General features: G+C 67.4%; 47 protein-coding genes and 1 pseudogene (2 of these 48 running past the window's edge). 10 read left to right on the forward strand and 38 right to left on the reverse strand.

Features of this window, described 5'->3' with window-relative positions:
• Positions 1-1677, forward strand: the 3' portion of a protein-coding gene (locus tag PCQ86_RS17375) for an NAD(P)/FAD-dependent oxidoreductase (RefSeq protein ID WP_270174316.1). It extends 105 nt beyond the left edge of the window; the window shows 1677 of its 1782 coding nt (coding positions 106-1782); its start codon lies off the left edge, out of view; it ends in the stop codon at positions 1675-1677.
• Positions 1678-1689: 12 nt separating this feature from the next.
• Here PCQ86_RS17375 and PCQ86_RS17380 read toward each other — a convergent pair whose 3' ends face one another.
• From PCQ86_RS17380 to PCQ86_RS17430, 11 genes are all read right to left on the reverse strand, one after another.
• Positions 1690-1941, reverse strand: coding sequence for a trimeric intracellular cation channel family protein (locus PCQ86_RS17380; protein ID WP_234305472.1), 252 nt, complete (start codon positions 1939-1941; stop codon positions 1690-1692).
• Positions 1942-2205: 264 nt separating this feature from the next.
• Positions 2206-3138, reverse strand: coding sequence for an electron transfer flavoprotein subunit alpha/FixB family protein (locus tag PCQ86_RS17385; RefSeq protein ID WP_011806821.1), 933 nt, complete (start codon positions 3136-3138; stop codon positions 2206-2208).
• A 21-nt stretch (positions 3139-3159) separates the two neighbouring features.
• On the reverse strand, positions 3160-3909 hold the full coding sequence (locus PCQ86_RS17390; protein ID WP_270174317.1) for an electron transfer flavoprotein subunit beta/FixA family protein: 750 nt from the start codon (positions 3907-3909) through the stop codon (positions 3160-3162).
• A gap of 21 nt (positions 3910-3930) precedes the next feature.
• Positions 3931-4905, reverse strand: coding sequence for an NAD(P)H-dependent flavin oxidoreductase (locus PCQ86_RS17395; RefSeq protein ID WP_196994943.1), 975 nt, complete (start codon positions 4903-4905; stop codon positions 3931-3933).
• An 11-nt stretch (positions 4906-4916) separates the two neighbouring features.
• On the reverse strand, positions 4917-5912 hold the full coding sequence (locus tag PCQ86_RS17400; RefSeq protein WP_270174318.1) for a Bug family tripartite tricarboxylate transporter substrate binding protein: 996 nt from the start codon (positions 5910-5912) through the stop codon (positions 4917-4919).
• Between the two features lie 70 nt (positions 5913-5982).
• Positions 5983-7218, reverse strand: coding sequence for a CaiB/BaiF CoA transferase family protein (locus PCQ86_RS17405; RefSeq protein WP_011806825.1), 1236 nt, complete (start codon positions 7216-7218; stop codon positions 5983-5985).
• Between the two features lie 35 nt (positions 7219-7253).
• Entirely contained in the window at positions 7254-8084 is an 831-nt protein-coding gene (locus PCQ86_RS17410) for an oxepin-CoA hydrolase, alternative type (RefSeq protein ID WP_270174319.1), read from the reverse strand.
• Positions 8085-8193: 109 nt separating this feature from the next.
• Positions 8194-9324 (reverse strand): acyl-CoA dehydrogenase family protein, encoded by a 1131-nt coding sequence (locus PCQ86_RS17415; protein ID WP_270174320.1) that lies wholly within the window; start codon positions 9322-9324, stop codon positions 8194-8196.
• Positions 9325-9349: 25 nt separating this feature from the next.
• Positions 9350-10549 carry an acyl-CoA dehydrogenase family protein gene (locus tag PCQ86_RS17420; RefSeq protein ID WP_088888318.1) on the reverse strand — a complete coding sequence of 400 codons (1200 nt, stop codon included), beginning with the start codon at positions 10547-10549 and terminating at the stop codon, positions 9350-9352.
• A gap of 10 nt (positions 10550-10559) precedes the next feature.
• Positions 10560-11759, reverse strand: a complete 1200-nt coding sequence (locus PCQ86_RS17425) for an acetyl-CoA C-acyltransferase (RefSeq protein WP_011806829.1) — start codon at positions 11757-11759, stop codon at positions 10560-10562.
• A 142-nt stretch (positions 11760-11901) separates the two neighbouring features.
• Entirely contained in the window at positions 11902-14019 is a 2118-nt protein-coding gene (locus PCQ86_RS17430; protein WP_270174321.1) for a 3-hydroxyacyl-CoA dehydrogenase NAD-binding domain-containing protein, read from the reverse strand.
• A gap of 132 nt (positions 14020-14151) precedes the next feature.
• Here PCQ86_RS17430 and PCQ86_RS17435 point away from each other — a divergent pair, with 132 nt between their 5' ends.
• Positions 14152-15090 carry a LysR family transcriptional regulator gene (locus PCQ86_RS17435; RefSeq protein ID WP_088888316.1) on the forward strand — a complete coding sequence of 313 codons (939 nt, stop codon included), beginning with the start codon at positions 14152-14154 and terminating at the stop codon, positions 15088-15090.
• A 13-nt stretch (positions 15091-15103) separates the two neighbouring features.
• On the opposite strand, the gene PCQ86_RS17440 is transcribed toward PCQ86_RS17435, so the two are convergent.
• The 7 genes from PCQ86_RS17440 to uvrA form a co-directional block, all read right to left on the reverse strand.
• A complete protein-coding gene (locus PCQ86_RS17440) occupies positions 15104-15466 on the reverse strand; it encodes a YXWGXW repeat-containing protein (RefSeq protein WP_011806832.1) in 363 nt (120 codons plus the stop codon).
• 94 nt (positions 15467-15560) lie between these two features.
• Positions 15561-16439, reverse strand: a complete 879-nt coding sequence (gene htpX, locus PCQ86_RS17445) for a protease HtpX (protein ID WP_047350709.1) — start codon at positions 16437-16439, stop codon at positions 15561-15563.
• 127 nt (positions 16440-16566) lie between these two features.
• Complete coding sequence (locus PCQ86_RS17450) at positions 16567-17340, reverse strand: DUF3025 domain-containing protein (protein ID WP_270174322.1); 774 nt, start codon at positions 17338-17340, stop codon at positions 16567-16569.
• Positions 17337-18194 (reverse strand): NYN domain-containing protein, encoded by an 858-nt coding sequence (locus PCQ86_RS17455; protein WP_015914299.1) that lies wholly within the window; start codon positions 18192-18194, stop codon positions 17337-17339. Before PCQ86_RS17455 ends, PCQ86_RS17450 begins: the two co-directional genes overlap by 4 nt.
• Before the next feature lie 34 nt (positions 18195-18228).
• The gene (gene pyrC, locus PCQ86_RS17460; protein ID WP_255580479.1) at positions 18229-19272 is read right to left on the reverse strand and encodes a dihydroorotase; all 1044 of its coding nucleotides are present in this window, start codon (positions 19270-19272) and stop codon (positions 18229-18231) included.
• A gap of 138 nt (positions 19273-19410) precedes the next feature.
• Positions 19411-19923, reverse strand: coding sequence for a hypothetical protein (locus PCQ86_RS17465; protein WP_196994934.1), 513 nt, complete (start codon positions 19921-19923; stop codon positions 19411-19413).
• Positions 19924-20060: 137 nt separating this feature from the next.
• A complete protein-coding gene (gene uvrA / locus PCQ86_RS17470) occupies positions 20061-25886 on the reverse strand; it encodes an excinuclease ABC subunit UvrA (protein WP_270174323.1) in 5826 nt (1941 codons plus the stop codon).
• A gap of 158 nt (positions 25887-26044) precedes the next feature.
• Here uvrA and PCQ86_RS17475 point away from each other — a divergent pair, with 158 nt between their 5' ends.
• Positions 26045-27157 (forward strand): ABC transporter substrate-binding protein, encoded by a 1113-nt coding sequence (locus PCQ86_RS17475; protein WP_088888310.1) that lies wholly within the window; start codon positions 26045-26047, stop codon positions 27155-27157.
• A 134-nt stretch (positions 27158-27291) separates the two neighbouring features.
• Complete coding sequence (locus PCQ86_RS17480; RefSeq protein WP_011806840.1) at positions 27292-28416, forward strand: ABC transporter substrate-binding protein; 1125 nt, start codon at positions 27292-27294, stop codon at positions 28414-28416.
• 86 nt (positions 28417-28502) lie between these two features.
• Here PCQ86_RS17480 and PCQ86_RS17485 read toward each other — a convergent pair whose 3' ends face one another.
• The 6 genes from PCQ86_RS17485 to PCQ86_RS17510 form a co-directional block, all read right to left on the reverse strand.
• Positions 28503-28670: a hypothetical protein gene (locus PCQ86_RS17485; protein ID WP_172734575.1), complete on the reverse strand. Its 168-nt coding sequence runs from the start codon at positions 28668-28670 to the stop codon at positions 28503-28505.
• Positions 28671-28812: 142 nt separating this feature from the next.
• Entirely contained in the window at positions 28813-29823 is a 1011-nt protein-coding gene (locus tag PCQ86_RS17490; protein ID WP_270174324.1) for a porin, read from the reverse strand.
• Between the two features lie 238 nt (positions 29824-30061).
• Entirely contained in the window at positions 30062-31756 is a 1695-nt protein-coding gene (locus PCQ86_RS17495) for an MFS transporter (RefSeq protein WP_270174325.1), read from the reverse strand.
• Between the two features lie 446 nt (positions 31757-32202).
• Entirely contained in the window at positions 32203-32856 is a 654-nt protein-coding gene (locus PCQ86_RS17500) for a 2-hydroxychromene-2-carboxylate isomerase (protein ID WP_015914308.1), read from the reverse strand.
• Positions 32853-33137 (reverse strand): DUF1289 domain-containing protein, encoded by a 285-nt coding sequence (locus PCQ86_RS17505; protein ID WP_047350700.1) that lies wholly within the window; start codon positions 33135-33137, stop codon positions 32853-32855. The genes PCQ86_RS17500 and PCQ86_RS17505 overlap by 4 nt, the downstream gene beginning before the upstream one ends.
• Positions 33134-33622 carry a YbaK/EbsC family protein gene (locus PCQ86_RS17510; RefSeq protein WP_270174326.1) on the reverse strand — a complete coding sequence of 163 codons (489 nt, stop codon included), beginning with the start codon at positions 33620-33622 and terminating at the stop codon, positions 33134-33136. Before PCQ86_RS17510 ends, PCQ86_RS17505 begins: the two co-directional genes overlap by 4 nt.
• 327 nt (positions 33623-33949) lie before the next feature.
• On the opposite strand from PCQ86_RS17510, the gene PCQ86_RS17515 reads away from it, so the two are divergent.
• The gene (locus tag PCQ86_RS17515) at positions 33950-35470 is read left to right on the forward strand and encodes a diguanylate cyclase (RefSeq protein WP_270174327.1); all 1521 of its coding nucleotides are present in this window, start codon (positions 33950-33952) and stop codon (positions 35468-35470) included.
• A gap of 14 nt (positions 35471-35484) precedes the next feature.
• On the opposite strand, the gene PCQ86_RS17520 is transcribed toward PCQ86_RS17515, so the two are convergent.
• From PCQ86_RS17520 to PCQ86_RS17555, 8 genes are read right to left on the reverse strand one after another with little or no spacing between them, the layout of a single operon-like run.
• Positions 35485-36399: a hydroxymethylglutaryl-CoA lyase gene (locus tag PCQ86_RS17520; RefSeq protein ID WP_270174328.1), complete on the reverse strand. Its 915-nt coding sequence runs from the start codon at positions 36397-36399 to the stop codon at positions 35485-35487.
• 28 nt (positions 36400-36427) lie between these two features.
• Positions 36428-37348 carry a 2-hydroxyacid dehydrogenase gene (locus PCQ86_RS17525; protein WP_270174329.1) on the reverse strand — a complete coding sequence of 307 codons (921 nt, stop codon included), beginning with the start codon at positions 37346-37348 and terminating at the stop codon, positions 36428-36430.
• A 38-nt stretch (positions 37349-37386) separates the two neighbouring features.
• Entirely contained in the window at positions 37387-39405 is a 2019-nt protein-coding gene (locus tag PCQ86_RS17530; protein WP_047350696.1) for an acetyl/propionyl/methylcrotonyl-CoA carboxylase subunit alpha, read from the reverse strand.
• Positions 39406-40125 carry a DUF4126 domain-containing protein gene (locus PCQ86_RS17535; protein WP_172208630.1) on the reverse strand — a complete coding sequence of 240 codons (720 nt, stop codon included), beginning with the start codon at positions 40123-40125 and terminating at the stop codon, positions 39406-39408.
• Between the two features lie 6 nt (positions 40126-40131).
• Positions 40132-40914 carry an enoyl-CoA hydratase/isomerase family protein gene (locus tag PCQ86_RS17540; RefSeq protein ID WP_103738668.1) on the reverse strand — a complete coding sequence of 261 codons (783 nt, stop codon included), beginning with the start codon at positions 40912-40914 and terminating at the stop codon, positions 40132-40134.
• On the reverse strand, positions 40911-41420 hold the full coding sequence (locus PCQ86_RS17545; RefSeq protein ID WP_270174330.1) for a DinB family protein: 510 nt from the start codon (positions 41418-41420) through the stop codon (positions 40911-40913). The genes PCQ86_RS17540 and PCQ86_RS17545 overlap by 4 nt, the downstream gene beginning before the upstream one ends.
• Before the next feature lie 9 nt (positions 41421-41429).
• Positions 41430-43034, reverse strand: coding sequence for a carboxyl transferase domain-containing protein (locus tag PCQ86_RS17550; RefSeq protein WP_135148319.1), 1605 nt, complete (start codon positions 43032-43034; stop codon positions 41430-41432).
• A 14-nt stretch (positions 43035-43048) separates the two neighbouring features.
• On the reverse strand, positions 43049-44785 hold the full coding sequence (locus tag PCQ86_RS17555) for an AMP-binding protein (protein ID WP_270174331.1): 1737 nt from the start codon (positions 44783-44785) through the stop codon (positions 43049-43051).
• A 145-nt stretch (positions 44786-44930) separates the two neighbouring features.
• Here PCQ86_RS17555 and PCQ86_RS17560 point away from each other — a divergent pair, with 145 nt between their 5' ends.
• The 4 genes from PCQ86_RS17560 to PCQ86_RS17575 all read left to right on the forward strand — a co-directional run bounded on the left by PCQ86_RS17560 (position 44931) and on the right by PCQ86_RS17575 (position 49354).
• Positions 44931-46013: an AraC family transcriptional regulator gene (locus tag PCQ86_RS17560; protein ID WP_270174332.1), complete on the forward strand. Its 1083-nt coding sequence runs from the start codon at positions 44931-44933 to the stop codon at positions 46011-46013.
• 119 nt (positions 46014-46132) lie between these two features.
• On the forward strand, positions 46133-46963 hold the full coding sequence (locus PCQ86_RS17565; RefSeq protein WP_172208638.1) for an HTH domain-containing protein: 831 nt from the start codon (positions 46133-46135) through the stop codon (positions 46961-46963).
• A 62-nt stretch (positions 46964-47025) separates the two neighbouring features.
• Complete coding sequence (locus tag PCQ86_RS17570; RefSeq protein ID WP_270174333.1) at positions 47026-47694, forward strand: glutathione S-transferase family protein; 669 nt, start codon at positions 47026-47028, stop codon at positions 47692-47694.
• Between the two features lie 106 nt (positions 47695-47800).
• Positions 47801-49354 carry an AMP-binding protein gene (locus PCQ86_RS17575; protein WP_253940062.1) on the forward strand — a complete coding sequence of 518 codons (1554 nt, stop codon included), beginning with the start codon at positions 47801-47803 and terminating at the stop codon, positions 49352-49354.
• Between the two features lie 119 nt (positions 49355-49473).
• On the opposite strand, the gene PCQ86_RS17580 is transcribed toward PCQ86_RS17575, so the two are convergent.
• Together PCQ86_RS17580 and PCQ86_RS17585 are read right to left on the reverse strand one after the other, a co-directional pair.
• Positions 49474-50169, reverse strand: a complete 696-nt coding sequence (locus PCQ86_RS17580) for a DUF4197 domain-containing protein (protein WP_270174334.1) — start codon at positions 50167-50169, stop codon at positions 49474-49476.
• Between the two features lie 304 nt (positions 50170-50473).
• Positions 50474-50905, reverse strand: a complete 432-nt coding sequence (locus tag PCQ86_RS17585) for a YchJ family protein (protein WP_270174335.1) — start codon at positions 50903-50905, stop codon at positions 50474-50476.
• A gap of 339 nt (positions 50906-51244) precedes the next feature.
• Between PCQ86_RS17585 and PCQ86_RS19885 the strand changes: the two are divergent.
• Positions 51245-52985, forward strand: a pseudogene (locus tag PCQ86_RS19885) (methyl-accepting chemotaxis protein).
• 271 nt (positions 52986-53256) lie between these two features.
• Here PCQ86_RS19885 and PCQ86_RS17595 read toward each other — a convergent pair.
• The 4 genes from PCQ86_RS17595 to PCQ86_RS17610 all read right to left on the reverse strand — a co-directional run.
• On the reverse strand, positions 53257-53919 hold the full coding sequence (locus PCQ86_RS17595) for an HAD family hydrolase (RefSeq protein WP_011806863.1): 663 nt from the start codon (positions 53917-53919) through the stop codon (positions 53257-53259).
• Between the two features lie 70 nt (positions 53920-53989).
• Positions 53990-55120: an acyl-CoA dehydrogenase family protein gene (locus PCQ86_RS17600; RefSeq protein WP_011806864.1), complete on the reverse strand. Its 1131-nt coding sequence runs from the start codon at positions 55118-55120 to the stop codon at positions 53990-53992.
• A gap of 49 nt (positions 55121-55169) precedes the next feature.
• Complete coding sequence (locus tag PCQ86_RS17605) at positions 55170-55838, reverse strand: SDR family oxidoreductase (protein WP_270174336.1); 669 nt, start codon at positions 55836-55838, stop codon at positions 55170-55172.
• 102 nt (positions 55839-55940) lie between these two features.
• On the reverse strand, positions 55941-56950 hold the 3' portion of the coding sequence (locus PCQ86_RS17610; protein ID WP_047350685.1) for an acetyl-CoA C-acyltransferase. 181 nt of this gene lie beyond the right edge of the window; only the last 1010 of its 1191 coding nucleotides appear in the window; the start codon falls outside the window, past its right edge; the stop codon is at positions 55941-55943.

A 56950-nucleotide genomic window follows, 5' to 3' on the forward strand; every position in this document is an offset into this window, starting at 1 on the left:
GTGCTGGGCGTGCCCCAGTCCGCCATCGCCGCCCTGCACGTGCACAAGCGCAGCTTCGACGCGCGCAAGGCCGACCTGATGGCGGTGTACATCCTGGACCTGCAGCTCGCGGACGCGTCCCAGGCCGGCGCCCTGCTGGCACGCCATGCCGGCCACCCGCACATCCAGCCCACGCCCGACATGGCCTGGCACCCGGTGGACTGCGCTGGCGAAGCGCCCGCACAGCGCCCGGTGGTGGTGGGCTTCGGGCCCTGCGGCATCTTCGCGGCGCTGGTGCTGGCGCAGATGGGGTTCCGGCCCATCGTGCTGGAGCGCGGCAAGCCCGTGCGCGAGCGCACCAAAGACACCTGGGGCCTGTGGCGCAAGCGCGCACTGAACCCCGAGTCCAACGTGCAGTTCGGCGAAGGCGGCGCCGGCACCTTCAGCGACGGCAAGCTCTACAGCCAGATCAAGGACCCGCGTCACCTGGGCCGCAAGGTGATGGAGGAATTCGTCGCAGCGGGCGCCCCGCCCGAGATTCTGTACGTGGCCCACCCGCACATCGGCACCTTCAAGCTGGTGAAAGTGGTGGAGTCGCTGCGCGCACAGATCATCGCGCTGGGCGGCGAGGTGCGCTTCGAGCAGCGTGTGGACGACGTGGTCATCGAAACCGACACCGCCGGCCGGCGCCACCTGCGCGGCCTGCGCGTGCGCGATCTGGCCAGCGGCGCAGTGCAGGAGCTGCGCGCCGATCACGTGGTCATGGCCCTGGGACACAGCGCGCGCGACAGCTTCGCCATGCTGCACACGCACGGTGTGGCCATGGAGGCCAAGCCGTTCTCCGTGGGCGTGCGCATCGAGCATCCGCAGAGCGTGATCGACCGCGCGCGCTGGGGCAAGCATGCAGGCCACCCGCTGCTGGGCGCGGCCGACTACAAGCTGGTGCACCACGCCAGCCAGGGGCGCACCGTGTACAGCTTCTGCATGTGCCCCGGCGGCACCGTGGTGGCCGCCACCAGCGAGCCCGGGCGCGTGGTCACCAACGGCATGAGCCAGTATTCGCGCGCCGAGCGCAACGCCAACGCCGGTATGGTGGTGGGCGTGGACCCGCAGGATTATCCGCGCGACCCCGCGGCCTTCGAGGCCGCGCTGGGCACCTCCCACGGCGTGGACACGTTGCCCGCCGGGCAGGTGCATCCGCTGGCCGGTATCGTTCTGCAGCGCCAGCTGGAGTCGAACGCCTACCGCCTGGGCGGCGGCAACTACAACGCCCCCGCGCAGCGCGTGGGCGATTTTCTGGCGCGCCGCGCATCCACCGCGCTGGGGGACGTGCAGCCCTCGTACAAGCCCGGCGTCACGCTGGTCGGCATGGACGACGCCCTGCCCGCCTTCGCCACCGAGGCCATGCGCGAGGCCCTGCCCGCCTTCGGCCGCAAGATCCGTGGCTACGACATGCACGACGCGGTGCTGACCGGCGTGGAAACGCGCACCTCGTCACCGCTGCGCATCGGCCGCGGCGACGACTTCCAGAGCCTGAACACCGCCGGCCTGTACCCCGCCGGCGAGGGCGCGGGCTACGCGGGCGGCATCCTCTCGGCCGGCGTGGACGGCATCAAGGTCGGCGAAGCCGTGGCCTGTGCCATGCTGGGTCTGCCGCTGCCCTCCTCGGGCACGCGCGGTTCGGGCGGCGCGGCCTGAGCCGGGGCCAGTTCACTGCGGCGGCGCCTTTCTCCAGACCGGCGGAAGGCTCCACGAATACCGCAACGCCAGCAGACGCACGGCCAGGCAGACCGACGCGGCAAACCAGGGCGTCAGCGTCACCCACCATTCCATGTGCTGCCCCATCACTTGGATCGCCGCCGCCAGCAATGCCGGAAGCGCGTAGATCTCCTTGTGCAGGATGATCGGTACGCGGTTGAGCAGCACGTCGCGCACCACGCCGCCGCCGACGGCCGTCACCATCCCCAGGAGGATGGGTGTGCGTGTGCAACTGTGCCGCATTCTGTCGCCGCACGACACCACCGTCCGCGGTCGATGCGCAAAACACTACTGGCAGCACACGAATGCCGCTGGGGGCAGGCGGCGCAGCGCGATGCGGCCGGAAATGCCCACTCCGACGCCAAGCTGGGGGATCAAGAAGGTCCCGCGGATCGTCGCTCAGGAGCCTGAGGAAGAACGAGAGGTTCGATCCCGCACGGCACCCCAGTGCCGTGCGGGTGCGCCCGGTTACAACCGAGAGGCCATCTCCGGCACGGCCTGGAACAGATCGGCCTCCAGCCCGTAGTCGGCCACCGCAAAGATCGGCGCCTCCGGGTCTTTGTTGATCGCCACGATCACCTTGCTGTCCTTCATCCCTGCCAGGTGCTGGATGGCCCCCGAGATCCCCGCCGCGATGTACAGCTGCGGCGCAACGATCTTGCCCGTTTGCCCCACCTGCAGGTCGTTCGGGGCGTAGCCCGCGTCCACCGCTGCGCGGCTGGCGCCAATGGCCGCGCCCAGCTTGTCCGCCAGCGGGGTCATGACTTCGTTGAACTTCTCGCTGCTGCCCAGCGCCCGGCCGCCCGAGACGATGATCTTGGCGGCGGTGAGCTCGGGGCGGTCGCTCTTGGTGACTTCGCGTCCTGCAAAGCTGCTCTTGCCGGCGTCGGCCACGGCGGCGGTGGTTTCCACCGCGGCGCTGCCACCCGTGGCGGGCGCCGCGTCAAAGCCGGTGCCGCGCACGGTGATGACCTTGACGCTGTCCGCGCTTTGCACGGTGGCGATGGCGTTGCCCGCGTAGATGGGGCGCTCGAAGGTGTCGGCGGAGATCACTTTGGTGATGTCGCTGATCTGCGCCACGTCCAGCTTGGCGGCCACGCGCGGGGCGACGTTCTTGCCGCTGGCGGTGGCCGGGAACAGGATGTGGCTGTAGTTGCCGGCAATCTGCAGCACCTGGGCGGCCAGGTTCTCGGCCAGGCCGTCCTTCAGGCTGGCGCCGTCGGCGTGCAGGACTTTGGCGACGCCGGCGATTTGGGAGGCGGCCTGGGCGGCGGCCTGCGCGCCTTCACCGGCTACGAGCACGTGCACGTCGCCCCCGCAGGCGAGTGCGGCGGTGACGGTGTTCAGGGTGGCGGCCTTGAGGCTGGCGTTGTCGTGTTCTGCAATGACGAGTACGGTCATGTTGTTTCTCCTGTCCTGCCTTTAGATGACCTTGGCTTCGTTCTTGAGCTTGTCCACCAGCGTGGCGACGTCGGGCACTTTCACGCCGGCGCCGCGCTTCGGGGGTTCGGCCACCTTGAGGGTCTTGAGGCGCGGGGCCACGTCTACGCCGAGGTCTTCGGGTTTGACGGTGTCCAGCGGCTTTTTCTTGGCCTTCATGATGTTGGGCAGCGTGACGTAGCGCGGCTCGTTCAGGCGCAGGTCGGTGGTGATGACGGCCGGGGTGGTCAGTTGCAGGGTTTCCAGGCCGCCGTCGACTTCGCGTGTGACGCTCACTTTGTCGCCGGCGACTTCGACTTTGCTGGCGAAGGTGGCCTGGGGCAGGTCGGCCAGGGCCGCCAGCATCTGGCCGGTCTGGTTGGCGTCGTCGTCGATGGCTTGCTTGCCCAGGATGATCAGGCCCGGTTGCTCTTTGTCCACCAGGGCCTTGAGCAGCTTGGCCACGGCCAGGGGTTGCAGCTCTTCGCTGGTTTCGACCAGGATGCCGCGGTCGGCGCCGATGGCCATGGCCGTGCGCAGCGTTTCCTGGCATTGCGCCACGCCGCAGCTCACCGCGATCACTTCCGTGGCCACGCCTTTTTCTTTGAGCCGCACCGCCTCTTCCACGGCGATTTCGTCAAAGGGGTTCATGCTCATCTTCACGTTCGCGATGTCTACGCCCGTGCCGTCCGACTTCACCCGGACCTTCACGTTGTAGTCCACCACGCGCTTGACGGGGACGAGGATTTTCATAACAAGTCTCTTTCTGCTGGGTTATCGGAGCATGCCCGCCAGGCGCTGGGAGATCAGCGCTTCGGCCTGGGACATGATGGAGTCGATGAGCTGCTGCACGCTGGGCACGTCATGGATCAGCCCGGCAACCATGCCGCAGGACCACACGCCGGCCTGCATGTCGCCCTGCTGCATGATGCGCGGGTAGACGCCGGCCACCTCGGGCGCAATGTCCGCGAAGGTGATGGCGGCGCCCAGTGCGCGCTCCTTGTCCAGCACGCGCTCGGTGGCGCTGTTGGTGAGCACGCGCTCGGTATTGCGCAGCGGGCGCATGATGAGCCGCGTATCCAGTTCGGAGGCCGCAACGATCGCCTGCTTCACGTTCTCGTGCACCGGCGCTTCCTGGGTGGCGATGAAGCGCGTGCCCATGTTGATGCCGTCAGCGCCAAGCGCCAGCGCGGCCACCAGGCTGCGCCCATCGGCCATGCCGCCCGAGGCGACGAAGGGGATCTTGAGTTCTTCGGCCGCGCGCGGCAGCAGGATGAAGTTGGGAATGTCATCCTCGCCCGGGTGGCCGCCGCATTCGAAGCCGTCCACGCTGATCGCGTCGCAGCCGATGGACTCGGCCTTGAGCGCGTGGCGCACCGAGGTGCACTTGTGGATGACCTTGATGCCGGCCTCCTTCAGCGCGGGCATCCACTTCTGCGGGTTGTTGCCTGCCGTCTCGACGATCTTCACGCCACCCTCGATGATCGCCTTCACATAGCCCGGGTAGTCGGGCGGATTCACCGACGGCAGGAACGTGAGATTCACGCCAAACGGCTTGTCGGTCATCGTGCGGCAGCGTGCGATCTCCTGCGCCAGCAACTCGGGCGTCTTCTGCGTGAGGCCGGTGATGATGCCCAGCCCGCCGGCATTGGAGACGGCTGCGGCCAGCTCGGCATACCCCACGTGGTGCATGCCGCCCTGGAGGATCGGGTGCTCTATGCCGAAGAGCTCGGTGATGCGGGTCTTCATGGCGCGCTCGCTCAGTCGTTGGCGATGCCCTTGTCGCGGATCACCTGGCCCCAGCGGGTGTAGTCCTGCTGCACGCGCTGGCCCATCTGGGCGGGGTCCATGAAATGGGCAATGGCCCCGGCGCCCAGCAGGCGGTCCTGCACTTCCTTCTCGGCCAGGATCTGGCGCACCTCATGGGCCACGCGGTCCACGACGGCCTTGGGCGTGCCCGAGGGCGCCACCAAGCCGCCCCAGGACACGGCCTCGTAGCCCTTGAAGCCTTGCTCGGCAATGGTCTTCACATCGGGCACCACGCCCACGCGCTGGGGCGAGCCCACGGCGATGGCGCGCAGCTTGCCGGCCTGGATGTGCGGCAGCGCGGCGATGAGGTCCGAGTACATCACGGGCACCTGGCCGCCGATGGTGTCGGTGATGGCAGGGGCGCTGCCCTTGTAGGGCACGTGCTGCATGTCGAAGCCGCCCATCTGCTTGAGCAGTTCCATGCTCAGGTGGCCGAAGCTGCCCGTGCCCGAGCTGGTGTAGTTCATCGGCACCTTCTGCGCCTTGGCATGCTGGATGAGCGAGCCCAGGTCGGTGACGTTGGGCAGCTGCGTGGGGTTCACCACGACCACGATGGGCAGGTCGTACACCATGGCCACGGGGGTGAAGTCCTTCACCGTGTCGTAGCCCGCCTTCTTGTACAGATGCGGCGCCAGCAGCGTGGGGGTGGCCAGCATCATCAGCGTGTAGCCGTCGGCCGGGCTCTTGGCGACCTGTGCGGCAGCGATCGAGCCGGAGGCACCAGCGCGGTTTTCCACTACCACGGGCTGCTTGAGGCGGTCGGCCAGCTTCTGGCCCACGATGCGCGAGGCCGTGTCGGTAGGTCCGCCCGCCGGGAACGGGACGATCAGCTTGACCATCTTGTCGGGCCAGGCGGCCTGCGCCAGGGCTCCGCCGGCCACACTGGCGAGCAGGGGCGCGGCGGCCAGGGCCAGTGCGGTGCGGCGGGTGATTGCAGAAAATTTCATGACGTCTCCTAGAATAAAAAATGGTTCCAGCGCTGACCCATCAAGCGCTGGCAGCTATCTTTTAGATAGCTCACTGCGGCGGCAGCGTCAGCACGCCCTGCGCCTGCAAGGCCTGCAGCTGCTCATCGCTGAGCGCCAGCAGCCGGTGCAAGACCTCACGCGTGCCCTCTCCCAGCGTGGGCGGGGCATTGCGGATCGGCAGGCGCTGGCCGTCCAGCCGGTACGGCGGTGCGAACACCGGCGTGGTGCCCTCGACGGGGTGCGGCATGTCCTGCACCAGGCGGCCGCGGCGCGTGCGCTCGCTGGTCAGCGCTTCGTGCAAGCCTGCCACCTTGCCGCAGGGGATGCCGGCCGCGGTCAGGCGCTGCAGCAGCAGGTCGCGCGGGAAGGTGGCGATCAGCTCCTTGAGCATGGGACCCAGCTCCAGCCGGTGCTTGGCGCGGTTCACGTTGGTGGCAAAGCGCGGGTCCTCGACGATGTCGGGCCGCTCGATCACCTGGCGGCAGAACTTGTCGAACTGCGCGTTGTTGCCCACCGCAATGATCAGCGGGCCGTCAGCGGACTCGTACATGCCGTACGGCACGATGGACGGGTGCGCGTTGCCGTAGCGCTCGGGGTCGTGCCCGAGCTTGAGCGCGTCCAGGCCGTAGTAGCCGGTGATGGTGAGGCCGCAGTCGTACAGCGCCATCTCGATCAGGCGCCCGCGCCCCGTTCTGCTGCGCTGGAACAGCGCCGCCAGCACGGCCTGGCCGGCGTACATGCCGGTCATCAGGTCCACCACGGCGACACCGAACTTCAGCGGCGGCGTGCCCGCCTCGCCGTTGAGCGCCATGAGGCCGGTCTCGCCCTGGATCACCAGGTCGTAGCCGGGGCGCTTGGCCTCGGGGCCGCTGGTGTCGTAGCCGGCCACGGCGCAGTAAATCAGATCTGGCTTGATCGCTTTGAGCTGCTCGTAGCCCAGGCCCAGCTTCTCGGCGCCACCGGTCTTGAAGTTGTGGATCACCACGTCGCACTGCGGCAGCAGCTCGTGGACGATCTTCAGCCCCTCGGGGCTTTGCAGGTCGAGGGTGATGGACCGCTTGTTGCGGTTCATGCTGTTGTAGTAGGTGGTCTCGGTCTTGCCGATGCGCATGCCCCAGTCGCGGGTATCGTCGCCGCGGCCCGGGTGTTCCACCTTGATGACCTCGGCCCCCAGGTCCGCCAGTACCTGGCCGCACAGCGGCCCGGCGAACACGCGGGAAAGATCAAGCACCCTCACGCCGTCGAGCGGAAAGTCGATGTCGTGGGTCGGTGCGTTGGATGCCATGGGCTTGTCTCCTTGGATATCGGCCAATACGAAAATCAGTGCGCGCCGCGCAGTTTCGTGTAGTCGGGTGCGCGCTTTTCCAGAAAGGCCCCGATGCCCTCGCGCGATTCGGCGGTCTCCTGCGCGCGCACCATGCACTGCGCCTCCAGCTCCAGCTGCTGCTCCAGCGTGGTGCGCGGCGCGGCGCGGCACAGCTCCTTGATGCGGGCCATGGTCCACGCGGGGCCGCTGGCCACCTGCGCGGCCAGCGCCACCGCATCGGCCAGTGCCTGGCCAGGCTCGGACAGCCGGTTCACCGGGCCGAGCTGGTGCATGCGCTCGCCGCTGATGCGCTCACCCGTCAGGCACAGCTCGGTGAGCACCTGGCGGGAGACGAACTCGGCCAGGAAAGCCGTGGCGCCGCCGTCGGGCGTGAGGCCCACCTTGACGTAGGCCACGGAGAACACCGCGTTCTTTGCCGCCACCAGCATGTCGCAGGCCAGCGCCAGCGACAGGCCGGCGCCCGCGGCCGCGCCCTCCACCGCGGCGATCACGGGCTTGGGGCAGTCGCGCACGGCGCGGATCAGGTCGTGCAGGCCTTCCAGCTTGGCGCGGCGCTCCGCGATGGGCAGCTCGCGGCGCTTGGCCAGCTGGCGCAGGTCGCCCCCTGCGCAGAAGTGCCCGCCCTCACCGGTCAGCACCACGGCGCCGATGGCGGGGTCTGCCACCGCGTCCACCAGGGCCTGGGTGACGGCGGCATAGAACGCGGGCGACAACGCATTGCGCGCCGCCACATTGTTGTGGGACAACACGAGTACCGCGCCTTCGCGGCGGGTGCGCAGGACGCCGTCTGGCGCGCCATCCAGGGCTTTGTCGGTCACGGGCATCTCCTATGCTATTTATTTTGTAGCTATCCGCGCTTGATGCGCAATGGCTCGTGGCTATTTTTATGCTTAACCCCCTCTTCCAACGAAGAAGGGGCTCCAGAGACCCGCCTCAGGCCGCCAGGGCCATGAAGCGCTGCAGGTGGTGGTCCTCGTCGCCAAACTGGTGGTCGATCATCACCAGGCGCTTGGCGTAGTGCGCCAGCGGCAGTTCCCAGGTCATGCCGATGCCGCCGTGCAGCTGGATGCTCTCCTCGGCCACCTGCGTGCCCACGTAGCCCACGGTGTACTTGGCGGCGGACAGCGCCCGGTCGCGCGCGGCCCCCTGGGCGTTGTCGATGGCGTCGGCGGCGTTGATCACGGCCGAGCGCGCCTGCTCGACTTCCAGCAGCAGGTCGGCCATGCGGTGCTGCAGGGCCTGGAAGGTGCCGATGGCCACGCCGAACTGCTTGCGCGTGCGCAGGTATTCCAGCGTCTGGTCCTTGGCCACGTCCATCGCGCCCAGCGACTCGGCGGACAGCGCCAGCAGCGCATAGCCCGCGATGTGCTGCAGCACGGCGTGGCCCTCGCCCTCGGCGCCCAGCAGCGCATCGGCCGGCAATTGCACATTGTTGAAGGTGAGTTCGGCCGCACGGCCGCCCTCAAAACGGTTGTAGGCGCGCTTGGCGATGCCGGCCGCGTTGCCATCGACCAGGAACAGGCTGATGCCCGCCTCGTCCAGCGGCCCGCAGGCCGTGCGTGCCGAAACCAGCAGCAGGTCGGCCTTTTCGCCGAAGGCGACCACGCCCTTGGCGCCGTTCAGCTCCCAGCCGCTGGCCGTGCGTGCGGCAGTGGTGGTCACGCGGTTCAGCTCGTAGTGGCCGCCGGGCTCGTCATGCGCCAGCGCGGCGATGGCGGTGCCCGCCACGAGGTCTTCCAGCCGCGCCTTCTGCGCGTCGCTGCCCGCGGCGATCAGCGCCTGGCCCACCACCAGCGCGCCCAGCAGGGGTTCGGCCACCAGGCCGCGGCCCAGGCTCTCGAACACCACGCTGATGTCAAAGCCCGCGCCGCCAAAGCCGCCTTCGGACTCGGGAAACAGCGCGCCGATGGCGCCCAGCTCGGCCAGCTGCGCATACAGCTGCGGGCTGTGGCCCTCGTCGCCATAGGCGATGCGGTTGCGCGCCTCGATGGCGTACTGCTCGGAGACGAAGCGGCCGAGCGTGTCCGCCAGCATGCGGCGGTCTTCGGTGTGTGCGAAGTTCATGTGCTTTTCTTCCCGCGCGATCAGGTCACAGGCCCAGGATCATCTTGGAGATGATGTTCTTCTGGATTTCGTTGGAGCCGCCGAAGATCGACAGCTTGCGGTAGTTGAAGTAGCTGGCCGCGGCCGTGGCCGCCTCGTCGATGCCGCCCACGGGCGCCTCGTTCCAGCCCTCGTACTGGGCCTCGTCGATGTAGGGCACGGCATACGGCCCCATGGCGCGGCGGATCAGCGACAGGATTTCCTGGCGGATCTCGGTGCCACGGATCTTCAGCATGGAGCTTTCCGCACCGGGCACGCCGCCGCCGGCCACGGCGGCGATCACGCGCAGGTTGGTGGTCTTCATGTTCTCCAGGTCGATCTCCACGCGCGCCATGCGCGCGGCGAACAGCGGGTCCTGGCTCAAAGGCTTGCCGTTCTTGTGCACCTTGGCGGCGATGACCTTGAGCTTGGCCAGCGCCGAGATGCAAAAGCCCACGCCGGCGATGCCGGTGCGCTCATACGTCAGCAGGTACTTGGCGTAGGTCCAGCCCTTGTTCTCTTCGCCGACCAGGTTTTCCACGGGCACCTTCACGTCGGTGAAGAACACCTCGTTGACTTCCTTGTCGCCGTCCAGCGTGCGGATGGGGCGCAGCTCCACGCCGGGCGCCGTCATGTCCACCAGCAGGAAGCTGATACCGGCCTGCGCCTTGGCTTCCTTGTTGGTGCGCACCAGGCAGAAGATCATGTTGGCGTGCTGGCCCTGGGTGGTCCAGGTCTTTTGCCCGTTGACGATGTAGTGGTCGCCGTCGCGCACGGCCGTGGTCTTGACCGAGGCCAGATCGGAACCCGCGCCGGGCTCCGAATAGCCCTGGCACCACCAGTCATCGCCGTTCAGGATGCGCGGCAGCCAGTACTTCTTTTGCTGCTCGTTGCCGTACTTGATCAGCACCGGGCCGAGCATGTTCACGCCAAACGGCACGATGCGCGGGCCGCCGGCCAGCGCGCATTCGGTGTCGAAAATGAACTTCTGCACCGCGCCCCAGCCGGGGCCGCCGTGCTCCTGGGGCCAATGGTTGGCCAGCCAGCCGCGCTCGTTGAGGATGGCGTGCCATTCCTCCTGGTCTTCCTTGGTCAGGCGCTGGCCGGCCTTGACCTTGGCGGCGATGCGCGCGGGCAGCTTGTCTTTCAGGAACGCACGCACTTCGTCGCGAAATGCCTGCTCCTCGGGGGTGAATTGCAGATCCATGGGAGTCTCTTCAGAAAATTTCAAACAGCCCGGCCGCGCCCTGGCCGCCGCCGATGCACATGGTCACCACGGCCCATTTCACGGACGGGTCCTTGGCCTTGCGGCGCTGGCCTTCCAGCAAGACGTGGCCGGCCAGCCGCGCGCCCGTCATACCGAACGGGTGGCCGATGGAAATCGCGCCGCCGTTGACGTTCAGCCGCTCCATGGGAATGCCCAGTTGTCGCTGGCAGTACAGGGCCTGCGAGGCAAAGGCCTCGTTCAGCTCCCACAGGGCGATGTCTTCGACCTTCAGGCCCGCGCGCTCCAGCAGGCGCGGCACCGCGAACACGGGGCCGATGCCCATCTCGTCGGGCTCGCAGCCCGCCACCGCAAAGCCGCGGAAAGCGCCCAGGGCCTGCAGGCCGCGGCGCTCGGCCTCTTTGGCTTCCATCATCACGCAGGCGGCCGAGCCGTCGGACAGCTGCGAGGCATTGCCCGCCGTGACGAACTTGCCCGCGCCCTTCACGGGCTCCAGCTTGGCCAGGCCTTCGAGCGTGGTGCCGGGGCGGTTGCAGTTGTCCATGGTGGCGACCACCTCGCGGTAGGTCACCTCGCCGGTTTCCTTGTTCTTCTCGGCCATGGTGGTGGCGCAGGGCACGATCTCGTTGTCGAACACGCCACTGGCCTGCGCGGCCGCCGTGCGCTGCTGGCTCTGCAGCGAAAACGCGTCCTGGTCCTCGCGCGTGATGCCGTAGCGCTGGGCCACCACGTCGGCGGTGTCGATCATCTCCATGAACAGCGCGGGCTTGTGCTCCACCAGCCAGGGGTCCAGGTGCGAGGCGCCGCTGCGGCCGGCGGGGTTCATGAGCGAGATACTCTCCACGCCGCCGGCGACCATGGCCGGCACGCCCTCCAGCACGATGCGGCCTGCGGCCACGGCGATCGCCTGCAGGCCCGAGGAGCAGAAGCGGTTGATCACCGTGCCGCCCACCGTCACCGGCAGGCCGGCGCGCAGCGCAGTCTGGCGGCCGATGTTGCGGCCGGTGGTGCCCTCGGGGTAGCCACAGCCCCAGACCAGGTCTTCGATCAGGCCGGGGTCGATGCCGGCGCGCTGCACGGCGGCCTGCACCGAGAAGGCCCCCAGCTGGGCGCCCGGGGTTTGGTTGAATTCGCCGCGGTGCGACTTGGTGAGCGGCGTGCGGGCGGTGGAAACGATGACGGCTTCGCGCATGGCGGGTCTCCTGGGTGTCTCGGGATGCTGTGTTTTTGATAGCTGCTAGCGCTTGTTCAACGGGCCTTCAAGCATGAAAACCCATTGAAACCTTTGAATGACAAGCGCTGGCAGCTCCTGTTTTTGATAATCGGCCAGAGAATCAAGCTGCCTTGTTCAGGCTGTCGAAGTTGCGGCCCTCGGCCACCAGCTTTTCCAGCAGCGGCGCGGGCTTCCAGAACAGCGGGTCTTCCTTCTCGAAGGCGCGGATGTCGGCCAGCACCTTGTCCAGGCCCGTCATGTCGGCCCACTTCATCGGGCCGCCGCGCCAGCGCGGAAAACCGTAGCCGGACAGGAAGGTCACGTCCACATCCAGCGGGCGCAGGGCAATGCCCTCTTGCACCACCTTGGCGCCTTCGTTGACCATGGCGGCCATGTAGCGGCGCATGATCTCGTCGGCCGTGAATTGGCGCGGCGTGATGCCCTTCTTGGCGCGCTCGGCGTCCACGATGGCCAGCACCTCGGGGTCGGGCTGGCCCACGCGGGCGCCCTGCGGGTAGAGGTAAAAGCCCCGGCCGGTCTTCTGGCCGAACCAGCCGCGCTCGCAGACGCGGTCGGCCACCTCGACGTACCGGGCCTGGGGGTCGCGCGTGGCGGCGCGCCGCTTGCGCGTGGCCCAGCCGATGTCGCCACCGGCCAGGTCAGTCACCTGGAACGGGCCCATCGCAAAGCCGAAGCCGCGCACGGCCTCGTCGATCTCGTAGGGGCTGGCGCCGTCTTCCATCAGGTAGTCAGCCGCCTGCTTGTACACGGCCAGGATGCGGTTGCCGATGAAGCCGTCGCACACGCCGGCGCGCACGGGCACCTTCTTCATCTTCTTGGCCAGCGCGAAGGCGGTGGTCACCACGTCGGGCGCCACCTTGGCGGGCACCACGATCTCCAGCAGCTTCATGATGTTCGCCGGGCTGAAGAAATGCAGGCCGATCACATCCTGCGGGCGCGAGGTGACGGCGGCAATCGCGTCGATGTCCAGGTACGAGGTGTTGGTGGCCAGCACCGCGCCCGGCTTGCATACGCGGTCCAGCTCCTTGAACACGGCCTTCTTGACCTCCAGGTCCTCGAACACGGCCTCGATCACCAGGTCCACATCGGCGATGTCGTCGTAGCGGGTGCTGGGCGTGTAGCGCGCCAGGATGGCGGCCTTGCCTTCCGCGGTCATGCGGCCCTTGGCGATCAGGCCGTCGTAGACCTTCTCGACGTTCTTCTGGCCGCGCGCGATGGACTCGGCGTCGCGTTCGATCATGGTCACGGTGAGGCCGGCGTCCAGCGCGGCGACGGTGATGCCTGCGCCCATGGTGCCGCCGCCGATGATGGCGATCTTGGCAAAGTGGCGCGGCGCGGCGGCCTGCGCCTCGGGGATCTTGGCGGTCTCGCGCTCGGCGAAGAACGCGTGCACCAGGCCCTGGCGCTGCGGGCTGTTCAGGCATTCGACGAACAGCGCGCGCTCCTTGGCGATGCCCTCGTCGAACGGCAGCTCCACAGCGGCTCGCACGCATTCCACGATCTTGCCGGGCGAGAACAGGCCGCGGGTCTTCTTGGCGGTCTCAAGCGCCAGCGCGTCCAGCTCGGCCAGCGCGGCGGCCTGGTCGGCAATCTTCAGGTCCCGCGTGCGGCGCGGCTGCGCGCCCTGGGCCAGCAGCTCGTTGGCGTAGGCCAGGCCGGCGGCCACGGGGTCGGTGCCTTCGACCAGTCGGTCCACCAGGCCCGCCGCGGCGGCGGCCTTGGCGCTCAAATGCTTGCCGCTGAGCATCAGCTCGGCTGCCGCCTTCACGCCCATCAGGCGCGGCGCGCGCTGGGTGCCGCCGGCGCCGGGCAGCAGGCCCAGGTTCACCTCGGGCAGGCCCAGGCTGGCCGCGGGCAAGGCCAGGCGGTAGTGCGCAGACAGCGCCACTTCCAGCCCGCCGCCCAGCGCGGCGCCGTGGATGGCGGCGACCACCAGCTTGCCGCAGGACTCCAGGCGGTTGCACACCTCGGGCAGCGACGGCGGCACCGGGGGCTTGCCGAACTCGCGGATGTCGGCACCGGCGATGAAGGCCTTGCCCTCGCCCACGATCAGCAGGGCGCGCACGGCGGCATCGCCCTCGGCCTGCTCCACCGCGGCCAGCAGGCCGGCGCGCACCGCCTGCCCCAGGGCATTGACGGGCGGGTTGTTGATGCTGACCACCAGCACCGCGCCTTCGCGGCGGGTCTGGACCTCAGGGGCCTGGGCGGCAGGGCTCATGCGTACGTCTCCGGTGTCTCGTAACGGAAAAGTCGCATTCTTGTTCTGATAATGATTCTTTACAATCCACAGTCAAATTGACAGAGCGTCAAATCTTTTTGAACAAATACCTACCTTCCACCGGAGCCTGACATGGACCTGAATGCCCTGACCCTGCTGGTGGAGATCGTGGACAGCGGCAACCTGAGCCAGGCCGCGCGCAAGCTGAAGATGACCCGCGCCAACGTCAGCTACCACCTGGCGCAGCTGGAGAAGTCGCTGGGCGTGCAGCTGGTCAAGCGCACCACGCGCCGCGTGGAGCCCACCGAGGTGGGGCTGCGCCTGTATGAACATGGCCGCAATGTGCGCAACGAGTTGGCCGCCGCACAGGAGACCATCACCAGCCTGGGCCAGGAGCTGCGCGGGCGCGTGGGCATCAGCGTGCCCAGCGGCTACGGCCAGATGGTGATGAGCGACTGGCTGATCGAGTTCAAGCAGCTGTACCCAGGCATCGTGCTGGACGTGCTGTTCGAGAACCGCGCCGACAACCTGCGCGACGAGGTGGACATCGCCATCCGCGTGATCCAGGAGCCGCCGCTGTCGGTGGTGGCGCGCAGCCTGGGCGACGTGCGCTATGTGGCCTGCGCATCGCTGGACTACGCCGCCCGCCACGGCCTGCCGCGCACGCTGCTGGAGCTGCGCAATGCCCCGGTGATCACGGCCGGCGTGATGGGGCGCCAATTGCGCCTGGCGGCCTACCAGGGGCTGGAGCGGCAAGAGGTGATGCTGGAGCCCACGCTGATCTCAGAGCACTTTCCCTTCCTGCGCCAGGGAGTGTTGGCGGGCTTGGGCGTGGGCGTGGTGCCGGACTATGTGGTGCAGGACAAGATCGCCAGCGGCGAGGTGCTGACCACGCTGCAGGACTACCGGCTGAGCATCTTCGGCACCCACATGTACCTGCTGTACATGCCCAACCGGCACCAGACGCGCGCGGTGCGCACCTGCATCGACTTCCTGTTGGCCAAGGCCGGCCGCAGTGCGCTGCCGCCCGCCCCGCAGGCGGCGCCAGAGGCAGCAGCGACCGGCGGTTGATCGCCGGTCGGGTTCAGCGCGGCCCCCAGCGCCCGCCGCCGCGGTACCAGCCCTGCGGGCCCTGTTGCCAGCGGTAGGGGTGCCACACGTGGCCGCGGTGCGGCGGCACGGCCCAGTAGCCCGGCGTCCATGCATAGCGCCCGCCACCCCAACCCCAGTAACCGTTGATCCACACATGCACCGGCGAGGGCGCGACAGGAATCACCTCGGTGCGCAGCGGCGGCGGGGGCGCCGGCGCATACACCACCTCGCCCTGCGGCACGACGGGATACGCCGGAGCCACCACGCAGCCGGTCAGTGCCGCGATGGCGCTGGCGAGCGCCACGGCTGGCAGCACGCGGCGCATGCCCAGAGAAACAGGGAAGTTCATCGTCATGGCGCATTCCTGGCAGTCATGCTTTTACAACGCAAAAGCCCCTGCCGGTTGTTGACAGGGGCTTGTGAAGCGAAGGTAAAGACCGTGCGCTGGATCAGGCGCTCGGGCTGTTTTGCAGTGCGGCCACGCGCTCCTCGATGGGCGGGTGCGAGCTGAACAGCTTGCCGATGTTGCCCGTGATGCCCATGGCCTGCAGGCTCGGGGGCATGGCGCCCGGGCGCATGCCGCCCAGACGGCGCAGCGCGTTGATCATGGGCTGCTTGCGCCCCATGAGCTGGGCGGCGCCGGCGTCGGCGCGGAACTCGCGCTGGCGCGAGAACCAGGCCACGATGATGGCAGCCAGGAAGCCCAGCACGATGTCCAGCACGATGGTGGTGATCATGTAGCCGATGCCGGGGCCCGAGCTGTTCTCGTCGTTCCTGCGCAGGAAGCTGTCCACCGCGTAGCCGATCACGCGCGACAGGAACACCACGAAGGTGTTCATCACGCCCTGGATCAGCGCCATGGTGACCATGTCTCCATTGGCCACGTGCGCGACCTCGTGGCCGATCACGGCCTCGACCTCCTCGCGCGTCATGCCCTGCAAGAGACCCGTGGAGACGGCGACCAGGGCCGAGTTCTTGAACGCGCCCGTGGCGAAGGCATTGGGCTCGCCCTCGTAAATGCCGACTTCGGGCATCTGGATGCCAGCCTTTTCGGAGAAGCGGCGCACGGTCTCGACGATCCAGGCCTCGTCGGCATTGCGCGGCGCGTTGATGATCTGCACGCCCATGCTCATCTTGGCCATGGGCTTGCTCATGAGCAGCGAGATGATGGCGCCGCCAAAACCCATGATGAAGGCAAAGCCCAGCAGGGCGCCCAGGTTCAGGCCGTTGGCCGTCAGGTAGCGGTTCACCCCCAGCAGGCTGGCAACGATGCCCAGCACCACCACGACGGCGACGTTGGTCAGCAAAAAGAGCGCAATGCGTTTCATCGATGGCTTCTCCGTGGAAAGCGACGGTAAGGCCGCGGACAGGCGCGGCGGGCAGAAAACAAGTTGGGGATGGAGCGCGGCGCTTCAAGCCGCGCGGGCAGCGAAGGGTGCGCCTGTTGTGGTTGCGTTATGCGACGCGCGCGCTGCGGAAAACGAGGGAGTCATCATAGAAGCAAAAGTTCTCGTTCTCGGGCCACCAGCCCGGCACCCCCAGAATCGGCAGGGGATTGAACGGCTTGGCCGCGAGCCATGGCGCGCTGAGGTCTCGCGCCAGCGCCTGGTCCACCATTGCTTCGTTTTTGATAGCTGCCTGCGCTTGATAGACGTGCGCTGTGATCGATTTTCGGGGTGAAACCAGTTTTTCCAGCAGGGCATGGCCCAGGACCAGCAGCCGCGCCTGCCGCCACAGCGGGCGCAGTTCCACGCACAGCCGGCGCCACTCGCGCGCGGCCAGGGCTTCGTGCAGGGGTTGCGGCGCCAGCAGCACGGCGCCGTTCTCGTCGAACACCGTGACCGCGTCACGCAGCGGCCCGCGCACCGCGCCCACGCCCTGCGCAGCGATGGCGCGGGCCTGCAAGTCGTTGAGGCGCCGCTTGGTAGCCGGGTAGTGCAGCCAGATCAGGCCGTTGAAGAAGTCATGCAGGTTATCGCGCGTGGGCACGCGGCGCTGGCCATGGACGAACTGTTCATAGGCCTCGCCCACTGGGAGTGCCTGCTGCGGCGCGAAGCGAATACCCGGCGCCAGCCCCGCGCAGTCCATGGCAGCGTTGAGCGCGTCGGCCACGCTGGCGCCGGCCTGCACGCGCGCCGCCACCTGTAGCCCCAGAACCGCCAGCGGCGCAAGCCAGGGGCGTTGCCAGTCGATGGCCGCCAACGCCTGCGCGGCGGAGAGTTCGCTCACGTGCTGGCCGGCCCACCGACGAGCGGGGCCGGAGCACGCGCCGCGCGCTTGTCGCGCACGGCCACGCGCGAGGTGCCCTCGTCGCGGAACTCGAAGGCCTGCGTGGCCGCCAGCAGCTTGGACAGTGAGGCATAGCCGTAGTTGCGGGCATCGAACGAGGTCTTGTTGCCAATCTGTGTGCCCACCGCGCCCACGCGGGCCCAGCCGGTTTCGTCCGCGCACGCCTGCACGGCATCACGCAGCAGGTTCATGAGGCGCGTGTCCTGGCGCAGTTGGGCCGTGGGCACGCGCAGCGTTGCGGGGCACAGCGGCACGCCGGGGGCGGGCACATCCTCGGTCTTGGCGGGGGCGGGTTGCGCGGGCGCGGCCGTGGCCTCGGGCTGCGCCGGCAGGGGTGCGCCCTCGGCGTCTTCTTCGCTGACCAGCGACTCCAGGTACAGGAAACGCGAGCAGGCGTTCACGAAAGGCTTGGGCGTCTGCGCGGCGCCAAAGCCGTACACCGCCGAGCCCTTGGCCCGCAGGTGCATGACCAAGGGGGTGAAGTCAGCGTCGGACGACACGAGGCCGAACGCGTCGGGCCGCTCTGAATAGAGCAGTTCCATCGCGTCCACCGTCATCGCCATGTCGGTGGCGTTCTTGCGCTTGGAGTAGTCGAACTGCTGGATCGGTCGGATGGCGAACTCCAGCAGCCGCTGCTGCCAGCCGCCCAGGCCGGACTTGGTCCAGTTGCCGTAGGCGCGGCGCACGTTGATTTCGCCCAGCGTGGACAGTTCGGTGAGGATCTCGTCGATCTTGTCGGCCGGTGCGTTGTCGGCGTCGATCAGCAGCGCAATGCGCAATTGGCGTTCCGCCATGGGTGACCTCCCCCTGTGTGGGTTGTGACTTTTTTTATGCCACCAGGCGCCAGGGCAGCGCCTCGCCCGCGCGCAGCGGCTTGAGCGCGGCTTCGCCGAAGGCGAAGCTGTCGGGCGGCGTCCAGCTCTCGCGGCGCAGCGTGACCGTGCCCGTGTTGCGCGGCAGACCGTAGAACGCCGGGCCGTGGAAGCTGGCAAAGCCTTCCAACTTGTCCAGCGCGCCCGCGTTGTCGAAGGCCTCGGCGTACATCTCGATGGCGGCGTGCGCGGTATAGCAGCCCGCGCAGCCGGTGGCATGCTCCTTCAGGTGCGCGGGGTGCGGCGCGCTGTCGGTGCCCAGGAAGAACTTGTCGCTGCCGCTGGTGGCCGCTTGCACCAGCGCCTGGCGGTGCACCTCGCGCTTGAGCACGGGCAGGCAGTAGTAGTGCGGGCGGATGCCGCCGGTGAAGATGGCGTTGCGGTTGTACAGCAGGTGGTGCGCGGTGATGGTGGCGGCCGTAAAGCGGCCAGCCTCCTGCACGTACTGCGCCGCCTCTTTCGTGGTGATGTGCTCGAAGACGATCTTCAGTTCGGGGAAGTGGCGGCGCAGCGGAATGAGTTGCTGCTCGATGAACACCGCCTCGCGGTCGAACAGGTCGATGTCGCTGCTGGTCACCTCGCCATGCACCAGCAGCAGCAGACCCGCCTCCTGCATGGCCTCCAGCGTCTTGTAGGTCTTGCGCAGATCGGTCACGCCCGCGTCGCTGTTGGTGGTGGCGCCTGCGGGGTAGAGCTTGGCGGCGACCACGCCCGCATCCCTGGCGCGCGCGATCTCGTCGGGCGGCAGGTTGTCGGTGAGGTAGAGCGTCATCAACGGCTCGAAGGCCACCCCCTCGGGGACGGCGGCGAGGATGCGCTGCTTGTACTCAGCGGCCTGCTGCGCCGTGGTCACCGGCGGTCGCAGGTTGGGCATGATGATGGCGCGGCCGAACTGCGCGGCCGTGTGCGGCACCACGGTGCGCAGCGGCTCCCCGTCGCGCACGTGCAGGTGCCAGTCGTCGGGGCGGGTGATCGTGAGGGTGTCGGTGGTGGCGGTCATGGACCGCATTGTCCCATCCACTACGTGCGCAACACGCGCAAAAAAGAGCCCCGGCGCCGTAGCGGGCCGGGGCAAACCCCGTAGTAGGGGCGAGGGGTAAGCAAAAGAGAGCCGTAAAAGAGCGGAAGGAACCGGTGCTCAGCAGCCCGACGGGCGGTTGGGCCGCATGGGGATCACGCCTGATACCGTCACCCGTGCGCCCGAGCCGTCGGTGGCCGTCAGCGTCTTGTTGACCAGGCGGATGCGATCGGTGTCGCGCACCACGGCCACGTCGCTCCAGCCGTCGTCGGCGCGGAACTCGCGGTCCATGAAGGTGAAGAAGGCCTCGTACACCGACGTGGCATCGGGCCGGTAGCGGATGTCGCCAAACGCCTGGCCGCTGCCGCCCACGCGGTTGGCACCATCGAAGCGGAAGGTGCACACCTCGGGGTAGGAGCCGATGGGGTTCTTCTTGTCCACATCGGTGAGGTTGATGTTGCCGTCGCCATACACCCCGTTGAGGCCGTCCACGGTGGAGCCGGTGACGGTCAACACGCCCAGTTGGTCGCTGGGCGTGGGATCGTCGTCGTTGCCTCCGCCGCAGGCGCTGAGAAGAAGGGCAGTGGCGGCGGCCACCGCCGCGGCGCAGGAGGTTCTGACAAAGGAATTCATGGCGCTGTGTGCTGTTGGGGGTTGAACACCGCCAGCAACGCGTGCTGGCAACATGGGTTCGATCCTAGAAAGCGCGCCCAGGGGCGGCGTGTGAGCCACGCACGCCGCACCCTGTAGGAAAAGCCCCCGCGGCCCGGTCAGCGCGCCAACACCGGTGCCAGCGCCTTGCCGGTGTGCGTGCCCTGGCGCACCACGTCCTCCGGCGTGGCCGCGGCCACGATGCGCCCGCCGTCCTTGCCGCCTTCGGGGCCCAGGTCAATGATCCAGTCGGCCTCGGCAATCACGTCCAGGTCGTGCTCGATCACGACCACGCTGTGGCCGCCGTTCACCAGGCGGTGCAGCACCTGGATGAGCTTGTGCACGTCGGCCATGTGCAGGCCCACGGTGGGCTCATCCAGCACGTAGAGCGTGTGCGGGCTTTTCTGCCCGCGCCGGCCTACGTCGTCGCGCACCTTGGTGAGCTCGGTCACCAGCTTGATGCGCTGTGCCTCGCCGCCGCTGAGCGTGGGGCTGGGCTGGCCCAGCGTGAGGTAGCCCAGGCCCACGTCCTTCAAGAGCTGCAGTGGGTGGGCAATGCCGGGCATGCTGGCGAAGAACTCCACGGCCTCGTCCACCTCCAGCTGCAGCACATCGCCGATGCTCTTGCCGCGCCAGGTGACGGCCAGCGTCTCGGGGTTGAAGCGCGCGCCGTGGCAGACCTCGCAGGGCACCTTCACATCGGGCAGGAAGCTCATCTCGATGGTGCGCACGCCCTGCCCTTCGCAGGCCGGGCAGCGCCCCTCGCCGGTGTTGAAGCTGAAGCGCCCGGGCGCATAGCCCCGCGCCTTGGCCTCCAGCGTCTCGGCGAACAACTTGCGGATGGTGTCCCAGAAGCCGATGTAGGTGGCGGGGCAACTGCGCGGCGTCTTGCCGATGGGCGTCTGGTCCACCTCCAGCACGCGGTCGATGGTCTCGAAGCCCGACAGGCCGGTGCAGCCAGCCAGCGGCGGCGCCTTGCCCGCATCCATGGCGTCGCGCCCGGCCTTGGTGGCGCGCTGGCCCACCCAGGCGGCCACGTTGGCCAGCAACACGTCGCGCGCCAGCGTGGACTTGCCCGAGCCGCTCACGCCCGTGACGGCCACCAGCCGCTGCAGCGGCACGCGTGCAGTGACCTGCTGCAGGTTGTGAAGGTGCGCGCCGTGCACGGTGAGCCAGCGCAGGGGTTCCGCATCGTTTTGGCCTCCAGCGCCCGCCGGATGGGCGCCATCAGCTACTTTTTCAATAGCATCTACCGGACGACGCGCCTGCAGCGGGTGGCGCATGGCATGCAGCAGGTAGCGGCCGGTCTGCGAGTCCGCAGCCGCCTGCACGTCGGCCACCGTGCCCTGGGCCACCAGGCGCCCGCCGCGCTTGCCCGCGCTGGGGCCGATGTCGATGATGTGGTCGGCGCGGCGGATGGTGTCCTCGTCGTGCTCCACCACCACCAGGGTGTTGCCCTTGTCGCCGAGCTTGTGCAGGGCGTTCAGCAGGATCTGGTTGTCGCGCGCGTGCAGGCCGATGGTCGGCTCGTCCAGCACATAGCACACGCCCTGCAGGTTGCTGCCCAGCTGCGCCGCCAGGCGGATGCGCTGCGCCTCGCCGCCGCTGAGCGTGGGCGCGCCGCGGTCCAGCGTGAGGTAGGACAGCCCGACTTCCTCCAGGAATTCCAGCCGGCTCTGGATCTCGGGCACAAGGTCGCGCGCAATCTCCGCCTCGCGCCCCGACAGCTGCAGCCCGGCGATCCACTGCCGCACCTCGGCCACCGACAGGCGCGCCACCTCGGTGATCGGCGTGCCGGCGAACCGCACGGCGCGCGCCACCGGGTTCAGGCGCGTGCCCTGGCAGGTGGGACAGGCGGCGTCGGCCACGTCCTCCACTTCGGGCTCGGAAAAGGTTTGCTCGCGGCCGCGGTTGTCCTCCGACTGCACGGAGTCGTCCAACACCTTGCGCTGCGCCGATGTGAGCTTGACGCCCGTGCCCACGCAGTCGGGGCACCAGCCATGCTTGCTGTTGTAGGAGAACAGGCGCGGGTCCAGCTCGGCATAGCTGGTGGCGCACACGGGGCAGGCGCGCTTGGTGGAAAACACCTGCAGCCGCCCGATGTGTGCCGTGGGCGCTCCGTCCTGCAGCGCCTGCTGCAGGCCGTCCAGGCCGCTCAGCACATGCACCACGCCCTTGCCCAGCTCCAGCGCCTTGGACAGTTGCGTGCGCAGCGTGTCTTCATGCTCCGGCGACACGTCCACGCTGGCCACGGGCAGCTCAATGGTGTGCTCCTTGAAGCGGTCGATGCGCGGAAAACCCGCGGTCGGCAGGAAGTGGCCGTCCACGCGCAGGTGGGTGTAGCCACGCGGGCGCGCCCAGTCGGCCAGTTCGGTATAGACGCCCTTGCGGTTCACGACCAGGGGCGCGAGCAGGCCGATGTGCTGGCCGCGGTAGTCGCGCAGCAGTTGCGCGGCGATGCTCTCGCTGGTCTGTGGCTGCACCGCCGCGCCGTCGTGCACGCAGTGCTGCACGCCCAGCTTCACATACAGCAGGCGCAGGAAATGCCACACCTCGGTGGTCGTGCCCACGGTGCTCTTGCGCCCGCCGCGCGACAGGCGCTGCTCGATGGCCACGGTGGGCGGTATGCCGTACACCGCGTCCACCTCGGGCCGCCCGGCCGGCTGCACGATGCTGCGGGCGTAGGCGTTCAGGCTCTCCAGGTAGCGGCGCTGGCCCTCGTTGAACAGGATGTCGAACGCCAGCGTGGACTTGCCCGAGCCGCTCACGCCCGTGATCACGTTGAACCGGCCGCGAGGAATGTCCAGCGTGAGGTGCCGCAGGTTGTGCTCACGCGCGTTCACGATCTCTATGGCGTTTTTGGCCTCTGGCGCTTTTCCATCCAGCGCGAGCAGCTTCTCTTTTCGTAGCACCGCCTGCTGCTCGTGCACCGAATGGCCGCCCTCGCCCAGCGCCAGTTCGTACTCGCGCAGCGCTTGCGCGGTGTGCGACGTGGGGTGCTGGCGCACCTCCTCGGGTGCGCCCTCGGCCACCACCTGGCCGCCGGCGTCGCCGCCTTCGGGCCCCAGGTCGATGAGCCAGTCGCTGGCGCGGATCACGTCCAGGTTGTGCTCGATGACGATGAGCGAATGCCCCGCGTCCAGCAGCTTGCGCAGCGCGCGCATGAGCTTGGCGATGTCGTCGAAGTGCAGGCCGGTGGTGGGCTCGTCGAACAGGAACAGCGTGCCCTTGCGGGCCAGCGGCTGGCGCGACTTGGCCTGGCTCCGGGCCGCCTCGGCCAGGAAGCCCGCCAGCTTCAGGCGCTGCGCCTCGCCACCGCTCAGCGTGGGCACAGGCTGGCCCAGCTTCACGTACTCCAGCCCCACGTCCACGATGGGCTGCAGCGCGCGGATCACCTCGCGGTCTTTCGCAAACAGCTCTGCCGCCTCGTGCACGGTGAGATCCAGTACGTCCGCCACGTTGAACAGCCTGCCACCGCGTTCGATGCGCACCTCCAGGATCTCGGGCCGGTAGCGCTTGCCGTCGCAGTCGGGGCAGCGCAGGTACACGTCCGACAGGAACTGCATCTCCACATGCTCGAAACCCGAGCCGCCGCAGGTGGGGCAGCGCCCGTCGCCCGAGTTGAAGCTGAACTTGGCCGCGGTGTAGCTGCGTTCGCGGGCCAGCGGCGCCACGGCGAACAGCTCGCGGATGGCATCCCACGCACCCACATAGCTCACGGGGTTGGAGCGCGCCGTCTTGCCAATGGGCGACTGGTCCACGAACACCACGTCGCTCAGGTGGTCGGCGCCCAGCAGGCGCTCATGCGCGCCGGGCGTCTCCGTGGCCTTGCCGAAGTGGCGCATGAGCGCGGGCGCCAGCACGTCCTGGATCAGCGTGGACTTGCCCGAGCCCGACACGCCGGTGATGGTGACCAGGCGCTGCAGCGGGAACTCCACGCTCACATCGCGCAGGTTGTGCTCGCGCGCACCCTCCAGCACCAGGCGCGGCGTCGCATCCGTCACCAGGCGCTTGAGCCCGGTGCCGATCTGTTTGTGCCCGCCGAGGTACTGGCCGGTCAGCGTGGGCGCGCGGCGCAACTCGCCCACCGTGCCGTCGAACACGATCCGTCCGCCGCGCTCGCCGGGCCCCGGGCCGAAGTCGAGGACGCGGTCGGCCGCGAGCATCACGGCGGGGTCGTGCTCCACCACCACCAGCGTGTTGCCCGCGTCGCGCAGGCGCAGCATGGCCTCGGTGATGCGGTGCATGTCGCGCGGGTGCAGGCCGATGCTGGGCTCATCCAGCACGAACAGCGTGTTCACCAGCGAGGTGCCCAACGCCGTGGTGAGGTTGATGCGCTGCACCTCGCCACCCGACAGCGTGCGGCTTTGCCGGTCCAGCGTGAGGTAGCCGATGCCCACGTCGCACAGGTACTTGAGGCGCGTGGCGATCTCGTCATGCAGCAGCTGCAGCGCCTGACGATCGCCAGCCTGAGAGTCGTTTTGGCCTGTAGCGCTTACCTGTAGAGCGCCACCAGCTATTGAAACAGGAGCATTCTGCACACCCGCCATGCGCGCGAAGAAGCGCCGCAGGCGGTCGATGGGCAGCAACATCAGGTCGTGCAGGCACAGGCCGGGCAGCGCCTCCAGCTGCGCGCGCGTCCAGGCCACGCCCTGCGGCAGGAAGCGCTGCGCGGGGTCGAGCACGGCATCGGCGTCCTCCTTGCTGCCCAGCCGCCACAGCAGGCTCTCGGTCTTCAGGCGCGCGCCGGCGCACACCGGGCATGGCGTGTAGCTGCGGTACTTGGACAGCAGCACGCGGATGTGCATCTTGTAGGCCTTGCTCTCCAGGTACTCGAAGAAGCGGCGGATGCCGTACCACTGCTTGTTCCAGTTGCCGTTCTTGAAGCCGGGTGTGCCTTCGATCACCCAGTGCTTTTGCTCCGCGGTGAGCTTGTACCAGGGTGTGTCGCGCGGGATACCGGCGGCCTCGGCGTGGCGCATGAGGTCGTCCTGCGCTTCTTTCCAGGCGGGGGTCTGGATGGTCTTGATCGCACCGGCGCGCAGCGTGAGCTTGTCGTTGGGAATGACCAGGCCGTAGTCCACGCCGATCACGCGGCCGAAGCCCCGGCAGGTGTCGCAGGCGCCCACGGCGGAGTTGAACGAGAACATGGACGCGATGGGTTCGGCGTAGCGCAGGTCGCTCTCGGGGCAATGCAGGCCGGTGGAGAAGCGCCACAGGTCCGCTTCGCCATCGTCCCGCAGGCGATAGACATTGAGCCGCCCCCCGCCGCGCTTGAGCGCGACCTCGATCGCCTCGACCGCGCGCGCGCGCTCCACGTTGCCCATGCGGAAGCGGTCGGCCACCACGTCCAGCAGCTTGCGCGGGCCGGTGGGCGTGGCCACCTCGCGCTCGGCCTGCACCTTGGTGAAGCCACTGGCCGACAGCCATTGCTCCAGCTGTTCCGCGGTGGTGCCCGCGGGCAGTTCCACGGGAAAAGTGAGCACGATGCGCGGGTCGCCCTCGGCGGCGCAGCGCCGCTGCAACTCGGCATGGATGGTGTCCGGCGAATCGTGGCGCACGGGCAGCGCCGTCTCGCGGTCGAAGAGCTGGCCAGCGCGCGCGAACAGCAGCTTGAGGTGGTCGTTCAGCTCGGTCATCGTGCCCACGGTGGAGCGCGACGAGCGCACCGGGTTGGTCTGGTCGATGGCGATGGCCGGGGGCACGCCCTCCACCTTGTCCACGGCGGGCTTGTCCATGCGGTCCAGGAACTGGCGCGCGTAGGCGCTGAAGGTCTCCACATAGCGGCGCTGGCCCTCGGCATACAGCGTGTCGAACACCAGGCTGGACTTGCCGGAGCCGCTGGGACCGGTGACCACGGTGAGCTCGCCCGTGCGGATGTCCAGGTCGATGTTCTTGAGGTTGTGCTGGCGCGCGCCGTGGATACGGATCAGTCCCTGGGTCATGAGCGGGTCTTTCTGCAATGAGGCGGAACATTCTAGGGACGAGCCGGATTCCGCATCGACCGGGTGGACACCACACCACAGCCGGTCACGCAGGTGATGGCGCATCCGGCCCTATCCGTTAGACTGCGCCGCACCAACAACCAAAGAGAGGAGACGCCATGCAGCCATGGCATAAATGGGGGGCCGCCCTGGTCCTGGGCGCAACGCTGGGCGCAAGCCATGCACAGATCCTGGTGGGGCAGACGGCCGGGTTCTCCGGCCAGGTGGCCGCAGGGGTGCAGGAGACCACGCAGGGCGCCAAGCTGTTCCTGGACGCGGTCAATGGCAAGGGCGGAGTGCACGGGCAGAAGATCGAACTGATCTCGATGGACGACAAGTTCGACCCCAAGACCGCCGGCGAGAACGCGCGCACGCTGATCGAGGACAAGAACGTGCATGTCATGTTCCTCACGCGCGGCACGCCCCACACCGAATCCATGATCCCGCACCTGGACAAGCATGGCGTGGCCCTGGTGGGCCCGTCCACGGGCGCCATGGTGCTGCACCAGCCGGTGCGCAAGCACATCTTCAACGTGCGCGCCACCTACCAGCGCGAGGCCGAGAAGGCCATGACCCACCTGGCCTCGATGGGCATCACGCGCATCGCCGTGCTGTATGCGGACGACAGCTTCGGCGCCGATGGCGTGACGGGCGCGCAAAAAGGCCTGGCCCAGGCCAAGCTGCAGCCCGTGGTGCTGGAGAAGTTCAATCGCGCCAAGCCGGACTTCACCCCGCTGGTGGCCAAGATCTCCCAGGCGCAGGCCCAGGCCGTCCTGATGGTCGCCTCGGGCACGTCGGTGGTGGATGGCTACAACGCGCTGCGCCAGGCGGGCTCCACGGCACAGGTGGTCACGCTGTCCAACAATGCCTCGGGCGGCTTCATCAAGAGCCTGGGCGAAAATGCCCGCGGCGTGATCGTCACGCAGGTCTACCCGAACGAGCGCAGCCTGACCTTCCCGCTGGTCAAGGAAGCTATCGACCTGGCCAAGGCCAAGGGAATGACCGAGGTCAGCCCGGCCATGCTCGAAGGTTTTGCCGCCGCCAAGGTGCTGGTCGAAGGCCTGCGCCGCGCCGGCCCGAAGCCGTCGCGCGAGAAGATTCAGACGGCCCTGGAATCCATCCAGAAGTTCGATCTGGGCGGGCTGGACATCTCCTACGGCCCCGACGATCACACGGGCCTGGACTTCGCCGATCTTTCCATCATCGGCACGGACGGCAAGTTCCGCCGCTGAAGCCCTTTTCGTGAGGTCAGACGCCGCCCGGGTGATCGCGCGGCGTCTGCGGCACGTCATTCCAGCGTAGGCTGCCGCCGATACACTCGCCCCTGCTCGCACTCGCGCGCAAATACACAGGGAAGAGACACCTCATGAAGACACATTGGAAGAAGTGGGGCGCAGCGTGCGCCCTGGCGGTGGTCAGTGCGGCCTCATCATTGGCCCACGCGCAGTTGCTCGTGGGTCAGACCGTCGGCATCACCGGGTCCGCGGCGGCAACCGTCAAGGAATCGATGCTGGGCGCGTCGCTGTACCTGGACCACGTCAACGCCCGCGGCGGCGTGAACGGGCAGAAGATCGAACTCGTCGCGCTCGACGACAAGTTCGACCCCAAGCTGACGCAGGACAACGCCCGCACGCTCATCGAGGACAAGGGTGTGCTGGCACTGTTCATGACGCGCGGCACACCCCACACCCAGGGCATTGTTGCGCTGCTGGACAAGTACGGCGTGCCGCTGGTGGGGCCCTCCACGGGCGCCATGGCGCTGCACCAGCCCGTTTCCCGCAATATCTTCAACGTCCGCGCGCCCTACCAGCGCGAGGTGGAGAAAGCCATCGCCCACCTTGCGCTGCTGGGAGTTCAGCGCATCGGCATCGTGCATGTGGATGACGCCTTCGGCCAGGACGGCCTGGCCGGTGCGCAAAAGGGCCTGCAGAACAACAAGCTGCCCGCCTTGTTCGTGGAGAAGTTCGACCGGGCGAAGCCCGATTTCTCAGCCATCGCCCCGCGCGTGCGTGCGCAGGAACCTCAGGCCGTCATCTTCATCGGCACGGGCGCGGCGGTCGTGGACGGCATCAAGGCACTGCGCGCGGCCGGCGTGGGCGGGCAGATCGTCACGCTGTCAAACAATGCGTCGGGGGGCTTCACCAAGGCGCTGGGCGACCAAGCGCGCGGCGTCATCGTCACGCAGGTCTTTCCGTCCGAGCGGTCGCTGAACTACCCGGTGATCAAGGAAGCCCTGGAATTGGCGAAGGCGCAGGGGCTGAAGGAACTCACTCCGGCCATGGTCGAGGGCTTCGTGAACGCCAAGGTGCTGGCCGAGGGCCTGCGCCGCGCCGGCCCCAAGCCGGACCGTGCGCGGCTGCACGCGGCCCTGGAAAGCCTGAGCAAATTCGACCTGGGGGGCCTGGAGCTTTCCTACAGCGCAAAGGAACACTCGGGGCTGGACTTCGCCGACCTGTCCATCATCGGAGCGGACGGCCGATTCCAGCGCTGAGCGGGTCGTAACGCCACGGCGGCGGAGTCCACCGCCCCATCCAAAACGCGGAGCCTGGCTCCGCGTTTTGGATGGGTGGGGCCGGTTCACTGCGCTGCGCTGGCGCCGGATGCGGGAGCAGCTGCGGACTCGGGCACGTGCGTCGCTTCCACCCCATGCTTTTCACCGCTCATGTCCACCTGGTCTCCTGCCTTCATGATCACGAACAGCATGATCACTGCGAACACCACGAAACCCACCACGATCTTCCACATGCTCATCTCCTGAAAATTGTTGTCGACGGAAAAGGGCGGCACCAATAAAAAAGCCTCACACCATCGTGTGAGGCCTGTCTGATCGCAAGCCCGACTCCATTGAATCAGGCTTGCATTGCAGGCAGCTTACGCTGCCGGTGCATCAGAAGTTGTGGCGAACGCCCAGCGCCAGCGAGCTGAAGTCCTGGCCGGCGGCGCCCGTCATGTAGGTAGCACCTGCCTTGTTGTCCACCTTCGTGTAGAAAGCGTACACCTTGGTGCGCTTGCTGAAGTTGTAGTTGTAGCCCAGGGTCCACTGCGTAGCGGAGCTGTCGGCAATGTCGCTCCACTTGCCGGCGCGGCCCACGTTCACGTGGAACTCGGAAGCACCCATCATGTAGGCGCCCGCCAGGCGGAAGTTGTTGCGGTTGCCTGCGCCCGTGGCGAGGAGCTGGTTGTCGTCCTTGTTACGCTGGTAGTAGCCACCCACGACGAACTGGCCGAAGGTGTACAACGCGCGCAGGCCCAGCTGGCGATTGCTGTCCACTTGGCTGTAGCCGGCGCCCAGGTTCAGCGCGCCGATGTTGTAGTTGGCAGCCAGGTCATAGCCATTCTTTTGCGGAATGGCAGCGTTTTTCTCATGCAACGAGACGGAAGCGTCGACCGTCAGCCCACCGAAGCTGGGCGTGCGATAGCCGATCTTGTTGGTGGTGCTCAGGCCGCCGAACCACACGGGATCGTAGTACAGAGCGTCCGAAGACGTGCCCGTGTCATGGTTGTGCATGCTCACGTAGTCGGCGGTGGCGAAATAGGACTCGGGCATGAAGTTGCCCAGGCGGATCATGCCGAAGCCGCCGGACAGGTTCACTTCGCTCTGGCGGGCGAAGGTCATGCCGGTCGTGGGGTGGGTCCAGCCCGAGCCCGTGCCGGTATCGGAGTTGAAGCCGCTTTCCAGCTGGAAGCCGGCCTTCAGGCCGCCGCCCAGGTCCTCAGTGCCCTTGAAGCCGAAGCGCGAGGAGTTGTTCTGCATGACGGTGTTGCTGGTACCGCCGACCTTCTGGCGTTCCACCGACGTGTTCACGCGGCCGTACAGGGTCACGCTGCTTTGCGCGAAAACAGCGGAAGTACCCAGCAGAGCCAGGGTAGCGAGCAGCAAACGACTTGGTTTTTGCATTTGAGTTCCTTGAATGCTTGTGTCCATCAGTTGTGGTAGGCACAGCTCGCCGCCCGCAGGGAGCCGGTTAGCACAATGTGCAGCTACGGCGCAAATTCTAGGTGTAACCATCTGGGCCAACACAGGGGAAAGTCCCGCCTGTAATACCCCTGACGTATTGCCGCCACACTTTCGCACAGGCAAAGGTGTGGCGGCAGGGCTCAGCCAGGGAAAACCCTGACAAAAGAGCGGAACGAGGTCAGTCGTTGGCGTAGATGTCCACGTCCTTGGTTTCGCGGATGAACAGCGTGCCGATCACTGCCGTCATGCCGGCGATGATGATGGGGTACCACAAGCCGTTATACATATTGCCGGTGGACGCCACGATGGCGAACGATGTCGTGGGCAGCAGGCCGCCGAACCAGCCATTGCCAATGTGGTACGGCAGGCTCATGGAGGTATAGCGGATGCGCGTGGGGAACAGTTCCACCAGCATGGCCGCGATGGGGCCGTACACCATGGTCACCAGGATCACCAGATACGTCAGGATGACGATCATCATCACCTTGTTCATCTTGGCGGGATCGGCCTTGGAGGGGTAGCCGGCGAGCTTCAGGTATTCGGCCATCTCCTTCTTGAAGGCGGCGATGGCCTTCACGCTTGCCTCGTCGAACTTGTGGTTGACCACGTTGCCGGTGGGCGCGGTGATGGTCTTTTCGCCGATCTTCACGACCGCGGGCGAGCCCGCGGGGCCGGCCACGTTCTCATAGCTCACCGAGTTCTGCACCAGGTAACGCTTGGCGATGTCGCAGGAGCTCTTGAAGTCGATCTCGCGTGCCACGGGGTTGCCCTGGAACGAGCAGGTGGCGGGATCGGCGATCACCACGACACCCGCTGTCGCCTGGGCCTTGGCCAGGTCGGGGTTGGCGGCTTCCGTCAGCATCTTGAAGGCCGGGAAGTAGGTCAGCACGGCCAGCACGCAACCCAGCATGATGATGGGCTTGCGGCCGATCTTGTCGGACAGCGAGCCGAACACCACGAAGAACGGGGTGCCGATCAGCAGGGCCGCGGCGATCATCAGGTTGGCCGTGACGGCGTCCACCTTGAGTTGCTGCGTCAGGAAGAACAGCGCGTAGAACTGGCCGGTGTACCAGACCACGGCCTGACCAGCCGTCAGGCCCACCAGCGCCAGGATCACGATCTTCAGGTTCTTCCACTGGCCGAACGATTCGGACAGGGGCGCCTTGGAGGTCTTGCCCTCGGCCTTCATCTTCTGGAAGGCGGGCGACTCGGACAGCGACAAGCGGATCCACACCGAGATGCCCAGCAGCAGGATCGACACCAGGAACGGAATGCGCCAGCCCCAGTCGTTGAACGCCGCCTCGCCCATGGCGGTGCGCGTGCCCAGGATGACCAGCAGCGACAGGAACAGGCCCAGCGTGGCCGTGGTCTGGATCCACGAGGTGTAGGCACCACGGCGGCCGTGCGGGGCGTGCTCGGCCACGTAGGTGGCCGCACCGCCGTATTCACCGCCCAGCGCCAGGCCTTGCAGCATGCGCAGCGCGATCAGGATGACCGGTGCCGCGATGCCGATGCTGGCGTAGCTGGGCAGCACGCCGACGATGAAGGTCGAGATGCCCATGATCAGGATGGTCACCAGGAAGGTGTACTTGCGCCCGATCATGTCGCCCAGGCGGCCGAACACCAGCGCGCCGAACGGGCGCACCAGGAAGCCGGCCGCGAAGGCCAGCAGCGCGAAGATGAACGCCGCGCCAGCATCCAGCCCGCTGAAGAACTGCTTGGCAATGATGGCCGCGAGCGAGCCGTAGAGGTAGAAGTCGTACCACTCGAACACGGTGCCGAGGGACGAGGCGAAGATCACCTTCTTTTCTTCCGCCGACATCGGTCGGGGGGCAGCGCCGGGGCGGCCGGCGTATGCAGTGCTGGTAGCCATGAATGCTGTCTCCTGCTTATTGGGATGGAATCGAAAATGCGCGTAAGAAAGCGCGAAAAACCGACGATCTGAAGCACTCTGCGGTGCTTGCGACGCAATATCGGGCCGCCATCTGACCGAAAGCTGACATGCGCCAAACGCTGCCGCCACCCCAGTCTTACGGCCATCTGACAAACTCCGTGGCAACCCGCAGATCGTTTTTCTTGATGCGAAAAATTGGACTGCGCGAGGCTGCGGTGAGTCCCGCGCACGGCACCAGACACGGGTAACCCCGCAGTTTTTCGCCAGGGTTTGCCCTCCCTAGGACAAACCCTTGACGCATGACAAACCCACACCCGCCGCACAGTGCTGGGCACGGCCCCATGCAAAAAGGCGCCGCAGAACGCTGTCTGCGGCGCCTTGGAACGCCTGCCGCGGCCCCGTCGGCCGCTGCCGAGGAATGCGCTTCAGCGCACGGAAGGCAGGCCCGATGGCACCGCGGGGGCCGCATCCCATGCCGGCCCGTCAAACCACGCGTCGCCGTCCAGGTAGGCGCGCAACATGGGCAGGCTGTCGAGCCCCCAGAACAGGCGCCCCTCCACCTCAAAGGCCGGCACGCCAAACACGCCACGGGCCGACGCCTCGTCCGTGTTGGCGCGCAGCAGGGCCTTGGGCAGGGCGCCCGCGCCTTCGGCGTCGGGCCGCAACTGCTCTGCCAGGGCCTGCGCCAGCACGTCCAGGCGCGCGGGGTCCAGCGCATCCTGCCCACCCAGCCAGACATGCCGCAGCACGGTGCCGGCGACATAGCGGTTGACCGTGCCATCGTCGCTGCACGCCAGCGCCTGGCGCAGCAACGGCAGCGGATTGAAGGGGTGGCGCGCCGGCATGTCCAGACCGCAGCCCAGCGCATGGCCCAGCCAGGTGGCGTGCCGGTACGTCCAGTCGCGCTTGGGCGGCACGCCGGCCGGCCCGGGGTTGGCATGCTGCTGCAGCAGCGCGCCCAACAACACCGGCTTGTAGTGCAGGTGGTAGCTCAGCCCCTCCAGTACCTGCGGCAGCCGCTCGAAGGCCAGCCACGCGTACGGCGAGACGAAATCCAGGTAGAACGTGATGTGCTTCATGCCAGTGGCTCCAACTCTTCGGGAAGGTCCACCCCCGCGCGTTGCAATGCGGCGGTCCAGATCGCGCGGCGCGCGGCGCCATCGGCTTGCGACCAGGCGCGGATCTCGTCGATCGTACGGAAGCACCCCTCGCAATGGCTGCGGTCGGCCGTCATGCGGCAGACCGACACACAGGGCGACGGAACCGGCTCCTGGGAATTTAAGCCAAATTGGCCTCTAGCGCTTATTTCACCAGCGCGAGCAGCTATTAATTCAGAAGCATTCACTGCGGCGTCGCTCATGCGCTGGCCTCCTGCACCACGTCAGCCACCGGGGCACCGGTGAGCCGCTGCAGATCGTGCGGACTCAACTGGAACACGCCGTGGGGATGGCCGGCGGCAGCCCAGATCACATCGAAGCGGAACAGCTCGCGGTCGATGAGGGTGACAGGCGCGGTGGAATGGGCCACGGGCGAGACGCCGCCGATGGCGAATCCGGTCTTGGCCTTGACGAACTCCGCGTCGGCGCGGCACGTCTTGCCCACGAGGGCGTCGACCTTCTTCTCGTCCACGCGCCGGTCACCGGAGGTAACCACCAGCACGGCTGCGTCATCGCTCTTGCGCCGGAAGATGATGCTCTTGGCGATCTGCCCCAGCGCCACGCCCAGCCCGTCAGCCGCCTGCTGCGCGGTGCGCGCGGCGTCGTCAAGCATGCGCGGCGCGTGGGGGTGGCGCAGGCGCTGCAACTCGGCAGCCACCCGCTGGGTGCTTTCAGGTAATGCGTGCATAACAGGGCAATCCGGGGCCTGGGACGGCGAAGCGCACGCACGGATGCGGAGTGCCTCGGCGCAACCACAAGCCCCAGGCGGGGTTACAGCGTGATAGCTGCCATCCATTGTCCATGAACCTGCTTCGCGCCTGCCTGCTCTTGTGGCTTCTCGTCGGCAAACTGGCCTGGGCCGGTGGCGCCCCTGCGGTGCTGGACGATCACCGCAAGGGCCTATCGCTGGGAAGCACCGGCCAGCTTTTGTGGCTCGTGGACGACCTGGGCACCCTCTCCATCGACGATGTGCGCGCAGCGGCTACCGATGCGCGCTTCGGCCCGCCCCCCCCGCATGCCGCTGCGCGGGGCCACACCGGCCTACCACTGGTTCAAAGTGGTCCTGGAGCAGCGCGCGGCCAGCGGCGACTGGGTGCTGGCCACCCAGACCACGTCTTTGCAGGACGTGCGGTTCTACGGCCCGTTCGATGCGTCGGGCACGGCGCTTGCGCCGCCAGTGCATACGGGCCTGGCGCAGCCCTTCGCCACGCGGCCCCTGGGCAGCGAGCGCTACCTCATGCGCCTGCAGCCCCCGGGCCCGGGCACCTACACGGTCTACGCCCGGCTGTACAGCGAGACGGCGCCGTCCTTCGACCTGTCCGTCTGGGACACGGCCGAATACCTGCAATGGCGCCAGCACAAGCGGCTGTTCGACGGCATCTGCTACGGCATCCTGATCGCACTGCTGGTCTACAACCTCACGCTCGTGGGCATCTTCCGGGACACCACGTACACCTTCCACGTCGGCCAGTGCATCTTCGCGCTGTTGACGCTGGCCACCTTCAACGGCCACACGGCCCATTACCTGCGGGGCGACGCGCCGTGGTGGCAGGAGCGCAGCTATTTCGTATTGCCCAGCCTGTGGCTGTTCTTCGGCGCGCTGTTCACGCGCAGTTTCCTGGACACCCGGCAGACGCCCTTGATGGACGGAGTGCTGGTGGCAATCGGCCTGCTGGCGGCGCTCACCGCCGTGCTCGGCGGGCTCGGGCAATTTGCCATCGCCCAGACGCAGAACGAACTGCTGGCCAGCGCCGGCATCGCGGCCGCGTCGCTCGCGGCCATTCTGGTGCTGCGCCGGGGCTTCACGCCCGCGCGCTGGTACCTGGGCGCGCAGGCGCTGCTGTTCGTCACGGTGGCCGGCGTGGTGCTGAGCAACTGGAAGGTGATCGACGCGCCCTTCATGCTCGCCAACGGCCTGCAGATCGGCGTGGCGGCCGAGATGGTGGTGTTCGCCGTTGCGTTGAGCACCCGCATCGACAGCCTGAACGCCTCCCAGATCGCCCTGCGGCTGCGCGCGGACCATCTGGCCAAGGCCGCGACCACCGACCCTCTCACGGGCCTGACCAACCGCATGGGGCTGACCCAGGGCGCAACGCAACTACTGTCGGAAGGGGGCACGCACGCCCTGCTGCTGCTCGACCTGGACCGCTTCAAACCCATCAACGACACCTATGGCCATGACGCCGGCGACGAGGTGCTGCGCGCCGTTGCCACACGGCTGCAGACGCACACGCGGTCCGGCGACATCGTGGCCCGGCTGGGCGGCGACGAGTTCGTGGTCATGCTGGCCCACGCGCCCGCGGGCGACGACCTGACGGCGCTGGTCAAGTATCTGGAGCTGGCTATCTGCCAGCCGGTGTACTTCCAGCACCAGGAACTGTGCGTGGGCGGCAGCACGGGCGTTGCGCACAGCCCGCAGGACGGCCCCACGCTGACGGAGCTGATGCGCTGCGCCGACCAGCGCATGTACCAGGCCAAGCAGGCGCACAAGGACGCGGCGCAGCACCCGGCAGCGCCGGCTCTGCCGTTGGCCTGACGCCGGCTGGCCGCTCAGCCCTTGCGCTTGGTGAGCACCGCCACGGCCACGCGCGACTGCGGCTTGCGGCCCAGGAAGTCGCTGATGTAGGCGCCGGCGTCGATCAGCTGGTCCAGATCGATGCCGGTCTCGATGCCCATGCCGTGCAGCATGTAGACCACGTCCTCGGTGGCCACGTTACCCGTGGCGCCCTTCGCATAGGGACAGCCGCCCAGGCCGGCCACGGACGTGTCGAACTGCCACACGCCCAGCTCCAGCGCCGCCAGCGTGTTGGCCAGCGCCTGGCCGTAGGTGTCGTGGAAGTGGCCGGACACGTCGTTCAGGTCGTAGTGCTTGAGCGTTGCCTCGATGGCGCGTTGCACCTTGCGCGGCGTACCCACGCCAATGGTATCGGCCACGCCGATGTGCTGCACGCCGATGCCCTTCATGAGCCCGGCCAGGTATTCCACGCGCTCGGGCGCAATCTCGCCCTCGTAGGGGCAGCCCACGGTGCAGCTCATGGCGCCACGCACATATACGCCAGCGGCGCGCGCGGCTTCGACCACGGGGGCGAAGCGCTCGATGCTCTCGGCAATGCTGCAGTTGATGTTCTTCTGGCTGAAGGCCTCGCTGGCAGCGCCGAAGACCACGATCTCGTCAGGCTTGTCGAGCACGGCCGCCTCCCAGCCTTTCAGGTTGGGCGTCAGCACTGAATAGCGCACGCCGGGCATGCGTGTAATGCCTTGCATGACCTCATGGTTGTCGGACATCTGCGGCACCCACTTCGGAGAAACGTAGCTGGTGACCTCGATTTCCTTGAGGCCCGCCTGCTGCAGGCGGTGTACCAATTCGATCTTGACGGCCGCCGGCACCGGCTGCTTCTCATTTTGCAGCCCGTCGCGCGGGCCCACGTCCACAAGCTTGACGCGGGAGGGGATGTTCGGGTTCATCGGTGGGTGTCCTTGGGTGAGGGATTCGTCAGTAGCCGCGTCCGGCATCCACCACGCCGGCCACGGCCTCGCCGCGCGCGAGCGCCGCGATCTTGCCGGCGATCTGGGCGATGCTCTCGTCGCGCAGCGTGCGTGCCGAAGTGTGGGGTGTGAGGGTGATCTTGGGATGTCCCCAGAAGGGATGCCCGGCCGGCAACGGCTCGGTGCGGAACACGTCCAGCGTGGCGCCCGCCACATGGCCGGCGCCGATCAGCGCGAGCAGGTCCTCCTCGACCAGGTGCGCGCCACGCGCCACATTGATCACGTAGGCGCCGGGCAGGAGGCGGGCCAGCGTGTCGCGGTTCATGATGCCCTGCGTCTCGGGCGTGAGCGGGAGCAGATTGACCAACACGCGGGTAGCGGCCAGGAACTCGTTGAAGCCCTCCTGCCCACTGAAACAGCGCACGCCCGCCATCTGCTTCGGACTGCGGCTCCAGCCGAGCACGGGAAAGTCGAACTGCGCCACCGCGCGCGCCACGCGCTCGCCCAGTACGCCCAGGCCCATCACGCCCACGGGGAAGTCCTGGCGCAGGCGCGGCTTGCGGTAGCTCCACTGGCCCGCCTGCATGGCGGCCTCGTACTGGTCAAACTCGCGGAAATGCCGGATCAGCGCGTGGCACACGTATTCGGCCATCTGCACGGCCATGCCGGCGTCATCCAGACGCACGACGCGCACGGACGGCGGCAGGCGCAGCTTGAGCAGCGCATCCACCCCCGCGCCGATGTTGAACAGCGCCCGCAAGGCGGGCTGTTCGTCGATGAACTGCTGGGGCGGTGCCCAGACCACGGCGTAGTCGGCCTGCGGGGCTCCGGGTTGCCAGACGGTAATGTCGGCTCCCGGCAGGGCGGCGGCCAGCCCCTGCAGCCAGGGTTCGGCCTTGGTATCGGTACAGCAAAAGGTGATCTTCATGGCCAACGAGCGTACCGCGGCTGGGCAAGCCCCCGCCGTCACTCGGCGGAAAGCCGCAGCAGTTCTGCGCCTTCGGCCACCTGGTCGCCTGGCGCGTAGAGCAGCTCCTGCACCACGCCATCGGCGGGGGCGGCGATGGTGTGCTCCATCTTCATGGCCTCCATCACCGCCAGGGGCTGGCCCTTGGTCACCTTGTCGCCGGCCTGCACGGCAAACGACACCACCTTGCCCGGCATGGGCGCGGTGAGACGCCCGCCCTCGCTGGCGGCTTCGCCCGCATGGGCCAGCAGGTCCAATGCCTCGATGCGCGTGGCGCCACGGGGGGTGAAGATGTGGTCGGTCTCGCCCTGGGCATAGACCGTTGCGCGGGTGCGCTGGCCGGCGTATTGCAGGTCCAGGCCGCCCGCCCAGGGCGTGAAAGCCAGCGGACCCTGCGCGGCTCCCTCGCCTTCTCCCACGGTCAGTTGGTAGCCGCCATCGCGTTCATAGGTCAGCCAGGCCTTGGCATGTGTGCCATTGAAGTCGAACTCGAAACGCCGGCGGCACGCTACGAGCGAACGCCAGCCGTCGCGGCGGCTGAACGGATTGGCGCCTTCCTGCGCCTGCTCACGCTGCAACTGGCTGGCCACGGCGGCGGCTGCGGCCAAAGGCAGACCTACGCGCTCCTGGCCGAACAACACGGCCTCTTCGCGCGGGATCAGCGCGGTGTCCAGCCGCGCCTGGGCGAACGAATCGCTCTTCACCACATGGCGCAGGAACTGCACGTTGGTCGCCAGGCCCACGATGTGGGTCTGCGCCAGCGCATCGTCCAGCCGCGCCAGGGCCTGCGCGCGCGTGTCGCCGTGCACGATGAGCTTGGCGATCATGCTGTCGTAGAAGGGGCTGATGGCGTCGCCCTCGCGCACGCCGTCATCCACGCGCACGCTGCCCCGTTCGAAGCTGGTGCATGCCGGCTTGCGGTACACGTGCAGCTGGCCGGTGGCGGGCAGGAAGTTGTTGTCAGGGTTCTCGGCGCAGATACGCGCCTCGATGGCGTGGCCGATGATCTTCAGCTCGTCCTGGCGCTTGGGCAAAGGCTGCCCGCTGGCCACGCACAGCTGCCACTCCACCAGGTCTTCGCCGGTGATGGCCTCGGTCACGGGGTGCTCCACCTGCAGGCGGGTGTTCATCTCCATGAAGTAGAACTTCATCTGCTCGGGCGCGTCGTAGCCGCCGGGCTGTTCCACGATGAACTCCACCGTGCCCGCGCCCACGTAGCCCACGGCCTTGGCGGCTGCCACGGCAGCCTCGCCCATCTGGCGGCGCAGGGCCTCGGTCATGCCGGGGGCGGGGGCTTCTTCCAGCACCTTCTGGTGGCGGCGCTGCACGGAGCAATCGCGCTCGAACAGATAGACGCAGTTGCCCTGCGTGTCGCCGAACACCTGGATCTCGATGTGGCGCGGGCGCAGCACGTATTTCTCGACCAGCACGGCATCATCGCCAAAGCTGTTGATGGCCTCGCGCTGGCAGCTGGCCAGCGCCGCGGCAAAGTCCTCGCTCTTTTCCACCAGGCGCATGCCCTTGCCGCCGCCACCGGCGCTGGCCTTGATGAGCACGGGGTAGCCGATACGGTCGGCCTCGCGCTGCAGCAGTTGCGGGTCCTGGTCCTTGCCGTGGTAGCCAGGCACCAGCGGCACGCCCGCCTTCTCCATCAGCTGCTTGGACTCGGCCTTCAAACCCATGTCCTTGATGGCCGAAGGCGGCGGGCCGATGAACACCAGCCCCGCAGCGGCACAGGCCTGGGCGAAGTCTTCGTTCTCGCTCAGGAAGCCGTAGCCTGGGTGGATGGCTTGCGCACCCGTGGCCTGGGCGGCCTCGATGATGCGCTCCCAGCGCAGGTAGCTGTCCTTGGGGGCGCTGCCGCCGATATGCACGGCCTCGTCGCAGGCGGCCACGTGCTTGGCCTGGGCATCGGCGTCGGAGTACACGGCCACGGTCTTCACGCCCATGCGGCGGGCGGTTGCGGCCACGCGGCAGGCGATCTCCCCACGATTGGCAATCAGGATTTTTTGGAACATTCAGGCCACCTTGGCGGAATCGGAAAAGAAAGAGGAAATGCGCCGCAGCACGGCGCGCAGGAACTTGAACAGCACCACCAGCAGCAGCGCCGACAACGCCAGCATCACCACCAGCGCAATGCCGAAGGCCAGCGGATACTGCGTAGCCAGCCAGACCACGCCGACGACCAGGCCGTCCTCAAAGAACGACAGGCCCCAGTTGGAAAACGGCTCGGGCGAGGTGTTGGCCGCCGCCCGCGTGGTCATCTTGGTGGCCAGCGCCGTGGCCGAGAGCGAGCCGCCCAGCAGCCCCGCGGCCAGCGCCATGGTGGCGTTGTCGGCACCGAACACGCCGGCGGCCAGCAGCGCGCCGGCGGGCACGCGGATGAAGGCATGGATGGCATCCCAGGCGCTGTCGAACCAGGGCACCTTGTCGGCGAAGAACTCCACCAGCAGCATGAAGCCGCTGGCCATCAGCACCAGCGGGTGCTGCAGCAGCGCCAGCCCCGGCGGCAGCGCCAGCCAGCCGGCCACGCCCATCATGCCCACCAGGAACACCACGGCGTACAGGCGAAAGCCGCTGGCCCAGCCCAGTGCGGCGGCCAGCGCCAGCAGGGCGGGCATGTCCAGCTGCTGCGTGGCGCGCGCAGCCCCTTCGGCCACCGCCTGGGCGGCACCCGCATCGACATGCAGCCCCACGCCGTGGAGCCACTGCACGATCTGGAGCCAGAGCGCGTCCATGGCGGATCAGCCCAGCCAGGACGGCTTGCGCTTTTGCAGGAACGACTGCACGCCCTCGCGGCCCTCGCTGCTCGCGCGGATGTCGGCAATGCCCTCCACCGTGGCGGCGATGAGTGCGGCGTCAATCTCGCGCCCGGCCACGTCGCGCACCAGCGTCTTGCAGGCGCGCACGGCGTTCGGGCTCGCGGCCGTCAGTGCCTTGAGCAGCTCGTCCACCTGGGCGTCGAGCTGCTCTGCGCCGACCACTTGGTGCACGAAACCGATGCGCAGGGCCTCGGCCGCGCTGAAGCGTTCCGCCGTGAGGAAGTACCGGTGCGCGGCGCGCGCGCCCATGGCGCGGATCACGTAGGGGCTGATGGTGGCGGGGATCAGGCCGATCTTCACCTCGGACAGGCAAAAGCCCGCGGTATCGACCGCCACCGCCATGTCGCAGGCCGCGACCAGCCCCATGCCGCCGGCGTACACGTCACCCTGCACGCGCGCCACGGTGGGCTTGGGGCATTCGTAGATCACGCGCAGCATCTCGGCCAGCTTGGCGGCGTCGGCAAGGTTCTCTTGCCGCGTGTAGTCGGCCATGCGGCGCATCCAGTTCAGATTGGCACCCGCGCAGAAGGCCGGCCCCTCGGCGGCCAGCACCACGGCGCGCACGTCCGCGCGGCCCCCGACTTCCGTGAAGGCCGCGGTGATCTCTGCGATCACTTCGTCGCTGAAGGCATTGCGGATTTCGGGCTGCGTCAGCGTGATGCGCGCCACCGCGCCCAACTGGGTGATGGAAAGGTTCTGGCTCATGGCGTATCCGGGTTCTGCAGGAAATAGACAAGGTCGAGCGTCGGGCACGGCTGGCCCAGCGCGGTGAGTGCCGCCGTGATCTGTCCGCGGTGGTGCGTGCCGTGGTTGAACACATGCGCCAGCGTGGCGGCAAACGGCAGCACGGCGGGCGTGCCGCGCGTGGTGGTGTAAGACAGCGCACCCTCCCAGCGCGCTGGCGCAAAGCCGGCGATCAGCGGCTCCCAGCGCGCGGCGCCTTCCCGTAGCCGCTCGGCCAGGCGCGCGCGATCGCTCTCCACCTCGGCATCCAGCGCCATGCGGGGCGACGCGCCTTCGGCAAAGCGCGCGAACCACAGCAGGTGCTCGCCCACCAGCAGATGGTTGAGCGTGCCATGGATGCTGCGAAAGAACAGGCCCATGTCGCGCCGGTAGTCCGCCTCGGGCAGCACCTGCACGGCTGCCAGCAGGCGCGCCGTGGCCCACACGTTGTAGCGCGCGAGCAGGCTGAAATGGGTGACGGCATCCATGGACGCGCCTTACATGCGGAACACGCCGAACTTCATGTCTTCGATCGGCGCATGGCGCGAAGCCGCCAGCGCCAGCGCCAGCACGCGGCGCGTGTCGGCGGGGTCGATGATGCCGTCGTCCCACAGGCGGGCGGTGGCGTAGTAGGGGTGGCCCTGTTCCTCGTACTGGCGGCGGATGGGCGTCTTGAAGGCCTCTTCTTCCTCCATGCTCCAGCTGCCGCCCTTGCCCTCGATGCCGTCGCGCTTGACGGTGGCCAGCACGCTGGCGGCCTGCTCGCCGCCCATCACGCTGATGCGCGCGTTGGGCCACATCCACAGAAAGCGCGGCGAGTACGCGCGGCCGCACATGCCGTAGTTGCCCGCGCCGAAGCTGCCGCCGATGATCACCGTGAACTTGGGCACGTTGGCCGTGGCCACCGCCGTGACCATCTTGGCGCCGTGGCGGGCGATGCCCTCGTTCTCGTACTTGCGCCCGACCATGAAGCCGGTGATGTTCTGCAGGAAGACGAGCGGAATCTTGCGCTGGCAGCACAGCTCGATGAAGTGCGCGCCCTTCTGCGCGCTCTCGCTGAACAGGATGCCGTTGTTGGCCACGATGCCCACGGCCATGCCCTCGATGCGCGCGAAGCCGCACACCAGGGTGTTGCCGTAGCGCGCCTTGAACTCGTCGAACGCACTGCCGTCCACGATGCGGGCGATGATCTCGCGCACGTCGAAGGGCTTGCGCGTGTCCACGGGGATCACGCCATACAGCTCTTCTGCTGCATATTTAGGAGCTACTGGCGCTTGATCCGCGGGCGCTACGGGCTGATTTCTATTCAAATTCTTGACGGCCCCGCGCGCCAGCGAGAGCGCATGCAGGTCATTCTGTGCCAGGTGGTCGGCCACGCCGGACAGGCGCGTGTGCACGTCGCCGCCGCCCAGGTCTTCGCTGCTGACGACCTCGCCCGTGGCGGCCTTCACCAGCGGCGGGCCGCCCAGGAAGATGGTGCCCTGGTTCTTGACGATGATGGTCTCGTCGCTCATGGCCGGCACGTAGGCGCCGCCGGCCGTGCACGAACCCATGACCACGGCGATCTGCGCCAGGCCCTGCGCGCTCATGTTGGCCTGGTTGTAGAAGATGCGGCCGAAGTGGTCGCGGTCGGGGAAGACCTCGTCCTGGTTGGGCAGGTTGGCGCCGCCCGAGTCCACCAGGTAGATGCACGGCAGGCAGTTCTGCTGCGCGATCTCTTGCGCGCGCAGGTGCTTCTTCACCGTCATGGGGTAGTAGGTGCCGCCCTTCACCGTGGCGTCGTTGCACACGATCATGCAGGCGATGCCGGCCACGCTGCCGATGCCCGCGATCAGGCCCGCGCCGGGCGCGTCGTTGCCGTACATGTTGAGGGCTGCCAGCGGGGCGATCTCCAGGAACGGCGTGCCGGGGTCCAGCAGCATCTCCACGCGCTCGCGCGGCAGCAGCTTGCCGCGCGCCACGTGCTTGGCGCGGGCGGCCTCGCCGCCGCCCTGGGACACGCGCTCGATCTGGGCGCGCAGGTCCTCCACCACGGCGCGCATGGCGGCGGCATTGGCCTGAAAGTCGGCCGAGCGCGGGTTGAGTTGGGATTCAAGAATCATGGCGGTGGCTCGTTTCAAGCGGTTTTGTCTTCGGCAAGGCCCAGCTCGTCTTTCATGACGTCGCGGATCTTGAACTTCTGGATCTTGCCCGTCACCGTCATCGGGAAGCTGGTAACGAAGCGGATGTAGCGCGGCACCTTGTAGTGTGCGATCTGGCCTTTGCAGAAGGCACGGATGTCGTCCTCGCTGGGGCGCGTGCCGGGCTTGGCGATGATCCAGGCGCACAGCTCCTCGCCGAAGCGCTGGTCGGGCACGCCCACCACCTGCACGTCCTGCACCATGGGGTGGCGGTAGAGAAATTCCTCGATCTCGCGCGGGTACACGTTCTCGCCGCCGCGGATCACCATGTCCTTGATGCGGCCGACGATATTCACGTAGCCCTCGTCGTCCATGGTGGCCAGGTCGCCCGTGTGCATCCAGCCGCCTTCGTCGATCGCCTCGCGGGTCTTGGCATCGTCGCCCCAGTAGCCGTGCATGACGGAGTAGCCCTGGGTGCACAGTTCGCCGCGCTCGCCGCGCGGCACCACGGCGCCGGTCTCGGGGTCGATGATCTTCACCTCCAGGTGCGGCTGCACGCGGCCCACGGTGGACACGCGCTTGGCCAGCGGCGTTTCGGCGTCGCTCTGGCAGCTCACGGGGCTGGTCTCGGTCATGCCATAGGCGATGGTGATCTCCGACAGGTGCATGTCGCCCACCACGCGCTTCATCACCTCGATCGGGCACGGGCTGCCAGCCATGATGCCGGTACGCAGGGTGCGCAGGTCGAACTCGGCAAAGCGCGGGTGGTCCAGCTCGGCAATGAACATGGTGGGCACGCCGTGCAGGCCGGTGCAGCGCTCGGCCTGCACGGTCTCCAGCACGGTCAGGGCGTCGAAGCCGTCGTTGGGGTACACGATGGTGCTGCCGTGCGTGAGGCAGGCCAGGTTGCCCAGCACCATGCCGAAGCAGTGGTACAGCGGCACGGGAATGCACAGCCGGTCCTCGGGCGTGAGGCGCATGCACTCGCCGATGAAAAAACCGTTGTTCAGGATGTTGCGGTGCGTGAGCGTGGCGCCCTTCGGGAACCCGGTGGTGCCGCTGGTGAACTGGATGTTGATGGGGTCGGTGTTGTGCAGCTGGGCGGCAATGGCGTCGATGCGCGCGTCCTGCGCGTCGCCCCGCGCCATCAGCGTGGAAAACCGCAGCATGCCCGGCTGTTCGTCGCCTTGGCCCGCCACACCTGCGCCGGCCGCATCGATCCACACCACCGTGCGCAGCGTGGGCAGGCGCGCGGCCTGCAGTGCGCCGGGCTGGGACGCGGCCAACTCGGGTGCCAGCTCGCGCAGCATGCCCAGATAGTCGCTGGTCTTGAACTGCGGCATGGCCACCAGCGCCTTGCAGCCGACCTTGTTCAGCGCGTACTCCACCTCGGCCGTGCGGTAAGCCGGGTTGATGTTCACCAGGATGAGGCCCACCTGCGCCGTGGCCAGTTGCATCAGCACCCATTCGGCATTGTTGTGCGACCAGATGCCGATGCGGTCGCCCTTGGCGAGCCCCAGGCCCAGCAGCGCGCTAGCCAGTTGGCGGGCCGCCTGGTGCAGCTCGGCGTAGGTGTAGCGCAGGCCCTGGTGGCGGCTGACCAGTGCCTCGCGCGTGGGCTGGCGCTGCGCCATGCCGGCGAAGAAGTCGCCCAGCGTCTGCTCGATGAGGGGGGTGGCGGCACTGCCACGCGCATGGCTCAACGCGGCCGATGGGGTGGATGCGGGTTCCATGGGCTTGTCTCCTGGTCGGGGTGGGCCAGCGCCCGCGCGGGGCCCGGCAACAGGCTGCACAGCATACGCCGCACCCCCGCACGCGCGGTGACCGGGATGGGTCAGAAAGGTTGCAAATTGCGCCACAGAGTTGCAGACTCCACGCATGCCCGACCACCCTGACCCCGCGCCGCCACCGCCCGCACCCACCGCACTCCTCGCTACACCCACTGCCGCCACGCCCATGGCGTTTGTGCAGGCCATCGTGCAGGCCTACGCAGCGCGCGGAATGGACGCGGCGCAGGTGCTGGCGCTGGCACAAATCCCGCCAGAGCAGGTTGGCAACTCTGCGGGCCGCATCACGGCGCAGCAGATGGAGATGCTGTCCGCCGCTGCGATGCGCGAGCTGGACGACGAAGCCCTGGGCTGGTTCAGCCGCCGCCTGCCCTGGGGCAGCTACGGCCTGCTGGCGCGCGCCAGCATCAGCTCGCCCACGCTGCAGGTGGCCCTGGCCCGCTGGTGCCGCCACCACGGCCTGCTGGCGGACGACATTGCGCTGCACCTCACCACCCAAGGCGACACCGCCACCCTGGCCATCACCGAGGCCCGCGACCTGGGCGTGCTGCGCGAGTTCTGCCTGGTATCCGTGCTGCGCAATGCCCACGGCCTGGCCTGCTGGATGGTGGACTCGCGTATCCCCCTCATCGCCGCCGAATTTGCGTTTGACGCGCCGCTGCATGCCGATGCGTATGCCGTGCTGTTCCGCGGCCCCGTCACCTTCAGCGCCCCGCGCACCGCCATCCACTTCGACGCCCGCTATCTGCACCTGCCCCTGCGCCGCGACGAGCAGGCCCTGCGCCAGATGCTGCAGCACGCCCTGCCCCTGACGGTACTGCACTACCGCCGCGACCGCCTGCTGGTGCAGCGCGTGCGCCAGCTGCTGGCCGCGCCCCTGCCGGGGCAACCGGCCCACGCCCTGCCCCAGCACAGCGCCGAATCCCTGGCCGCACTGCTGCATGTGTCGCCACGCACCCTGCACCGGCAATTGAAGGAAGAAGGCGCCACGCTGCAGGGCCTGAAGGACGAGGTGCGCCGCACCCGCGCGGTGGGGCTGCTGCACCGTACGCAGCGCCCCATCAAGCAGGTGGCCGAGGCGGCGGGGTTTGAGAACGAGAAGAGTTTTATCCGGGCGTTTCGGGGGTGGACGGGGCAGTCGCCGGCGGAGTTTCGGAGGGTGGTGAGGATGTGAGAATCGCCATCGTCTGCGTACGATTTTGGACCTCTGCTCCTAACACAACGACCATACTCCCGGTCGAGAGCCGCAGGCGCACGAGGCCGCAAGGCTCATTTAAATTTGAGGAAGCACATATGGCTATGTCATGGCGCGAAGCAATAGAACGCGTTCTTCAAGAGGAAGCGCGCGCGCTTCACTACTCCGAAATCTCTGAGCTAATTCTTTCGAAGGGGTACTACAAAACGGAAGGCGCGACTCCCGATGCGACAGTAAATGCTCAAATAACAAGTTCCATCAAGCACGAAGGCGAAAAATCGCCATTCCTGAAAGTGAGTCGAGGCACGTTTGCGCTACGTAAAGCTGCCCCGCTGGATCAATCAGTCAGCAAGCCTCCCGTCACTCTCCCACCCCCGACACCGCTTGTTCTGAAAGAAGCTCAAACGGCAACGGTTGAGGAGAATTCAGACGAGTCGGTCATACGCTGCCTCGGGATGTACTGGCAACGGGATCTAGTCGTTTGGAAGAATACGCCCCGAGTATTTGGAAAGCAGCAAGCCTCGTCCAAGCCAGTGGACTTCGGTAATCAGAGAGGCATTTACATCCTTTACGACCACCACACTGTCGTATATGTGGGGCGCTCTGTGGACCGTCCCTTGGGCAAACGCCTCTATGAACACACCATTGACCGGTTAGGTAGTCGCTGGGATCGCTTCTCTTGGTTTGGCCTCCTTGATGTGACAGACGACGGAACACTGGAAGAAATCCCGATTCAAGTAACACTTCCCTCATTGATTGCGACGCTTGAGGCGTTATTGATCGAGGCACTTGAGCCTCCTCAAAATCGAAAAAGAGGGGACGATTTCTCAGTGATGGAGTACATCCAAGACGTAGACCCTGAACTCAAAGAGCGCGAGCTACAGAACACACTACGTGCAATCGAGCAGAAGCTTCGAGGGCAAAGCTGAAGTTCAATCGCGCCGAAGGCCCCGCTCACTATTTGCCATGGGGCGACGTACCCAACTTTCCCATGCTCCACCTCCACCACTGCATCAGCGCCCGCTCCTTCCGCCCCCTGTGGATGCTCGAAGAGCTGCAACTGCCCTACCAGCTGCACATGCTGCCCTTTCCGCCTCGGGCGCTGGCGCGCAGCTTTCTGGAACTGAACCCACTGGGCACGGTGCCGCTGCTGACCCAGGGCGATGTGCGCATGACCGAATCCGCCGCGATGTGCCAGTACCTCGCCGCCACGCACCCCGACGCGGGCCTGGATGTACCGCCCACCGACCCCGCCTATGGCGCCTACCTGAACTGGCTGCACATGAGCGATGCCACGCTGACCTTTCCGCAGACGCTGGTGCTGCGCTACGGCCAGTTTGAGCCCGCAGAGCGGCAGCAGCCGCAGGTGGTGGAGGATTACACGCGCTGGTTTCTGGCACGGCTGCGGGCGGTGGAAAGCGCCACGGCGCACAGCGACTGGCTCTGCGCCGGCCGCTTCACCGCTGCCGATGTGGCCGTGGGTTACGCGCTTTTACTGGCGCAGCACCTGGGCCTTCACACGCAGTGGGGGTCTGCCACGCGCGCCTACTGGGAGCGCCTTCAACAGCGTCCGGCCTATCAGCGCGCGCTGGCGGTGCAGCACCAGGCGGCACTGGACCAGGGCGTTTCGCCCCAACCCTCGCCCGATATTCGCCCTTGAGCGTCCCTCCCAATTCCGCGCCAAGATTTCCATCGACACCGCCACCACCATCGGCGACGCCTTCGAGCGCGCCGCCGCAGCCTACGGGCCCAACAGCCTGCTGGCCGTGCCCGCCAACCCGGCGCGCAGCTACGACCCGCAAGGCCGCGAGATCCGCTATGACGAGGCCGCCAGCGCCGTGCGCGCACTCATGCAGCACTACCGCGCCGCCGGCTATGGTCTGGGCCACCGCGTGGGCCTGTTTCTGGAAAGCCGGCCCGAGCACCTGCTGCACAAACTGGCGCTGAACACCCTGGGTGTGTGCGTGGTGCCCATCAACCGCGACTACCGCCCGCGCGAGCTGGCCTATCTGATCGACCATGCGCGCGTGGACCTGGTGGTGGCCCTGCCCACGCGCCTGCCCGCCGTGCGCGCCGCGCTGGCCGAGGCGCGCCACCAGCCGCCAGTGGCCACACCCGATGACATGGCTGCGCTGCCGCCACCGGCACAGCCCGCACAGGCTGGCGCGCCGCAGGCCGACACGCCCGCCAGCATCCTTTACACCTCGGGCACCACCGGACAGCCCAAGGGCTGCGTGCTCTCGCACCGCTACGAGCTGGCGGCCGGCGACTGGTATGCGCGCCGGGGTGGCATGGTGGCCATCCGCGAAGGCCAGGAGCGGCTGTACAACCCGCTGCCGCTGTTCCATGTGAACGCGTCCATCCTGTCGTTCTATTGCATGCTGCTGACCGGCGGCTGCCAGGTGCAGACCGACCGCTTTGCACCGTCGCGCTGGTGGCAGGAGGTGTGCGAGAGCCGGGCCACCATCGTGCATTACCTGGGCGTGGTGGTGCCCATGCTGCTGGCCCAGCCTGCCAGTCCGCTGGAGCGCGCGCACAGCGTGCGCTTTGGCTACGGCGCCGGTGTCGAGCCGCAGTTGCACACCGTATTCGAAGAGCGCTTTGGCCTGCCCTTGGTGGAGCTGTGGGGCATGACCGAGATCGTGCGCGTCATCTCCGACCACCACGCGCCGCGCCAGATCGGCACGCGCGCCTTTGGCCGCGCCGAGCCCGGCCTGGAGGTGTGCGTGGTGGACGAAGCGGGCACCGAGGTGGCCGACGGCCAGCCCGGCGAGATGTGGGTGCGCCATTCGGCGGCCACGCCGCGCAAGGACTTTTTCAGCGGTTACCTGAACGACCCCGAGGCCACCGAGGCCGCCTGGCGCGGCGGCTGGTTTCACACCGGCGACATCGTCACGCGCGATGCCAGCGGCATGCTGCGCTTCATGGACCGGCGCAAGAACATCATCCGCCGCTCGGGCGAGAACATTGCCGCCGCCGAGGTCGAGGCGCTCCTGCTCACCCACCCGCTGGTGCACCAGGCGGCCGTGATGGCTGTGCCCGACGCGGTGCGCGAAGAGGAAGTGCTGGCCTGCGTGGTGCTCGACCCCGCTGCCGCAGCGGGCATGGCACACGCCGACGCGGCGCACACCCTGCAGGCGTTCTGCCTGCGCGAGCTGGCTTACTACAAGGCGCCGGGCTGGTGGTGGTTTGCCGACGAGATCCCGACCACCGGCACCCAGAAGATCCAGAAGCACCGCATCTTCCCGGCGGGCAGCGACCCGCGGGCGCTGGCGGGCATGGTGGATTTGTGCGCGCTCAAGAAGCGGCAGGCGGGGTGACGGGGCTGGCTGCGTGCGCTTTGCCCGGGCAGATGCTATTTAAATAATAGCTTCTGGCGCTTACCAGATAAGCGCTAGAGCCCGATTTGGCTCAAACCCTTTTCGCCGCCTCTATCCCCTTACTTCAGCGCCCCAAACACCTTCTTCAGGATGGCGCTGCCCGCTGCCGCCGGGTTCTGGCGCAGTTGCTGCTCTTGCTCGCCGATCACCAGGAACAGCCCGTCCAGCGTCTTGCCAGTCACGTACTGCTCGATGGTCGCGTCTTCCTTCTTCACCAGGCCAAAACCCGCCGCCTTGCCCGCAAAGGCGTTGTACTGCTGGGCCAGGCCTACCTTCTTGGTGGCCTGGGTGACGACGGGCAGAAACTTCTGGCCCAGCGGGGCGCGGGTTTTTTCGGAAAAGAACTGCGTGACCGACGTGTCGCCGCCCGCCAGGATGTTTTTGGCATCGGTCACCGTCATGCTGCGCACGGCGCCGACCAGCAGGTCCTTGCCCATGGGCACGGCGGCTTCGGCGGCGCGGTTGATCGAGGTTTCCAGCTCTTCGATGCGCTGGCCCTGGCCAAATCGCTTCATCAGCTTGGCCGCGTCGTTGAGGTAACCCGGCAGCGGAATGCGCACCTTGGGGTTGTTCAAAAACCCGCCAGATTGGCCCAGCAAGCCCACAGCCGCCAGCGCGCCCTGCTCTAGCGCGGCCTTCACGCCGCTGCTGGCGTCGGCATTGCTGAGCTCACCCAGCGACAGGGCCTGCGCCCGCGTGGTGGCCAGGGCGATCAGTGCGGCAAAACTACAGGCCTGGAATTGGCGTCGTTGCATGGAGTGCTCCTTGAAGAAAAAACGGGAAACTCCCCCGAGTGTGCCGTGTGCGCCCGTGGTGTTGTGACGGGCCGCTGACCGGGCGCCACCCGCAGTGTGGCCGCGCCACCGATGTCCCCTCTTCCTGCCCCACGGCGCGACAAAATTGCTCTGTAATAAATAGCTAAGGGCGCTTGTTCCATAAGCGCTTGGGGCAGTTTTCATTGAAATTTCTTTTTTTCCAACGGCCTGCACCGCAAGCACTTTGTTTTTGATAGCTGCTTGCGCTTACTCCATAAGGGCTAGAGCCATTTTTGGCCTCAACTCAGCGGCTGTCACCATCCACGTAGTACCAGCGCCCGGCCTCGCGCACGAAGCGGCTGCATTCGTGCAGTCGCACGGCGCGCCCGGCCACACGGTAGCGGGCCACAAACTCGACCTCGGCGTGGTCGGCATCCAGCACGCGGTGGCTGCGCACCGCAAGGCCCAGCCAGTGCGCGCCGGGCTCGAACTCCAGCGTGGCCGGGCGCTGGCTGGCGTGCCAGGTGGCCAGCAAATAGTCGCGCCGTTGCAACACAAAAGCGCTATAGCGCGAGCGCATCAACCGCTCGGCGTCGGGCGCGGGCGTGGCATCGAAATCCTCCACATAACGCCCGCAGCAGTCGGCGTAGACCAGGGCTTTTTGCCGGGGCGACAAAGCGCCGCAGGGACAGGGAGAGGCGGACAAAAACTGGGGTGGGTGCGGGGTTTGGGGCATGGCAGACGGGCGGTGGAAGCAATCGGCGGGACAACCCTCTGATTATTGAATGCCGTCTGTGCAGCCCGGGGCCCCACGGACGCACCGAGATGAGCACATACAACCGCGCGCAAGTGTTCGCCTTGATCCAGACCATGCCACGCCGGTAGCCAAACCAAGGGAAAACCCCTAAAATGTAAAATTGAGTAACAACTGCACTACTGCAACCTGCGCAGGTGCTGTATTTTCAATCCTCCAAGGTGAAGTGGCTGACCCGCCTGCGGCGAGCGTCGTCGGATTGCCTTGCAGGTACCTACCCCCTCATCTGGAGTTGCCGTGTTTGATTTTTCTTCCTGGCGCGTGCGCACGCGCCTGACCGTTGGTTTTGGCGTGGTCTGTGTCTTGCTGGTGGTCTCTGTGCTCATGGGCCTGATGGCCATGGGTCGCATTGGCACCAACCTCCAGTCGGTGGTAAGCGACCACTTACCGCGCATCGTAGCGTCTGCCAACGTTTTAACGCAAACCGACGCCATCGCCATTGCGCTGCGCAACATGATGCTGAACCCCGACGCGGCCGACCGCGAGCGCCAGGTTCAGGTCATCTCCCAGTCCCGCCAGGAAATCACCAAGCAACTGGATGCTCTCAACAAAACGCTGACGGACCCCAAGGTCCATGCGCTGCTGCAGAAAGTGCAGGAACAACGGGCGCTCTACCTGGCCGGGCAGGAAGAATTGCTGGGCCTGATCAAGAGCGACCAGACAGACCAGAGCCGCGATTACCTCGCGAACAAGCTGCGCCCGGTACTTGCCAGCTACAAGACCGCCATTGGCACGCTGATGGAATACGAGAAGAACGCCATCGTGCAGGCCGGCACGGATGCACAGCAAACCGCCAACAGCGCACGCACCACCCTCATCGGTCTGGGCATTGCGGCCTTGCTGCTGGCAGCGGCCCTGGGCTGGCTCACCACGCGCAGCCTGGTGCGTGAGCTGGGCGGCGAGCCCCGCACTGCGGCCGACGTGGCCCGTGCCGTGGCCGGGGGCGACTTCACCCAGCCCATTGCCGTCAAAGACGGCGACACCACCAGCCTGATGGCCCAGCTTGCCGCCATGAAAGAAGGCCTTGCCCAAGTCGTCGCGCAGGTGCGGCGCAGCTCAGACAGCGTAGCCATGGCCAGCTCGGAGATCGCCCAGGGCAACCAGGACTTGTCGGCCCGCACCGAGAGCCAGGCTGGCCAGCGCACTGGAAGAAACCGCTGCCTCCATGGAGCAGCTGGGCGCCACCGTGCGCCAGAACGCCGAAAGTGCCAGCCAGGCCAACGCCTTGGCACGCAGCGCTTCGGACGTGGCCGTGCGCGGCGGCGAGGTTGTAGGCCAGGTGGTGCAGACCATGAAGGGCATCAACGAGAGCTCACAGCGCATTGCCGACATCATTGGCGTGATCGACGGCATTGCTTTTCAGACCAACATCCTGGCGCTGAACGCCGCCGTGGAAGCCGCGCGTGCCGGCGAGCAGGGCCGGGGTTTTGCCGTGGTGGCCAGCGAGGTGCGCAGCCTGGCCGGGCGCAGCGCCGAGGCCGCCAAAGAGATCAAGCAGCTCATCAGCGCCAGTGTGGAGCGCGTGGAGCAAGGCAGCGCCATGGCCGACCAGGCGGGCGAGACCATGACCGAGGTGGTGCAGAGCATTCGCCGCGTGACCGACCTGATGGGCGAGATCAACGCGGCCAGCTCCGAGCAGGCCAGCGGCGTGGCCCAGGTGGGCGAAGCCGTGACGCAGATGGACCAGGCCACGCAGCAAAATGCCGCGCTGGTTGAAGAGATGGCTGCCGCCGCAGGCAGCCTGAGCAGCCAGGCGCAAGAACTGGTGCAGGCCGTGGCGGTGTTCAAGCTCGATGCCAGCCAGAGCGGCGCCAGCGCTTACAGCACGCCCACAGCCCGCCCCGCACCCAACGCTGCCCCGGTGCGCATGCCCGCACCGGCACGCAAGCCCACGGCCTTCAAGGCAGCGCCCGCCAAACCGGCCGCACTGCGCGCCCCCAATCCGCCAAAATCCGTCAAGACCGCCAGTGCAGGCGCAGAGGACGACTGGGAATCGTTTTAAGGCACCGGTTGCAGCCCGGCCCTGCGCGGGCGGGCTGCATTGCATTGCCGCACTGAAAGCCGGGAACCTGCCGCGCCAGCAGCGCCCGCCGCAGACGCGTCAAAGGCCGAGGTTTTTTCGGCCGTGCCCGCACGGCGCGTCAACACCCCTGATCAAGGCGCAAAGCAAGGCCATGGCCCAACAGGCGATGGCGGGGCATTGACGGCACGGGTCCGGCGCGCTGTGGCGTGCAAGGCGGGCAGGGGCCATAGAGCCTCCGCCTCTCAGCCTTTCAGCCCAGCAGGGCGGGCAACTCGCTCATGTGGGCAATGACGCGCACCGCCCCGGCGGCAAGCAGGGCCTCGGGTGCGCCGTGCCCCACCAGCGAGGGGCTGAAGCCCACCACCGTGGCGCCGGCGGCCACCCCGGCGGCAACGCCCGTCACCGTGTCTTCCACCACCAGACAGCGCTGCGGCGGCACGCCCAGTGCGGCGGCAGCGGCCAGGTACACATCGGGCGCGGGCTTGGTGCGCGGCATTTCGTGGCCGCTGAACACGTTGGCACCAAAGTACGGCGCCAAGCCCACTTTCTGCAGCTGCATTTCAACCTTGTAGCGGTCGGCCCCCGAGGCGCAGGCAATGCGCCCGCCCAGGCGCGCATGCACGGCGCGCACGGCCTCAATGGCGCCTTCGATCGGCTGCAGCTCGGCCTCCAGCAGCGCGTTGCGGCGCGCGTAAAACGCGGCCATCCAGGCGTCGGTCAGCGGCTGGCCGGTGTGCGCCTCGATGCGCGCGGCCTCGCTGCGCACCGTCTTGCCAATGAAGATCCGCATGCACTCGTCAGGCGCCAGCGCCCAGCCGGCCTCGTTCAGCATGGCGCACAGCACGCCATTGGTGATGGCCTCGCTGTCCACCAGCACGCCGTCGCAGTCAAACAGAAGGGCTTCGTAGTTCATCAACTTATCAGGTGTTTTTGGCCTCTAGCGCTTATGCATCAAGCGCTATTAGCTATTATATTTATAGCATTCAAGCCAGCGCGCGCTGGATGATGATCTTCTGCACGTCGCTGGTGCCTTCGTAGATCTGGCACACGCGCACGTCGCGGTAGATGCGCTCCACCGGGAAGTCGTTCACCACGCCATAGCCGCCCAATGTCTGGATGGCGGCGCTGCACACGCGCTCGGCCATCTCGCTGGCAAACAGCTTGGCCATGGCGGCTTCCTTCAAGCAGGGGCGGCCCGCGTCGCGCAGCGCAGCGGCGTGCCAGATGAGCTGGCGCGCGGCCTCGATCTGCGTGGCGCAGTCGGCCAGGCGAAAGCCCACGGCCTGGTGGTTGAAGATGGGCTGGCCGAAGCTCTCGCGCTCTTTCGAGTACGCCAGCGCCGCATCAAACGCGCTGCGTGCCATGCCCACGCTTTGCGCGGCGATACCGATGCGGCCACCTTCGAGCGCGCCCAGCGCGATCTTGTAGCCCTCGCCCTCCGCGCCAATGAGGTTCTCGGCCGGGATGCGGCAGTGGTCGAAGTTGATCTGCGCCGTGTCGCTGCTGTGCTGGCCCAGCTTGTCCTCCAGGCGCGCGACCACGTAGCCGGGCGTATTCGTGGGCACCAGGAAGGCGCTCATGCCTTTCTTGCCCGCGCCCTTGTCGGTCACGGCAATCACGATGGCCACATGCCCGTTCTTGCCACTGGTGATGAACTGCTTGACGCCGTTGATGACGTACTCGTTGCCTTCTTTGACGGCCGTCGTGCGCAGGGCCGAAGCGTCGGAGCCCACATGCGGCTCGGTCAGGCAGAACGCGCCCAGCATCTCGCCGCGCGCCAGGGGCGTGAGCCAGTCGCGCTGCTGCTGCGCGTTGCCGTAGCGCATGAGGATGGCGTTGACCGGGCAGTTGGTCACGCTGATCGCGGTGCTGGTACCACCGTCGCCAGCGGCGATCTCCTCCAGCACCAGGGCCAGCGTCAGGTAGTCCAGGCCCGCACCGCCCAGCTCCTCGGGCACGCAGATGCCGTAAGCGCCCAGTGCGGCCAGGCCCTGGTGCGCCTCGCGTGGAAAGTGGTGTTCCTTGTCCCAGCGCGCGGCATTCGGCCACAGCTCCTGCTGGGCGAAGTCGCGCACGGCGTCGCGGATCATTTCCTGGTCTTGGGTCAGCAGCATCGTGTCTCCGTAGGGTTCAGTGGTTCTTGAAGTGGCGCGTTGCGCGGGCTTACCAGTGCGTGGCGCGCCGGCCGTCGTGGTGCAGCAGGCGCCCCTTGTCTTGGGGCGTGACCTGGGCCAGCACCGCGCGCATGCCCCGCACGCTGTCGGCCACGGTGAGCGGAGCGGCCTCGCCGCCCATGTCGGTCTGCACCCAGCCGGGGTCGATGGTGACGAGCGTCGCGGCTGGGTAATCGTGCTGCGCCGCTGCCACGGCCATGTTCAGCGCCGCCTTGCTGGTGCGGTACAGCCAGGCGTTGCTGTCCGGCACGCCGCCGATCAGCGACATGGACGAGGACACGAAGGCAAACACGCCGCCCGCGGCCTCCACCAGCGGCGCCACCTGCGGAATGACCTGCATGGAGCCCAGCACGTTGGTGTGCATGACGGCGTCGAAGTCCTCGCGCGTGGGCGGGGTGCGCGCACCGGGGCGGCGCATCACGCCTGCGACATACAACGCCAGGTCGGGCTTTTCGCCGTCCAGCATCCAGGCCAGTCCGCTTACGCTGGCGGGCTGGGCCACGTCCACGGTGAGGGCCTGCGCGCCCAGCGCCTGCACGCGCGCGCGGCCGGCTTCGTCACGCACCGTGGCCAGCACGCGCCAGCCGTCGGCCGCGTACTGGCGCACCAGCTCCAGACCGATGCCGCGCGACGCTCCAATCACCAGGACTGTGGACATAAGTGATAAGCCAAATAGGCCGCCAGCGCTTATTCAGCAAGCGCTAACAGCTATTGAAAAAAGAGCGCCACTGCGTGTGCAGGGGCGCCCATGGCTGGAGGGTCAGACCAGTTCGATGGCCATGGCCGTGCCTTCGCCGCCGCCAATGCACAGCGTGGCCAGGCCCTTCTTCTTGCCATGGCGCTGCAGCGCGTGGATCAATGTAACGATGATGCGCGCGCCGCTGGCGCCGATGGGGTGGCCCAGAGCGCAAGCGCCGCCATGCACGTTGACCTTGTCGTGCGGCACGTTCAGCTCGGCCATCAGCGCCATGGGCACGACGGCGAAGGCCTCGTTCACTTCCCACAGGTCCACGTCCTCGACCTTCCAGCCGGCCTTCTTCAGGGCCTTCTGGGTTGCACCCACGGGGGCGGTGGTGAACCACTCGGGCGCTTGCGAATGCGTAGCGTGCGCCACGATCTTGGCCAGGGGCTTGCAGCCCAGTTGCTGGGCGGTGGACTGGCGCATCAGCACCAGGGCGGCGGCGCCGTCGTTGATGCTGGAGCTGGAGGCGGCGGTGATGGTGCCGTCCTTCTTGAACGCGGGCCTGAGGCCGGCGATCTTGTCCAGCTTGGCCTTGGCCGGGCCTTCGTCGATGCTCACCGTCACATCGCCCTTGCGGGTTTTGACCGTGACGGGTGTGATCTCGGTGGCGAAGGCGCCGCTTTGCGTCGCCTGCTGCGCGCGCTTGACGCTTTCGATGGCAAAGGCGTCCTGCTGCTCGCGCGTGAAGCTGTACTTGGCGGCGCAGTCCTCACCGAAGGTGCCCATGGAGCGGCCAGCCTCGTAGGCGTCTTCCAGGCCATCGAGCATCATGTGGTCGTACACCTTGTCATGGCCCATGCGGTAGCCGCCGCGCCCCTTCTTGAGCAGGTAGGGGGCGTTGGTCATGCTCTCCATACCGCCGGAGACCATCACATCGCGGCTGCCGGCGATCAGCTGGTCATGGGCCAAGATGGTGGCCTCCATGCCCGCGCCGCACATCTTGGACAGCGTCACCGCGCCGGTGCTCTGCGGCAACCCACCCTTGAAGCCCGCCTGGCGCGCAGGCGCCTGGCCCTGGCCGGCCATCA

The sequence above is a fragment of the Diaphorobacter sp. ED-3 genome (assembly GCF_027625375.1).
In the GTDB taxonomy this organism is placed as follows: domain Bacteria; phylum Pseudomonadota; class Gammaproteobacteria; order Burkholderiales; family Burkholderiaceae_C; genus Diaphorobacter; species Diaphorobacter nitroreducens.

Excerpts from the sequence above, each read along its gene's own strand:
- PCQ86_RS17380 (WP_234305472.1), bottom strand. The coding sequence starts at position 1,941 with ATGGTGACGGCCGTCGGCGGCGGCGTGGTGCGCGACGTGCTGCTCAAC.
- PCQ86_RS17385 (WP_011806821.1), bottom strand. The coding sequence starts at position 3,138 with ATGACCGTACTCGTCATTGCAGAACACGACAACGCCAGCCTCAAGGCC.
- PCQ86_RS17390 (WP_270174317.1), bottom strand. The coding sequence starts at position 3,909 with ATGAAAATCCTCGTCCCCGTCAAGCGCGTGGTGGACTACAACGTGAAG.
- PCQ86_RS17395 (WP_196994943.1), bottom strand. The coding sequence starts at position 4,905 with ATGAAGACCCGCATCACCGAGCTCTTCGGCATAGAGCACCCGATCCTC.
- PCQ86_RS17400 (WP_270174318.1), bottom strand. The coding sequence starts at position 5,912 with ATGAAATTTTCTGCAATCACCCGCCGCACCGCACTGGCCCTGGCCGCC.
- PCQ86_RS17405 (WP_011806825.1), bottom strand. The coding sequence starts at position 7,218 with ATGGCATCCAACGCACCGACCCACGACATCGACTTTCCGCTCGACGGC.
- PCQ86_RS17410 (WP_270174319.1), bottom strand. The coding sequence starts at position 8,084 with ATGCCCGTGACCGACAAAGCCCTGGATGGCGCGCCAGACGGCGTCCTG.
- PCQ86_RS17415 (WP_270174320.1), bottom strand. The coding sequence starts at position 9,324 with ATGAACTTCGCACACACCGAAGACCGCCGCATGCTGGCGGACACGCTC.
- PCQ86_RS17420 (WP_088888318.1), bottom strand. The coding sequence starts at position 10,549 with ATGGATCTGCAATTCACCCCCGAGGAGCAGGCATTTCGCGACGAAGTG.
- PCQ86_RS17425 (WP_011806829.1), bottom strand. The coding sequence starts at position 11,759 with ATGCGCGAAGCCGTCATCGTTTCCACCGCCCGCACGCCGCTCACCAAG.
- PCQ86_RS17430 (WP_270174321.1), bottom strand. The coding sequence starts at position 14,019 with ATGAGCCCTGCCGCCCAGGCCCCTGAGGTCCAGACCCGCCGCGAAGGC.
- PCQ86_RS17435 (WP_088888316.1), top strand. The coding sequence starts at position 14,152 with ATGGACCTGAATGCCCTGACCCTGCTGGTGGAGATCGTGGACAGCGGC.
- PCQ86_RS17440 (WP_011806832.1), bottom strand. The coding sequence starts at position 15,466 with ATGACGATGAACTTCCCTGTTTCTCTGGGCATGCGCCGCGTGCTGCCA.
- htpX (WP_047350709.1), bottom strand. The coding sequence starts at position 16,439 with ATGAAACGCATTGCGCTCTTTTTGCTGACCAACGTCGCCGTCGTGGTG.
- PCQ86_RS17455 (WP_015914299.1), bottom strand. The coding sequence starts at position 18,194 with ATGGCGGAACGCCAATTGCGCATTGCGCTGCTGATCGACGCCGACAAC.
- pyrC (WP_255580479.1), bottom strand. The coding sequence starts at position 19,272 with ATGACCGCCACCACCGACACCCTCACGATCACCCGCCCCGACGACTGG.
- PCQ86_RS17465 (WP_196994934.1), bottom strand. The coding sequence starts at position 19,923 with ATGAATTCCTTTGTCAGAACCTCCTGCGCCGCGGCGGTGGCCGCCGCC.
- uvrA (WP_270174323.1), bottom strand. The coding sequence starts at position 25,886 with ATGACCCAGGGACTGATCCGTATCCACGGCGCGCGCCAGCACAACCTC.
- PCQ86_RS17475 (WP_088888310.1), top strand. The coding sequence starts at position 26,045 with ATGCAGCCATGGCATAAATGGGGGGCCGCCCTGGTCCTGGGCGCAACG.
- PCQ86_RS17480 (WP_011806840.1), top strand. The coding sequence starts at position 27,292 with ATGAAGACACATTGGAAGAAGTGGGGCGCAGCGTGCGCCCTGGCGGTG.
- PCQ86_RS17485 (WP_172734575.1), bottom strand. The coding sequence starts at position 28,670 with ATGTGGAAGATCGTGGTGGGTTTCGTGGTGTTCGCAGTGATCATGCTG.
- PCQ86_RS17490 (WP_270174324.1), bottom strand. The coding sequence starts at position 29,823 with ATGCAAAAACCAAGTCGTTTGCTGCTCGCTACCCTGGCTCTGCTGGGT.
- PCQ86_RS17495 (WP_270174325.1), bottom strand. The coding sequence starts at position 31,756 with ATGGCTACCAGCACTGCATACGCCGGCCGCCCCGGCGCTGCCCCCCGA.
- PCQ86_RS17500 (WP_015914308.1), bottom strand. The coding sequence starts at position 32,856 with ATGAAGCACATCACGTTCTACCTGGATTTCGTCTCGCCGTACGCGTGG.
- PCQ86_RS17505 (WP_047350700.1), bottom strand. The coding sequence starts at position 33,137 with ATGAGCGACGCCGCAGTGAATGCTTCTGAATTAATAGCTGCTCGCGCT.
- PCQ86_RS17510 (WP_270174326.1), bottom strand. The coding sequence starts at position 33,622 with ATGCACGCATTACCTGAAAGCACCCAGCGGGTGGCTGCCGAGTTGCAG.
- PCQ86_RS17515 (WP_270174327.1), top strand. The coding sequence starts at position 33,950 with ATGCCGCTGCGCGGGGCCACACCGGCCTACCACTGGTTCAAAGTGGTC.
- PCQ86_RS17520 (WP_270174328.1), bottom strand. The coding sequence starts at position 36,399 with ATGAACCCGAACATCCCCTCCCGCGTCAAGCTTGTGGACGTGGGCCCG.
- PCQ86_RS17525 (WP_270174329.1), bottom strand. The coding sequence starts at position 37,348 with ATGAAGATCACCTTTTGCTGTACCGATACCAAGGCCGAACCCTGGCTG.
- PCQ86_RS17530 (WP_047350696.1), bottom strand. The coding sequence starts at position 39,405 with ATGTTCCAAAAAATCCTGATTGCCAATCGTGGGGAGATCGCCTGCCGC.
- PCQ86_RS17535 (WP_172208630.1), bottom strand. The coding sequence starts at position 40,125 with ATGGACGCGCTCTGGCTCCAGATCGTGCAGTGGCTCCACGGCGTGGGG.
- PCQ86_RS17540 (WP_103738668.1), bottom strand. The coding sequence starts at position 40,914 with ATGAGCCAGAACCTTTCCATCACCCAGTTGGGCGCGGTGGCGCGCATC.
- PCQ86_RS17545 (WP_270174330.1), bottom strand. The coding sequence starts at position 41,420 with ATGGATGCCGTCACCCATTTCAGCCTGCTCGCGCGCTACAACGTGTGG.
- PCQ86_RS17550 (WP_135148319.1), bottom strand. The coding sequence starts at position 43,034 with ATGATTCTTGAATCCCAACTCAACCCGCGCTCGGCCGACTTTCAGGCC.
- PCQ86_RS17555 (WP_270174331.1), bottom strand. The coding sequence starts at position 44,785 with ATGGAACCCGCATCCACCCCATCGGCCGCGTTGAGCCATGCGCGTGGC.
- PCQ86_RS17560 (WP_270174332.1), top strand. The coding sequence starts at position 44,931 with ATGCCCGACCACCCTGACCCCGCGCCGCCACCGCCCGCACCCACCGCA.
- PCQ86_RS17565 (WP_172208638.1), top strand. The coding sequence starts at position 46,133 with ATGGCTATGTCATGGCGCGAAGCAATAGAACGCGTTCTTCAAGAGGAA.
- PCQ86_RS17570 (WP_270174333.1), top strand. The coding sequence starts at position 47,026 with ATGCTCCACCTCCACCACTGCATCAGCGCCCGCTCCTTCCGCCCCCTG.
- PCQ86_RS17580 (WP_270174334.1), bottom strand. The coding sequence starts at position 50,169 with ATGCAACGACGCCAATTCCAGGCCTGTAGTTTTGCCGCACTGATCGCC.
- PCQ86_RS17585 (WP_270174335.1), bottom strand. The coding sequence starts at position 50,905 with ATGCCCCAAACCCCGCACCCACCCCAGTTTTTGTCCGCCTCTCCCTGT.
- PCQ86_RS17595 (WP_011806863.1), bottom strand. The coding sequence starts at position 53,919 with ATGAACTACGAAGCCCTTCTGTTTGACTGCGACGGCGTGCTGGTGGAC.
- PCQ86_RS17600 (WP_011806864.1), bottom strand. The coding sequence starts at position 55,120 with ATGCTGCTGACCCAAGACCAGGAAATGATCCGCGACGCCGTGCGCGAC.
- PCQ86_RS17605 (WP_270174336.1), bottom strand. The coding sequence starts at position 55,838 with ATGTCCACAGTCCTGGTGATTGGAGCGTCGCGCGGCATCGGTCTGGAG.